Raw genomic sequence first — 57671 nt, 5'->3', positions numbered from 1 at the left:
CCCCGAAAGCGAAGCAAGTTTACAATGGAACGACCCGCAAGTGGCAATTGAGTGGCCAATAAATCCCGAAGAAGTGATTCTTTCGGAAAAAGATCTTAAAAAGGCTCTTCCGCTTTCGGAAGCCGAAGTCTTCGAATAACAAAACAATGAGGCAAACAATAATTCTTTTGCTGGCACTTCTGAGTATTGTTGTTGCCTGCAAACGAAGATCAACACAGGAAAGCGAAGACAAGCAAGCCAAGCAGCTGTTGCAAGGACTTTGGACAACTGATGACACCGAAGAACCTGCGATGTTGGTCAAGGGTGACAGCATCTATTATCCCGACTCGGCAAGCATGCCTGTCAGATTCTGGATTTTTCAGGATTCAATTTATATGCAAGGACAGAATCTCAACGGCTATAAGATTCTCAAACAAACAAATGCTTTCTTCAGTTTCAATAATCAGAACGGTGACGAGGTTAACCTCTTCCGAAGTTCAAACAAAGACCTCATGGCATCGTTCGGCTATCATGTTTATGCAATGAACCTATTCGACAAATCGGGTTCAGACACGATTGTGAGCACCGATATGGGGTTCTATGATTGCCAGATCAGAACTTGTACCACGTCAGAAAGAGTGATTAAGTCTACCTACAACGATAATGGCATAGAGGTTGATAACGCCTATCTCGACAATGTTTCTACGCTTACTCTCCGCAGCCGCGACTCGGTGGTCTATAAGCACGATTTCCTAAAACAAGAGTTCTCCAACTATATTCCGCGCGATTTCATCGCACATTGTATCTTGCGCAATCTTGAATTTGACCGAGCCGATCGGAAAGCACTCTTTTTTAATGCAACGATTGGTATTCCCGATGCTTCGTCGGGTTACGTTGTCGAAGTACGAATCACTCCAGACGGCAAGATGTCTAAACGCCTCCGATAACGTCTTCATTTCTATCCTACATATCTGCCCATGCTCTGTCGCTTCTAGTAGAGCTTAGGCAAGATAATGCGAATCCGGTCGATATTCCTATATCCACTCGGAACGAGACGGTTCGCAATTCCAAGCCATGTCACAATTCGAGCGCCAGTCCGCATGTAGTGACAGACATGGGGTCTGTCACTACCGGCCGAGTGGAAGTTTATGTTTACAGGAATGGGAGTATTCGTCGCACAAAAATGGTGTGGATTTTGAGGATAAAATATTTCCTTATTTTCCCTTATATCGGTTGCCTAAAGGGTACGAAAATGGCACGGAGAATCCTCTCGGAATACCCGTGTATATTGGATATACGACGCTCTTCGCGCGTGCGTATGAAAAAGCGAATTAATAGGTCTGGCTTATGTGTCAGCACTTTTTTCGAACCCACCAAATATTCAGACGAAGAAATTACAGAGAAATCGAAATTTCTCCGCGTCGTACAGGGACTATTATAATTAAGGTAGGTAATAAAATTATTGATTTGTTAGGAGTTCTTTCCAATCATTCTTTTTGAATTTGTATTGCGATGGTTGGTCGGTTTGCTTCTTTGTGTACCTGCTTTTGATAGTTTCTTTTTTACCACGTGATTGGGGACGAGATTTATCGTCGGCATAATTGCATCGCACCTTCCGCCCTCGATAATAGGTTCCGTCGAGCGCGCGAGCAACTTTCCGAAGGTCTTGTTTGGGTACTTCAAAATAGGTTTGCTTTGGTAGGATGTCAATGTGTCCAACCTCCTGGCGACCGTGAATATTGCGATTGATAAATTGCATTATTTCGGCAGGATAAAAGCCATCGACCTTGCCGAGGTTAATAAATAGTCGTGCATATCCTTCCTCGGTTTTTCGTTGGTCGCGTTTTGTTTTGTTGTCGGAATCCTTACGGCGAGAAGAGGAGGGCTTTTCGATTTGTGGTGCATTCTTGTAGTACTGTAGAAATCGTCCGAATGTTGTGGTAACGATTTTCTTTATTATGTCCTCTTTGTCAATATATTCGAACTGGCGTTTAATGTCGGCCATATATGGTTTGATTTGCTGTTCATCAACATCAGTTTTGAGGATATTGTCCATCGTTTTGAAGAGTTGTTTTTTACAGATATCTTCGGGACTGGGCAGAGTTCCGTCGATAAATTCTTTTCCTATTTCACGTTGTATGTTCTTGACTTTCGATTTCTCTCGTGTGTGGATTATTGAAATAGATGTTCCTTTTTTGCCAGCGCGACCGGTTCGACCAGAGCGATGAGTGTAGTTCTCAATATCGTCGGGAAGACCGTAGTTTATTACGTGTGTAAGGTCGTCAACATCCAGTCCACGTGCTGCCACGTCGGTAGCCACTAGCAGTTGTGTGAGATGCGAGCGGAACTTTTGCATAGTTAAGTCGCGTTGAGGTTGTGACAGATCGCCATGTAGCGATTCTGCGTTATATCCGTCTTTGATAAGCTTGTCGGCAATCTCTTGTGTTTCGATTTTAGTTCGGCAAAAAATAATGGCGTATATCTTAGGATAGAAGTCGACAAGCCGTTTCAGGGCGAGATATTTATCTTTCGCATTGACGCAATAGTATATGTGATTCACGTGCTCGGCTCCCTCGTTTCTGGAGCCCACTACGATTTGCTTGTAGTTGTTGAGATATCCCTTTGCCACCCGCTCTACCTCTCGACTCATTGTAGCCGAGAAGAGCAACGTATTACGGTTATCTGGCACTCCGGTTAGAATTTCGGTTATGCTTTCCTGGAATCCCATGTTGAGCATTTCGTCGGCCTCGTCGAGCACAACGTTGGTCACGTCTTGCAATTTGGCTTTTCCGCGGTGCATCAAGTCGATGAGCCGCCCGGGCGTTGCAACTATTATTTGTGCCCCGTGTCTGAGCTGTTTTATTTGTGTCTCAATGGATGCTCCGCCATAAACAGCGGCGATATGGAGATGCGGAATATATTTTCCAAATTCGCTCAGGTCGTCAGCAATCTGTAGGCAAAGTTCGCGAGTTGGACTAAGTACCACGGCCTGTGTCGTTCTGCTATCGGTGTCAATTCTCTGTAGTAATGGAATTCCGAAGGCTGCTGTTTTTCCAGTTCCGGTTTGTGCCAGTGCGATGATGTCGTTTTTATTTCCAAGCAGATAAGGAATCACTTCCTCCTGAACGGGCATAGGCTGTTCGAATCCCAATTCGCTGATGGCGCGAAGAATATTTTCGTTCACGCCAAGTTCTTCAAATGTTTTCAATTCTTTGCTTTTTAAATTATTCTTGATTTGCGAAGAGGAATAACGCCCGTCGAAACTAACCCACTTGAAAACTCTAGACGAGGCATACTCTCTTTCATGGTTGGCAAAGGTACGGCGCAAGATACCACTAACTCGCAAGTACCAATATTTTTATTGTGTAGAAGAGTTGAAGAATTCACGTTATATCTGTTTATAGAATGATATCAATCTTATTATTCCCAGAATTATCATTCAAGGAGTATCTTACTTTGAGAACGGCATATAGAGCCCATGTTGTTTTTAGTATTTTTGCCTGCACTTTTAGACATTAAATGGAAGGAACATCTTAGAAATGGAAGTTAAAATTGAAGAAAGCTGGCGAGGACAGCTTGCAGACGAGTTCGGTAAGCCTTATTTCAGTGAACTGGCAGAAGCAGTTAGACGAGAATATGGGCAGTTTGTTTGCTATCCACCGGGAAGATTAATTTTTAATGCGTTCAATCTTTGTGCGTTTGAGGATGTGAAGGTGGTTATCATAGGGCAAGACCCTTATCATGAGCCGGGGCAGGCCATGGGACTGAGTTTCTCGGTACCCGATACAATTGCCATCCCGCCATCGTTGGTGAATATTTATAAAGAGATTGCAGCCGATTTGGGAACAGTGACGCCTCAATCTGGTAATCTAAGTCGTTGGGCTAAGCAGGGAGTATTGTTGCTCAACGCCACACTTACGGTGAGGGCACATGTGGCAAACAGTCATCAGCATTTGGGTTGGGGGCGATTCACCGATGCGGTGATTAGTGCTTTGAGTACAGGTCGGGAGAATTTGGTATTTATGCTTTGGGGCGGATTTGCGCGTTCAAAGAAGAGTCTCATCGACCAAGGCAAACATCTGGTATTAGAGTCGGTACATCCGTCACCGTTGTCGGCTAACCGTGGCGGTTGGTTTGGGAACCGGCATTTTTCGCGTTGCAACGAATATTTGTTGCAACACGGCCAGAGACAAATTGAGTGGTAAGACATCTTCGGTGAGGGAGATTATTTGTCGAACAGGGAGTCGATATCGGATTGGGACATAATGGAGATTATTTTTTGTCCGTCGGGCGTGTAATTCACATTTTCGCATGCGAACAGGGAGTTCACTATATTCTCCATTTCCTGGTTTCCGAGTACTTGACCGTATGGGATTGCGGCATTGCGAGCCAAACTTAGAGCGAGGGTGTGGTCGATATCGGTTCGGGTGTTTGAAGTGATTTCGTTCACAGATGCAAGCATTTCGGCAAGCAGATTGGCAATGTTAAGGCCTTCAAGACCGGAAGGAATTCCATTTACGGCATATGAGCCGTCACCGATGTCGGTTAGCTCAAAGCCCATTTCGTTAAGTTCAGGCAGAATTGTTTCGGCGAATTGGTTGGTTTTGGTAGGGAGTTGTATTATTTCAGGGAAGAGAAGTTTTTGTGTGTTACGTTTCTTGGTTTCGATTTGCCGCATGTAGTCTTCGTATAGTATTCTGATGTGTGCCTGGTGTTGGTCAATTATCATGAGACCGGATTTTACGGCTGTCATGATATATTTTCCTTTGTATTGATAGTGCGCAGGCGATTTTTCTTCAATTATACTGTTTTCTTGTTCGTTGTTTTCGAAGAGCGTTGGTTCTTCGGCCGTAATTTGGGAGTAGATTGTTTCCCAATTGTCGAGATTACGTTTGTGCGGTGTTTCGCGGAATGGGTTATAATCTGGATTGAGATTTATTTTCGGTGCGGAGGTATGCGTGTCGGGGTTGAAGATGGGGATATCCGGTCGGCCCTCGTTATTGAAGTCGATTGCGGGAACGTCGTTGAATCGTCCCACGGCTTCTTTTACTGCTGCCATTAGGATTTGCCACACGGCTTGTTCGCTTTCGAATTTTATTTCGGTTTTGGTTGGGTGGATATTTACGTCGATTGTTTCGGCAGGTACTTCAAAGTAGATGAAATAGGGTACTTGTTCGCCTGGCGGTATGAGTCGTTCGAAGGCTACTTGTATGGCGCGGTTAAAGTAGGGGTGTTTCATGTATCGGCCGTTGACGAAGAAATATTGCAGTGCTCCTTTTTTCCGTGCTGAGTCGGGTTTACCTACGAATCCGTGCAGATTGCAGAGGGTTGTCTCGACGTTTACGGGAAGGAGTCCTTGGCTTAGTCGTTTGCCGAAGATGTCGACAATTCGCTGTTTGTAGCCGGATGGTTTTAGATTGTAAAGTTCGGTGTTGTTGCTGTGGAGGGTGAAGGCGATGTTTGGATATACGAGGGCTATGCGTTCGAAGGCTGTGATTATGTTGTTTAACTCTGTGGAGTTCGATTTGAGGAATTTGCGTCTGGCTGGTACGTTGAAGAATAGGTTTTCGACTAGGAAGTTGCTTCCTGCCGGACAGGAGCATGGTTCTTGTGATAGGATTTTACTGCCGGCGATGGAGAGCGATGTTCCCAGTTGGTCGGCCTCGCGTCGTGTTCGGAGTTCCACCTGTGCTACGGCGGCTATTGAGGCTAGTGCTTCGCCGCGGAATCCCATGGTTTGGAGCGTGAACAGGTCGGCCGCATCTCGAATTTTTGAGGTTGCGTGTCGTTCGAATGCCATTAGGGCGTCGGTGGCTGTCATTCCCGAGCCATTGTCGAGTACTTGTACGGAGGTTCGTCCGGCGTCCACAACGGCAATGTTTATGGTCGTGGCTCGTGCGTCGATGGCGTTTTCAACGAGTTCTTTTATGATGGATGCTGGCCGTTGAATTACTTCGCCGGCTGCGATTTGATTGGCCACGTTGTCGGGCAGGAGTTGAATTATGTCGCTCATGTAAATTTTATTTCTGAAAATCTGTAGACTTCTATTTCGTTGCCCGGAGGCTATTTTATGAGGTTCGGAAAATGGCTGGAACGCCTTGTTTCCGGGCGATTCCCATTTCTCTTGAAAATGCATGCGTATGCTCCTGAATTTCTTCCCGTATGCACGTAAATTTCTATACGTATCCCCATAAATTTCTTCCCGTATAGAAATTTATGGGGATACGTATAGAAATTTACGTGCATACGTATGTAATTTCCAGAGCATGCGGATGGCGTTGTGTTTCTGCTTTGAGCTTTATCATTATTTTGCTCCTCCTTAGGTTAAGCTGCCGAGCAGGAGTAGGAAAAATAGTAGTATGATTACTATTAAACCTATCGATTGCCACGTACGATTGTCTGGGCGATTGCTACGGCGCGAACGGAAGGCTTCGTGAATTGATTGGCGGCTGGATTGATGGGAGGCGTCGGCGTGCTTGAGCTTTTCGATGCGCTCTTTGCGCTCGTCGACGTACTGATAGATGTGATTGAATCGCCGCGGTTTGGGCTGGTTGAAGAATCCCATGAATTTTATTTTCCGATTATGTTTTGCCGGGGTGGGGTGGCAATGGCTCGCTTGCGAATTTCGTTTGCATTTTCGCGGCTCACCTTTCTATATATGTCGAACTTGTCGAGCGGGCGGATTAGGGGATACCATTGGAAGTTGGGCAGTTTGAGGCGGTCGGGGGGAATCTGTGTCATGGGGTATACCACTCCGTCGGCTTTGGGCATCCATATTTTTTGGAGCTTCCGGAGTTCGGACATATATATGCGCATGGTGTCGGTTTCGGTGTAGTTCATTGCGATGAGCGACCCGTCTTTGTCGTCGGCCCGATAGTAAACCACGAGAACATTGCCTATCGCGTCGGCTCGTCGAACGTTACCATCGATAAAATCGGCAGTCATTCTGTTAGATGAAATCTGATTGAACCTGTCGTTCTCATTGAGTTCTTCCACCGAAAGGGCGTTGCCAAAAACATAGGCTTTCTTTATTGTAGAGTCGTTCATGTAGGCTTTGATAGAATCTCCCAGTAGCTGCCGGCGCCCGCTCCAAACAATCGGGTCTTCGTACATCGTTATGCATGAATCGCGAGAGTTGATGACGAGAAATCCGCAGACGGCCTGCACGTCTGTCCGGAAAGCGCGTACATTATGAACTCCGTAGATTTCGCGGTACATCTGTGGGGTGTTGAAGTGGAAGGTTTTCATGCTGATGGTGTCGGCATGCATAAAAAGTGTGTCGCCGCGCGAGAAATCCTTAACCGTCGGTCCGGGATTTCCTCCGTAGGCAATGGCAACCGTGTCGGTGTAGTGAACATAATCGCCGCGAAAGGCGTGTTTGCGCTTATAATCTATGAAATCCACATCGCCTTCGCCGTGGGCTTCATGATTGTTGCTATAGGTGAGGTCGCGACCGGTGATGGTTCGTTGCTTTAAGTTGTCCACAATCTTTACGTTGCCATGCCCTTCACTGTGACCTGTTTTGGCGTTGTAGACAACGTTGTCGCCTGTGATGATTCGCTTCCGGAGATTGTCTACTATTCGCATATTACCGTGTCCTTCGGTGTATCCTGTTTTAGCGTTGTAAACAACGTCGTCGCCGGTGATGGTTCGCCGATTTACCTTGTCTACAATCTTGACATTGCCGTGTCCTTCGGCATCGCCGGTGGTGCTGTTGTAGCTTATATTTTCGCCCTCCACATCGCGTTGAGGCGAGGTTATGGTTGAATGCCCGAAGAGCTCCATTTGGTCGGTTTTGCTGTTGTATGTTCCATTGTTTGTGTGGACTATTTCGCCTTTTGCTGTTCTGATGACAGATTTTCCGATGACGTTCATCACTCCTGTTTCGGTGTTTCCTCGTGCTGAAGGTGTGTTTATTCGATATTTCGGACTGCGGATAACTACATCGCCGTAGAAGTTTGCGTCGTGTGTTTTGGTGTTGTAATCTCCGCGGTCGGCTACGACGGTACTGGGACCATAAACTAGCGTGCCTCGTCCGCCGAAATAGGTTGCAATGTTCGAAACCATATCGTAATCGAGGCTATCGCATCTTAGCGAACGCCCCGGTTCGCGGAAGAAAACATTCTTTCTGGCGTGCATCTGCTGCATCATCCCGTCATAATGTGCCCGTTCGCATGTTAGGCGCATTCCGTCGGAGCGTCGTAGGTCGACATGCCCGAAGACCTTGAACCAATTTTGCTTGTCGTTGAGATAGGCGCTGTCGCAAAGCAAAATCATATCCTTATAGCGAAACTTTACTCTCCCCGTAGCAATCTGCACGTCGGGCATCACGAACTGGTCATAGCGCAGTTTGTCGGCGTGGTCGATAAACACCTTCTCGCCTTTGGACGCTGGTTTTGTCTGTGCCTCGATTGTGATAGGGAGGCCTAAGCCAAACAGGCATAGAATCCAAATAATAAGGATTCTATGCCCGCAAAAGGATATGCTCTTGTTGTTTGAATTCATCTAACCCAACCTTCGTATTCAAACTTGCAGTCTGTTCTGTAGCGAGGATTTATACGCACGTAAGTGTCTTTGACCTTTTTCTCTACCCAGTCGTGAATAATTTTCTGCCGACGCTGGGCTATAACTATGTTTTTCATTTCCTGAAAGTCTTCGGTGATGGTGGCGCGATGCTCGGGCGTTCTACTTTTTAGTTTAACTATGGCGCATAGCGTTTTGCCTTTGTCGTTAACCATCTGGAACGAACGAGAAACTTCGCCCACCTTTAGCGTGTCTACAATTCGCGCGACCTCGGTTGGCAGATCTTTCATTTTGAAGCGTGAAGTGCGTTCGCTTGCCGAGGAGTTAACCATTAAACCGTTGTTATTGCGAGTGTCTTTATCGTCGGAAACATAGGCGGCTGCAACATCAAACGAATATTTGTCGGCTCTTATTTCGTCTGCAATAGAGTCGAGTCTTTGCTTTGCTTCGTCAATAGCCGATTGTGAAATGCGAGGCTTTATTAATATGTGGCGGCAGTTTATTTTATCGCCACGGCGGTCGATAAACTGAATTATGTGATAACCGAACTCGCTCTCTACAACCTTCGATAATTTTTTCGGGTCGGTGAGATTGAAAGCAGCTGCGGCAAATGCCGGATCGAGCATCCCACGCCCCATATAACCCAGTTCGCCTCCCTGACGCGCCGAGCCAGTGTCCTCGGAATATAGCCGAGCCAGTGTTTGGAAAGAAGTTTCGCCTTTATTGACCCGTTCGGTGTAGTCACGCAACTGATTCTTTATGCGGTTCACCTCGTCCGGAGATATCTTTGGCATCTGCGTTATTATTTGCACCTCGACAGTTGTGGGAATGAGTGGAATACTGTCTGCCGGGAGATTCTTGAAATATTCGCGCACTTCAGCCGGCGAAATCTTTACGTCGCCGATGAGGGACTCTTGCATCTTCTGAACAAGTTGCATGTTCTTTATATCGTCGTGCAAGTCTTGACGAATTTGTGAAAGCGTTTTGTGCTGATATTCCTCGAGCTTTTCTTTCGAACCGATTTGTGGCAGTGCAATCCAATAGTTTATTCGTTGGTCGATTTGCTGCGATATTTCGGACTCCGATACCTTGATACTATCGAGCGCGGCCTGATGTAGGAAGAGTTTCTGCACGGCCAGCTGCTCCAATATCGAACAGAGAGGGTCGCTCTTCCACTTTACACCCTCAGCCTCGGCTTGCAGTTTCATCACTTCGACGTCCGACTTTAATATCGGTTCATCACCGACAACCCAAATCACCTCGTCAACAACATTGTTGGATTCAATCGAATCGGATATTGATATCACTGGCTTTTCGGTTGAATCAGCGGGCACTATCGCTCCGTTCGAGATGTAGGCCCCAGCTCGCAAACCCAACACAGAAAGAGCCGCGCAAGCCAGCAGAAGAGCCGATTTCTGTTTTCTTATTCTCATGATTAGTGTTTGTTTACGGTCAGCAGAACGTCACGATTCACAACAACCTTATATTTTCTGCGAAGTTCGCCCAGCCAAGCTCTTTCCAGTTCTTCCTGATAATCGGAAACAACCTGTCCGCGTACGTCGTCCATCACTTCAGGCGCTTTTATTTTTTTTCCATAGACGGCGTCGAAAGGATAATTCTTCACGGGTGACAGGACTGTATCTTTCTTGAAGATTTCTTTATCTACGAGTGCATTATCGCCTTTCTTAAAAATACCTTTCTCGACTCTGATACGTATTACGCTGTCGTTGTTGAATGCTTTGCGCAACTTTTCTCCCCATTGGGCGAACGGCGTTTTGGCAATGCAATCTCTAACGGCTTTTATGTCGGCCTTGTTCTTCGTGTGATAAGCGATACCCTTGAATCGTGGTTCCTCCCATTTGTAGTCTTTCTTATGCTTCTTGAAATAGGCTTCCAATCCAGCCTCATCTTTAGCTGCCTTCTCCCAAACAGTGCGATTACTGATTTCGAAGAGAAGAAGTCCGTCGTGATATTCCTTTACCAGATTCTTTAAATCAGAGTCCTTAGCTTCCATCTCGGCCAATCGCTTGTCGAGAATCTGTTCGGGCGTCACTCCGGTGCCAGCGAGCTTAGCCAGTGTGTCGAGCTTTTGATTGATGATTTGCTCTTTCACTCCTCGTGCCTCTATGAAGCGGATGATATCGTTCCGAACCGAATCATAAGGATAGAAGTTCTGCTTGCTAATCATTTTGATTATGTGGTAGCCGAATGGCGATAGCACAGGCTGACTAATCTCTCCGGGTTTCAGGGCCAGTAATGCGCGTTCGAACTCCGGCACAGTTTGTCCTTTTGTAATTAGCGGAAGTTCTCCACCGTTCATCGCAGAACCCTTATCGGTAGAAAAAATCCTTGCAAGTGCAGCAAAGTTGCCGCCTTTGTTGAGAACGTTATAGATAGAATCGGCCCGATTCTTAATAGTTGTCTGTTCGGCATTGTCAGCCTTTTGCTCGAGCCCCAGTAGGATATGTGCACATTTAATCATACCGCCACTACCGTCTATTCGTTCTTGCGTTTCGCGATAAATCTTCCGAGCCTCGTTTTCAACATCTTCATTGGTTATGAACGACGGACGAATTTGCTGGTCGCGATAGCTCATGAACTCCGACTTGAACGACTGGAGTGTGTCCAACCGAGCATCGAGTGCGGCCTGCACCTTGAGTTTATAATTGATGAACAGGTCGACATATTCGTCAATCGACTTCCGGTCGATAACCCCGTCGGTGTTATTCTTGTTATAGGAATATTCGAATTCCGAACGGCTTACCGGCTGACCGTTTATAGTCATTATTGTCGGGTCGTTCTGTGCGCAGGCCATCGTGCCGCAAAGCAGAAGGGCTGATAATAATACTTTGGTTCTCATGTTTGTATTTGTTTTTATTCTGATCTCGAATAGTTAGGTGCTTCGCTTGTGATAGAGATGTCGTGCGGATGACTTTCCAACACACCGGCATTTGTTATGCGAGTGAACTTGGCGTTATGCAACCCTGCAATTGAAGATGCGCCACAATAGCCCATTCCCGAGCGCAAACCGCCTACGAGTTGATAAATAACCTCCTGAACCGTTCCTTTATAAGGAACTCTACCGGCTATTCCTTCCGGTACAAGTTTCTTCACGTCGCAAACATCGCCTTGGAAATAGCGGTCGCGCGAACCGTTTTTCTGTTCCATCGCTTCGAGCGAACCCATGCCGCGGTAGCTTTTGAACTTACGACCATTGAAGATTATCGTGTCGCCAGGCGATTCTTCTGTCCCGGCAACCAGTGAGCCAATCATAACACTACTTCCGCCGGCTGCCAGAGCTTTCACCACGTCGCCCGAATAGCGCAATCCACCATCAGCAATAAGTGGCACGTCGGTTTCTTTCAAGGCCGAATAAACGTCATAGACTGCGCTCAACTGCGGAACGCCAACGCCGGCCACCACGCGGGTTGTGCAGATAGACCCCGGCCCGATTCCTACCTTCACAGCGTCGGCTCCATGTTCAACGAGGAATTTTGCGGCTTCGGCTGTTGCGATATTCCCCACAACTACGTCTAAATTCGGGAAGGCCGCCTTTACATCATGTAGCTTGCCAATGACCCCTTTAGAATGACCGTGAGCCGTGTCGATTACGATTGCATCTACACCGGCTTCAACCAGTGCCTGGGCGCGTTCCATCGTGTCTACCGTGACGCCTACGCCGGCCGCAACGCGTAACCGACCTTTGCTATCCTTACAGGCCATAGGTTTATCCTTGGCCTTAGTTATGTCTTTGTAGGTTATCAGTCCCACAAGTCGATTGTGTTTATCGACAACGGGAAGCTTCTCGATTTTATTTTCTTGCAGTATCTGTGCCGCAGCTGTGAGGTCGGTTTGTTGGTCGGTGGTCACAAGGTTATCTTTCGTCATCACCTCGTCGATGGTCTTGTCTAGTCTACGTTCGAACCGCAAATCGCGGTTGGTTACAATTCCTACAAGATGATTATCCGAATCGACCACCGGGATACCGCCTATGTGATATTCCGACATTATTTTCAGAGCATCTCTCACCGTAAGTCCTTGCCTGATGGTTACCGGGTCGTAAATCATTCCGTTCTCGGCCCGTTTTACGATAGCTACCTGTCGGGCCTGCTCGTCAATGCCCATATTTTTATGAATTACGCCTATGCCTCCTTCGCGTGCGATGGCAATGGCCATCGAGCTTTCGGTTACGGTATCCATAGCGGCCGTAACGAATGGGATATTAAGGTCGATATTGCGTGAAAACCTGGTTTTCAACTCCACCTCTTTGGGCAGTACTTCAGAATAAGCTGGGATTAGGAGGACGTCGTCATAAGTCAGGCCGTCCAAAGTGATTTTATCTGCAACAAATGAAGACATAAAATGTATTTTGGAAATTTATTGCGTGCAAAAATACAGATTATTATTCACTTAACTCATCCATTCCTCCGAGTTAGGCTCTTATTTAACGCTGGGTTGAACGAGGGGTATGCAACTCACAGTGTTATCTCGAAAGAGGATGATGCCGGGACTAAGCCTATCTAGTCCTACTTTAGAGCTCTTCTAGTCCTAGTTCAGAGCTCATCTAGTCCTAGTTCAGATCAGGGAGGAGTATACTTGCATATGCTCGTCGGCGCATTTTTGCCAGGAGAACAACGGAAGACGCAGGGCTGCACGGGTGATGAGAGATTGGCGAAGGGTGGGCGATTCGATAACGGAAAGAATCTTCGAGGTCATATCGTCGGCCGACGAGGGGTTGAAATATAGACCAGCGTCGCCGGCTATCTCCGGGAAACAACTGGCGTCGGAGAGCAGTACGGGGCAGCCGCAGTTCCACGCTTCGAGGATGGGCATGCCGAATCCTTCGTAGAAACTGGGGAATACAAAGGCCAGAGCGTCGCGATAGAGGCGTTCCATCGTGGGCTCATCGGCCATGACGGATTGGATATTGCCGGCGATGCCGAGTTTGTGGTGCAGAGCCTGTTCTTGTTCGGAGAAGTGGGCTGCTGTACAAACAATCTGCAGTTCGGGATGGCGGGCAACTACCATGGAGCAGGCGCGAACGAAGTTTTCGTAGTTCTTGAACTTGGAGCGGCGGCCAACGTAGAGGATATAGGGTGATTGGATGATTCGTTCTTTCGGCAGTCGGGAGAGGTCGGTGCGTTCGATTCCGTGATATATCACATGAACCTTCGACTCGTCGATTGGAAACAGCCTAAGCAGGTCGGCGCGTGTATTTTTACTTACTGTTATGATGGCGTCGGCGCGATTGAGCGATACTCTTTGCCGCTCTACAATCTCGGGATGCGGGTCGATAGTCGAGAGATTCGAGTCGTGATATGTTGTCACCATCGGTCGGTTACCGAGGGCATTGAGACAGTATGTTCCGAAGTTGGTTTGATGGAATACGTCGAATTGTCCGCGTCCGATTTTCCAATTGGTGTAAGGACGGTTGAGACGTTCCTGCAATACGTTTTGTCCGCGGAAATGTTTCTTGCAAGTGGGCGACAGTAGCTGCTTATCTCGAACATACTCGTTGCTCGAAAAGCGTGCAGTACAATCCCAAGTTCCTCGAGGAAGATTGTCCATTAGCATGGCGAAATATTTCGACGCACCACCGTAAATGAGACTGAAAATCTGATGATCGAAGAGTATTTTCATGATATTTCTGCGTTATGTCTTACTTCCGAAGGGCTATTTATGACGTCCGCAAAGTTATGCCCTTTTCCCTAATTGCAGAAGAATGGATAACTTTGCAGCAGTCAGATTTACAACCTCATGAGCCAACTCACACACTTGCAACCTTCGCTTGTTTTTGTTCTTTATAATCCCTCTCCAGCCGAGCTAGAGCATCTTGTTATGATAGCATCTCGATTCAAGGGTGCTATTGCCGACAATTCGGCCGAACCATCGTTCTGCACGTCCATGGTAGGTCGGATGCGTTATGTTTCGATGAACGGAAACAAGGGTATTGCCGCTGCTCAAAATGCAGCTTTAAAGATGGTTTTGGAAGATTCTGAAGTGCAACATGTGGTGTTTTTCGACCAGGACAGTGTTTTCGCCGACACCTATCCCGAACAGATGGTTGGCGAATTCGAACTCGTCCGTAAGACCTATCCCAATCTGGGCGCACTCGGCGCAACGATTGTCGATAAGGAGAACGGTAAGGTCTATCGGTCGGTTATCCACAAGGAACGCCGTGGCGAGGGCAGTTTCGTTTTCAATAATGAGGTTATCGCGTCGGGCACTTGCATTTCGCGCGAAGCTATCGAGACCGTCGGGATGTTCGACGAGCAACTCTTCATTGACTTTGTGGATTGCGAATGGTGTTTCCGAGCCCTATCCAAGGGATTCGTGTGCGGAACTACAACCGCCCTACAGCTGCAACACAAGGTTGGACAGCGGATGCTCAACATCTTCGGACACATTGTTATCATCTCGGCTCCTAAGAGATATTTCTATCAATATCGCAACCTCCTCTTACTTATATCTCGCGCCTATGTTCCGCTTTCGTTCAAAGTAAACAAAGGCGTGAAATTCTTTTTGCGACTCATTTATTTCCCGTTCATCAAAGGCGGAATCGCGCGCTGGCTCTACATGTGGCGCGGAATGTTTGCCGCTATTACAACAAAAGGCAAAAGATGATTTCCGTTTGTATTGCGACCTTTAACGGGGCCAGATTCATTACCGAACAAATTGAATCAATTCTACCGCAACTCGGCTCTGAAGACGAGATTATCGTGTCGGACGACGGTTCGACCGACGCCACCCTATCCATCCTCAGTAACCTCGATGTTCCACAGCTGCGAATTGTTCAAAACCTCGGTAAGCACGGCTATACGCCCAACTTCGAGAACGCCCTATGCGAAGCCCGGGGAGAATATATTTTTCTGTGCGACCAGGACGACATTTGGCAACCCAACAAGGTTGAAACCTGCATGCAGTATTTGAGAGATTATTCTATGGTTGTGTCCGACGCCCGAATCGTTTCGGCCGACGGCACCCCTGTCTCCCCATCGTTTTTCGAAGTCCGCCACACTCGCCACGGCTTTATTAACCAACTTCTTCGGTTCAGCTATCTAGGCTGCTGCCTTGCTTTCAGACGTGAAGTTCTTCGTCGTGCCCTACCATTCCCATCCAATCACCGCTATTGCACACACGACAACTGGCTTACCCTCATTGCTCTCGCTTTCCATACGGTTAAAATCATCGACCGTCCGCTTCTCGCCTATCGTCGTCACGACAACAATGCTTCCACCGGCGGAGCCAAGCAGCACACATCTCTCAGCTTCAAGATAGCTTACCGCGCCTATCTTGTTAGGCATCTCATCTGCAGAATATAGTATTGTAGTTCTGGAATTATAAATTCCGATACTATAAATTTATTTTTATAATCAGCATTGACAATGCTGGTACTACTATTTTATTTTAATCTTACGCATTGTCAATGCCTTAACTTATATTTTATTTTTAGCTGGCGCATTAATAATGCCTTAACTATATTTTTATTTTTAATATCCGCATTGATAAGTTCTTAACTTATATTTTATTTTTAGCTCTCGCATTAATAATGCTGCTATATATATTTTATTTTAAGTATAAGCATTGATAATGCTCTGATTCCAATTATATTTTAAATACCCGCATTAATAATGCCGCTATACATATTTTATTTTAAGTATGAGCATTGATAATGCCCTGATTCCAATTATATTTTAAATACCCGCATTGATAATGCCGATATTATAATTTTATTTTAAACCGCAGCATTGATAATTCCATAGATAATAGTCTATATAGGACTCGCGTATAAATTGAACTCACGTTTGTTTTAGTAATTTTGCGGCATGATGTTACAGAAGATTTTAGCAACATTTCTCTCGTTTTTTATAGCCCTGATTTTGTTAGGATGCACCGGTAAGAAATCGTCCAAAAAACTTACTGTTCCGGTGGGACAAGCGGTGGCCGACACCCTCGTGAAGCTCGACGACACAACGGCGTGCCACGTCCATGTGGAATTTGCTTATCTGAAAGGTGAGAAATATGGTACGGTTAATGATTCGCTGTTGAGGATGGGACTGCTCCAGCCCGATTATTTCTCGATTAGCAATGAACGACTTGTACCTGAAAAGGCCGTCCGAGAATTTGTACGCAGATATATCGCTGAATATCGAGATATGGCGCGGCTCATCCGCGAAACCGAGAAAGGATTGAGTAAACTGAATTGGAATCTTGATATACATACGCAATTCATACCTGGAAAAGGTAATGGGATTGTATGTTTGTCGTCCATTAGACTCGAGAATTCCGGTGTGGGACCTTTAACGTATGTAATCGCGCGGAACTTCGACCCCGAAACCGGAAAGCTCATAACACTGCAGAATGAGTTCGGGAACGATTACAAGAAGCGGCTGGGGGAAAAGATAGCCGAAAAACTCGAGGATATGGATGCTACGACAGCATTTGGCGGTGTTAAGGCCTATCCTACGGAGAACTTTATCCTCACCGACGATTCGCTCACCTTTATATATACGCCCGGAGAACTCGACTCAAAGGAGCGACGAATAACAATTGAATATTGATATGATAGACTTGATAACGAAATATTTTCCTGAAATAAATGAGCGGCAAAAGGAACAGTTCAATGCGCTCGACAGTCTCTACAGGGATTGGAACGCGAAGATTAACGTGATTTCGCGGAAGGACATCGATAATCTCTACGAACATCATGTACTGCATTCGCTAGCAATTGCAAAGATGATTCGTTTCAGAGAGGGGACAAATGTGCTCGATTTCGGTACGGGCGGCGGTTTCCCGGGTATTCCGTTGGCAATTATGTTTCCGGAGGCGAATTTCAAACTGATAGATGGGACAGGCAAGAAAATCCTCGTGACCGAAAAGGTTGCCGAGGCTATCGGATTGGAGAATGTCATGGCGGCACAGATGCGTGGCGAAGACGAACGGGGAAAATTCGACTTCGTCGTCTCACGGGCAGTTATGCCTTTGCCTGACCTGATGAAAATCGTAAGGAAGAATATCGCTCCCGACCAACATAACTCTCTTCCCAATGGACTCTTGGTTCTGAAAGGAGGCAATGTTCAGGAGGAAGTTAAACCCTTCCGCCGAATCGCACAAACAGAGGCAGTGAAGCAGTGGTTCGAGGAACTGTGGTTCGACGAGAAATATATTATTTACATACCAATAGGCTAGGAAGATAATGATTAAGATAGAACGATTTGTGTGCAATATGCTCGAGGAGAATTGTTACGTGGTTCATGATGAAACACAGGAATGCGTAATTATTGATTGTGGAGCCTATTACGAAGAAGACCGAAAAGCAATCGTGAATTTCATTGCGAATAACAATCTTAAGCCGGTTAGACTTCTCTCTACACACGGGCATCTGGACCATAATTTCGGCAATGGTACCATCTTTAAGGCCTATGGACTCAAAGCCGAGGCATCTGAAAAAGACTGTGTACTTATGGAAAATCTGGACAAACAGGCAACCGAGATGTTCGGGATCGAACTTAATAGCGAACTCCCGCCGCTGGGAGATTATCTTAATTTGGAAGAACCTGTCAAGTTCGGAAATCACCAATTCGAAGTCATCGAAACACCAGGGCACACTGGCGGATCGGTTACATTCTATTGTCGGGAGGAGAATATTGCCTTCACCGGCGATACTCTTTTTAAAGGAAGTATCGGACGTACTGATTTCCCAGGCGGAAGTATGTTTCAAATTATCGGTAGCCTGCGGAAACTTTCACAATTGCCCGACCAAACCGGGATATATCCCGGTCATGGACCGAAAACTACAATTGGATTCGAACTGTCGCATAATCCCTATATGGACAGATGAACCATCTCAACCCGCAAATCTCCAAAATAATCCTCGGCATAGACCCCGGAACAAACGTCATGGGCTATGGCGTGCTGCGAGTAACCGGCAATAAGGCCGAACTCGTGGTAATGGGGGTTATTGATATGCGTAAGGAACGAGACTCCTACTTGCGCCTCGGAAAAATATTCGACCGCGTAACGGGAATAATCAAAGAATATCTTCCAGACGAAATGGCTATCGAAGCGCCCTTTTTCGGAAAAAATGTTCAATCAATGCTCAAACTCGGACGAGCACAGGGAGTTGCCATCGCCGCGGCAATTCAGCGCGATGTACCCATTCACGAGTATGCTCCGCTGAAAGTGAAAATGGCGATAACCGGAAATGGTTCGGCCTCGAAAGAACAGGTGGCTGATATGCTCCAGCGACTCCTCAAACTCAAAGATACTCAAATGCCACACTTCATGGACGCAACCGACGCGCTCGGCGTAGCCTACTGCCACTATCTGCAAATGGGACGCCCTGAATCGTCTGACAAGCACTTCTCCTCATGGAAAGATTTCGCAATGAAGAACAAATCGAGAATCAGTGAATAATCCCCGTAGCCGAACTTTTACATTCTTCTCTACCAATCGTAATCAAGTCTAAATCGCAACTGAATATTTTCTCCTACTGTACCTAAATACTTAAAAAACGTAGCCTAATATTTGTCGGAAAAATAGACAATACCCTAAAATTACCTGCACCACCTTCCCAAATCCGCCATATAAGAATCAATGCCTCTGTATTTATCAAAACCTTAAAAAGGGCTGTACACAGTTTTCTTATACAATACCGTTGTAAATTTTTCTCGCAGGCCAATAGAACCCAATCGGCTCTCTACATACAATAAGAATCTCTTTTTTGTGATCTTCTCTGCAATTAATTTATCCTTAAATAGTTCGTCCATATTCCCCACATACAAATACTTCCAAAAATTTCGATGGCCCGCAAACCGCACAAAAATAAAAAAATCAGGTGTGCCCGCACACATCGATACTTTGACAAAAAAAATACGATAAGGTCTTGGAGGTTAACTTCGATTACTTTATCTTTGCATTCGTTATCCTGAAAACAATCTTTTTACCTTAAGAAGAACTAATACCTATTGAAGATTTAAAGCGATCGCCTGTGAAGGCCGTCGCTTTTTTCATGTCATTTTCCAATATACTTCTACCCGATGCAATAGGCCAAGGGGATTTCTGAAAAACAATAAATCAAGGGCTGAAACGTTATACCTAAGCTATGCAGTGGACAGATAGAACACGACAAATAAAAATAATCCTCATTGCAGCTGCTATAATCATAGCCCTATTGTCGCTCATTATTTTCAACGCCCTTACCCGTAATCTTGCACAACAAGAACGGAGCCGGATGCAGATTTGGGCCGAAGCAATGAAATCGCTTAGCGAAGCCGATGAAAACACCGACTTGGCACTCGTACTCAAACTCATCAACGAGAATAATACCATACCTGTAATCGTACTTGACGAACATCAAAATGTGACTGACTATAGAAACGTAACCCTAAAGGCAACTACAGCCAAAGACAGCCTGGAACAGATTACACAACTCGCTACTCAGTTCAGAACCGCGGGGCATAGTATTCCAATACAACTCGGTAGTGGGCAGGGAGATTATATCGAGGTATGCTATGACGATTCGTTGCTTCTTAAACAAATTGCTGTGTATCCCTACGCGCAGTTGGCTGTGGTGATTCTCTTTGTTGCCATTGCCATCTTCGCCCTTCAAACATCAAAACGAGCTGAGCAGAACAAAGTATGGGTGGGACTGAGCAAGGAGACGGCTCATCAGCTAGGTACACCCATATCGTCGCTCCTCGCCTGGACAACTATATTGCAAGAGAGTTATCCTGAAGATAATTTACTGCCTGAAATGGAAAAAGATATCGAAAGGCTTCAGCTCATTGCGGATCGGTTCTCGAAGATTGGGTCTCTACCCGAGCCACTGCCTACTAGTTTGAATGAGATTCTAACGCAGACAGTAGATTATATGGATCGTAGAACGTCGAAGAAAATTATAATTAGGGAAGTTTATCCAAGTAACGATATCATCGTTAGGCTGAATCAATCACTATTCCAATGGGTTGTCGAAAATCTCTGTCGAAACGCAGCTGATGCAATTGGAGACCAGGACGGAACAATCAGCATATCGTTAATCGAAACCCAACGTCGGGCCATAGTAGAAATCAGCGATACCGGTAAGGGAATAGCTCGGAAGAATCTCAAAAACGTATTTCGACCTGGATTTACGACCAAAGAACGAGGATGGGGACTAGGTTTGTCGCTGGCCAAGAGAATCGTTGAGGACTATCATCATGGTCGAATCTATGTAAAGAACTCCGAACCGGGCCGAGGTACAACATTCGCCATCGAACTCAAGAAATAATACACGTAAATGGGACAGACAAATAATAATACAAGATATTCCAACATTGAATTACTACGCTTCGTACTAATGTTAGCTATCTATACATGGCATCTCGTGGTACACGGACTCAACTATAAGATGATTGGCAGGGAACCTTATGGAAACAATCTGGAACTCACCTTTATTATATGTGCTTTGCTCTGTCCTGCTGTAAACACTTTCATGTTCATTTCCGGATGGTTCGGCATTCGCTTCAAAACGAAAAAGCTCATAATGCTTGGCCTACTGGCCTTCCTATGCTCAGTACTGACCTATGCAGTGTCGGTTCAAATGGGACTTGTAAGATTTGAATCTCTAGCGATGATTCGCCACTTCATACCAATCTCTACAAGCCTTTGGTGGTTCATGACATCCTATATAATGGTTTATCTTTTCTCGCCTCTTATCAACGCCGGCTTCGAGCATTTACCTCGAAAACAAATTGACATAGTCCTTATTGCCCTCACCATGATTCAAGTTCTATCCATAATATCTACGGCAAATCTAGGATCTACCTTTTTCGGACTACTTTATATGTACTTCCTCGGGCGATATATGAAAACCTATCGTATAATCATATCACGCAATAAAGCTCTCATACTTTGGAGTCTATCAGTGGGGTTACTCGTTGTGGGACAATTAGTCATCAATCATTTTGCTCCTCGCACAATTCACCTTTTCCGTTTCCTGGGCTATCATAATCCTCTCATCATTCTTCAGGCAATCGGGATCTTCTTCTTTACTTGGCAACTTCCCCGTGTACATAAACCTCTATTTAATACTATTCTCACTCCAACTCTTTGCATTTACCTCATAACCGAACAACTTCCGGGACTTTATAAATATCAAACCAATCTGCTTGCTACACGACCTATCCACGGAGTATTGTTTTTCGTCGGAATTATTCTCGGTAGTCTTTTGCTTGGACATATCCTCTTTGCGATATCTACAAGACTTTCAGACCTTATAACCGAAAGGAAGTGATTTGTCTTTGTGTTAGAAAAAGTTTATTAACTTTGCCAGCCAATTATGGACTTAGACTCCCTTAGAATAGATTTGAAAGGATTGAAAACGGGACATACCAAACTTGAATTCAATCTCGATGATTCTTACTTTAAGTTCGTCGAAGCTACTCAAATAAATGGAGGTAAGGTGTATGTATCGCTCGATATCGAAAAAACGGCAGATAACAACTTCTTCCTGAATTTCTATGAAACTGGTACAGTGAATATTCCCTGCGATATTTGTCTTGACCCTATGGAGCAAATAATCGACACAAAACAAAGTTTGGAAGTTAGATTCGGAATAGAAAACCAGGAAAACGACACCCTCTTAACAATACCCGAAAACGATGGTATTCTAGATGTTACTTGGTTTATCTACGAATTTCTAATCCTTGTAATACCCATCAGACATGTTCATAAACTAGGAGAATGCAATCCTGCTATGATACACACACTCGAAGAATACACCGCAAACCGATATGGTGAAGAAAACGAGAAAGAAATAGATCCCCGCTGGGCTGCATTATCGAAACTGAAAGAATAAAACATTAAAGAATAAATAATTATGGCACATCCAAAAAGAAGACAGTCAAAGACTCGTACACTCAAAAGAAGAACTCACGATAAAGCAGTGGCACCAACATTAGCTGTGTGTCCGAACTGTAGCGCATATTATGTCTATCACACGGTATGCCCCACTTGTGGTTATTATCGTGGGAAAGTAGCTATCGTTAAGGAAACAGCTGAGTAATGGCTCGAATCAATGCGGTCATAACAGGAGTCGCAGGGTATGTTCCTGACTATATTCTCAACAACGAAGAGTTGTCGAGAATGGTTGATACCAACGATGAATGGATAACGACACGCACGGGAATTAAGGAACGCCGAATACTCACCGAAGAAGGATTAGGCACTTCCTACATGGCGCGTAAAGCTGCTAAACTTCTTCTGAAGAAAACAGAAGTAGATCCCGATACCATAGGCGCCATACTCGTAGCCACGACAACTCCTGACTACGTGCATCCTTCGACAGCCTCCATCGTTCTTGGGAAACTCGGCTTGAAAAACGCGTTTGCTTTTGACATCTCGGCTGCTTGCTGTGGATTCATGTATGCGTTAGATGTGGCGTGCAAAATGATACAAAGCGGAGTATACAAACGAATCATTGTCATAGGAGCTGATAAAATGTCAGCGATAACTGATTATCGCGACCGTGCAACTTGTCCGCTATTTGGCGATGGGGCCGGCGCAGTTCTAGTAGAAGGTACGACAGAAGAGAACATAGGATTAGTAGATTCCTATCATCGCACCGACGGAAAAGGACTTCCATTTCTACACATCAAAGCTGGGGGCTCGGTTTGTCCCTCATCCCGATTCACAGTCGACCACCGTTTGCACTACACTTATCAGGAGGGACGAACAGTATTTCGCTATGCTGTGACTGCCATGGGTGACGATTGCGATGTTCTTTTGAAACGAAATAACTTGACGAAAGATGACATTGCACATGTTGTATGCCACCAAGCAAACCTCCGCATCATCGAGGCTGTTTCGAAGCGTCTCGGTATTCCGATGGAAAAAGTATTGGTAAATATCCAGCACTACGGAAATACGAGTGCAGCTTGCATGCCACTAGTCCTATGGGATTTTGAATCACAATTCAAGAAAGGTGACAACATTCTTTTCACAGCTTTCGGAGCAGGATTCGTAAACGGAGCATTGCTCTACAAATGGGCTTACGACGGAAAAACAGCAGCCGATAAGAAATAAGACAATATTTAGAATTTAAAACTTTGACAAACGCATCTTTCTTTCTCCAAAGAGTTAGATGCGTTTTTCAATTCCACAAAACAAGAAGAGATATGCACAGAGCAGGATTTGTAAACATTGTGGGCAACCCTAACGTGGGAAAAAGCACACTCATGAACCAACTCGTTGGTGAGAAAATAAGCATCGCAACTTTCAAAGCTCAAACCACACGTCATCGTATAATGGGTATAGTAAATACGTCCGACACGCAAATCGTGTTTTCCGATACACCCGGTGTACTCAAACCAAATTATAAGATGCAGGAAATGATGCTACAGTTCTCGGAGTCAGCCTTAACCGACGCCGACATCCTACTATATGTCACCGACGTCGTCGAAAATCCGGAAAAGAATGCCGACTTCCTTGCAAAAGTGAGCAACATAAACACTCCCGTAATCCTGCTCATAAACAAAATAGACCTAATAAACCAAAAACAACTCATCGCCCTAGTCGACAAATGGCATAGGCTACTCCCCAATGCTGAGATTCTCCCGATTTCTGCCCAAAATAAATTCGGTATTGACACTCTCATGAAAAGAATCGAGGAACTACTGCCCGAAAGCCCGGCTTACTTCGATAAAGCCCAGCTCACCGATAAACCCGCCAAATTCTTCGTAACAGAGATTATACGCGAAAAAATCCTACGCTATTACGATAAAGAGATTCCTTACTCCGTCGAAGTCACCGTCGAACAATTCAAAGAAACCCCTCAGCACATAAACATCAGTGCTATTATTTATGTTGAACGAAACTCACAGAAAGGTATTATCATTGGGCATAAAGGCTACGCTCTCAAAAAGGTAAGTACTGAGGCTCGGAAATCGCTCGAACGATTTTTCGATAAAGGAATCTATCTCGAAATATTCGTCAAAGTCCAGAAAGACTGGCGAAACTCTCAAAAAGAACTGGCAAACTTCGGATACATCCAAGATTAAAAACACATCAACATGGCAAACTTAGTAGCAATCGTTGGACGCCCCAACGTTGGGAAATCAACCCTCTTCAATCGGCTCACAAAATCACGTCGGGCCATTGTCAGCGAAACAGCCGGAACCACACGCGACCGGCAATATGGCAAATGCGAATGGAACGGAAAAGAATTCTCCATCGTCGACACTGGCGGATGGGTGGTTAAAAGCGATGATATATTCGAAGACGCTATAAGGCGACAAGTTATCGTAGCAACCGAAGAAGCCGACCTTGTACTATTCATAGTCGACACGCAAACTGGAATAACCGACTGGGATGAAGACGTTGCGCAAATTCTTAGACGCACAAAACTCCCCGTAATCCTCGTAGCAAACAAAGTCGACAACAATGCGCAGTACTACGAAACAGCCGAGTTCTATAAACTCGGGCTCGGCGAACCCATACCCGTCAGCGCCATGAGCGGAGGAGGTTCAGGCGACCTGCTAGATATTCTGCTCGAAAAACTCCAAAATCTACCCGATGAAGCCCCAGAAGACGAGCTCCCACGATTCGCAGTTGTTGGCCGACCAAACGCCGGAAAGTCAAGCATCATAAATGCTTTCATCGGTGAAGACCGAAATATAGTAACCGAAATTGCCGGAACTACGCGTGACAGCATATACACACGTTACACCAAATTCGGCTTCGATTTCTATCTCGTTGACACAGCGGGTATCAGGCGTAAGAACCGAGTAACCGAGGACCTTGAATTCTACTCCGTCATGCGCTCCATCCGAAGTATTGAAAATTCTGACGTTTGTATACTAATGATTGACGCCACACGAGGCATCGAAGCACAAGACATGAACATCTTCCAACTCATCCAAAAGAACAACAAAAGTCTCGTAGTCGTAGTCAACAAGTGGGACCTAGTCGAAGAAAAAAGCCAAAAAGCCATAACAACCTTCGAAAATGCCATACGAAACCGCATGGCACCCTTTGTAGACTTCCCGATAATCTTCGCCTCAGCCCTCACCAAACAGCGCATCTATCGAGTACTCGAAGAAGCAAAACAAGTCTACCTCAACCGAAAGATGCACGTAGGCACGACAAAGCTCAACGAAACAATGCTCCCAATCATCGAAGCAACCCCTCCCCAATCAGTAAAAGGCAAATACATAAAAATAAAATACTGCTCCCAACTCCCCAACACCCAAATACCCTCTTTTGTCTTCTACGCCAACCTCCCCCAATACGTAAAAGAGCCCTATCGCCGCTTTCTAGAAAACAAAATCCGCGAGAACTGGCAATTCCATGGCTGTCCGATAAACATTTTCATCCGTCAGAAATAACGCCCCCTTCGCCCAATTCAACTCAAGAGCGTCCACCAGATTGTGGACGCTCTTGAGTTTTTGCGTATGCTCGACATGAGTATTGTTTAACAGGCGAAGTCGCGCATAAGCCCTAATTGCCGGAATTATATAGCTACAGACAAGAGTATTCATCGATGGTATTATACACGTCTGTCCGATTAATTAGCCCCACTTATCCAACTTCTTATACTAACTTGTACAAATAATTATACAAACGTGTATAGCTTCTTATACTAACTTGTATAAACAATTATACAAACGTGTATAGCTTCTTATACTAACTAGTATAAACAATTATACAAGTGTGTATAATGAGTTATACACACTTGTATAATAATATCTCCACGTTTAGATAATTAATTCTCTACTACTGTAAATTAGTGTAGATATGCATACGGAAACTTCTGTTTACCTGATAGTTTCTATATGCGCGGAAAAGTTCGCCCGTTTAAATAATCTTTTTAGTGAATGCTGAGAGAGTGTTGGCTATTCCTTTTCTAATAACCGGTTGTTGTAATTCAGGGAGGAGTTAAGAATCTTCATATAATCATCGTAAGGAATCGTGGTCCCGCCCATTGATTTGAGGTGGGGAGTTTCGAATTGGCAGTCAATTAATCCGCCATTATTTTTTAGTGTTTCCGCAAGTGCAATTAGGGCTATTTTAGAGGCTGATGGAGTAAGCGAGAACATGCTTTCGCCGAAGAAATTTCGACCTATGGAGACGCCGTAGAGTCCACCGACAAGCTGATGTTGAGCGTCCCATACTTCTATGCTCTTAATATAGCCAGCTCGATTGAGCTCCTTGAATGCCGCAACCATTTCTTTACCGAGCCAGGCTCCTTGTTGGTTGAGGCGTAGTTGAGAGCAGTGGTCAATCACTTTCTCTGTGGCTTGACTGATAGTTGTTTTGTAGGCTTGTTTGTTTAGGAGGGTTCGCATACTGTGTGAGATGTGGATGTTGGCTGGAAAGATTACGAATCTTTGCATCGGGCACCACCATTCTATTTGGGGGCAGCGTCGGAAATCGTACCATGGGAATATTCCATTTTCATAAGCTATCAGGAGGCGGGCCGTGCTCAGGTCGCCTCCCACTGCTAGGAGCCCGTCTTCGTCGCCCATGTGCGGGTCGGGGAATTCGATGATGTCTTTGTAGAGTTGGAACACCATGTAGTTATCCGATTTTGAGCCTTAGCTTATTGTTGACTGCTTCAACTGTTGCCACTCCGCCTTTTCTGAGTTTGCCAAAGAGAATTTCGTGTACGAAGAGCGGTTTGAGTTCGTTGTTGATGATGCGTTCCATTTCGCGTGCTCCGTATTCGGGCGTGAATCCTTGGGCGAGTAGATGCTCGTTGGCTTCGGGGGTGATTTCCATGGTGATTTTCTTTGCTGAGAGCATTTGTTGAAGTATGTCGAGCTTCTTTTGGAGGATGAGTTGGGCCATTTGTCGGCTCATTTCGTTGAATACGACAATTGATGAGAGGCGGTTGATGAATTCGGGTTTGAAGGTTCGTTTTATTTGTTTGAGCATTGCTTCGCCTCGTGTTGTTCGACCGGCGAATCCGATATTGGCTTGTGAGGCGAATTGTGCTCCGGCGTTTGATGTCATGATGAGTATGGTGTTTCTGAAGTCGGCCTTCTGCCCGCGGTTGTCGGTTAGTTTGGCGTAGTCCATCACCTGTAGAAGAATATTGTATATGTCGGCATGTGCTTTTTCGATTTCGTCGAGCAATAGTACACAGTTAGGTGTCTTGCGGATTGCGTCGGTGAGTAGTCCGCCGTCTTCGTAGCCAACATATCCGGCCGGCGAGCCAATGAGCTTGGCAACGGTATGCTTTTCGGTGTATTCGCTCATATCGAATCGTACTAGTTCTATTCCGAGTTCTTGTGCGAGCACTTTAGCCACTTCGGTTTTTCCTACTCCGGTGGGGCCAACGAAGAGAAGATTTGCAAGGGGTTTCTGCTCGTCGAGCAAACCGGCTTTGGCCATTTGCACTGCTTCGACGATTTGACGAACTGCCGGGTCTTGTCCGAATATCTTGGCGCTGATTCGTTTGTTGAGTGTTTGAAGGCTTTCGTTGCTTTCTTCTTTCATTGCCTTTGCGTCGATTTTGCAGACTTTCTGGAGAATCTGGTCGATTATGCCTTTGGTTACGAATTGGTTCGTAGCCTGATTGGGATGTAGTTCAAGAAAGGCTCCGGCTTCGTCGATGAGGTCGATGGCTTTGTCGGGCAGATGGCGGTCGTGTATGTATTTCGCACTTGCTCGGACGGCGTATTCCAGGGTTACTGGACGATAGCGTACGTTGTGATAGGTTTCGTATTGCTTTTTGAGTCCGCGTACGATTTCGATTGTTGTCTCGATGGATGGCTCTTGGATGTCGATTTGTTGAAAGCGGCGAACGATTCCTTTCGAGCGCGACATGTGTCGGTTGTACTCGTCGTAGGTTGTCGAACCGATGAAGCGTATGTTACCGGCTTCGAGGTAGGGCTTGAGCATATTCGAAGCATCGGGCCCACCGTCGGATGTTGTTCCGGCTCCGATGATGTTATGTATTTCGTCGAGGTAGATTATTACGTTTCCTTCTTCGGTTGCCCCATCCATAACCGCTTTGAGTCGTTTCTCAAAGTCGCCCCTGAATTGTGCTCCGGCCAGGAGTGTGCTCATGTCCATCTGATAGATTTTGCATCTTTGGAGGCGGGGCGGAACATTGCCGGCTTTGATTCTTTTGGCCAGGCCGTAAACGAGCGATGTCTTTCCCACTCCGGGGTCGCCTATGTGTAGCGGATTGTTCTTTTCCTTTCGGCAGAGAATCTGTATTGTTCTGTCGAGTTCTGCTTCGCGCCCGATGAGTGGGTTATGACTGTCGAGTATGTCGTTTATGTTTGTCACGAGTTGTTTCCAGGGTGTATCTTCGTTGGTTGTTTCTCCTTCTTCGGTTTCTTCCTCGCGCATTAGAGTCATTTGTGGGTCGTTCGGGGCTTCCTCGCTAGCTGAAAATCGGCTATAAGCTTCGGATAGTTTGTTGATGAATTTGTCTTCGTCGTTCACGGTCGTTTTGAGACAGAATGCTGCCATCGATTCTTTCAGGTCGAACATCGCACGCACCATGTGAGGCACGTCGAGCAGTTTTTCGCCGCTTTTCAGGGCAATGTTGAGTCCGTTGGTGAAGAGTTCTTGGAGTTGTTCGGAGAATCGGGTTTCGGTTTTCTCGTCATCTCCCGTCACCCGTTCCTGTGCGACGAGATAGTTATTGAGTTTTTGGTTGAGTTTATTTTTGTCTATCACATCGTCGGTCATTGCTATCTGGAACGGTTTCTGATTCATCGCATTGGTAAGAAACAGTTCGGGAATAGCGAATTCATAATGCATCAATGCGGCCATTGCCATTGTTGTGCCGATAGCTCGTCCGAGCCATGGTGTTACGGGCACTTCTCCAGACTTAATCATAATTCGGGTTCGTAAGTTAAACGTAGCGGAAACTTTTCTTCGCGGGCCATAGACATAGCCTTGCTTACTTTTGAGCGTGCAATGTCGTAGGAATAAATTCCCACAACCGATTCGCCTTCATTGTGTACTTTCATCATCATTGTTTCTGCATCTTCGGGCGACATGAAGAATACTTCGCGTAGCACTCTTACAACGAAATCCATTGTTGTGACCTCATCGTTGTGAATAATCACTTTATATCTTCGTGGCTCGCGAATGTCAATTCGTTTCCGTTCTTTAAGGGATGTTTGTCTTATTGCCATAATACGCGCAAAGATAGGGATAAATAGATTGTAACTGTGAAACTTTCTTCTCTTTTGAAAACCAGTGCATAACCGGTATGAAAGGCTCTGCGATGAAATATCTTCACACATCATTTTGCTCTCCGATTCGCAATGCTTTTCGGTGGTGTAAACGTGCTCTTGAAATCGCATACGTGAGCGCATAAATTTCTTTACGTGTTGCGTTGTCGGCCGACACGTGTCCCCGTAAATTTTCTCACGTGTTGCTTTTCACGGGGACACGTGAAGAAATTTATGCGCTCACGTATGCATTTTCAAGAGTAAGCGCGAACGATTTTATAGACTCTTTCTGAAGTAAGAATTAATTAAGTAGTCAGCCAATAGCAGAGCTATTATTATTTAGTTCTGGCTCTAATCGCGAGTAATGGCGACACTGTTTAAAGTTAATGCTAGCTCTCTTCAAAATTAGTACAGCCACTGATTACTACTAGTCGCTGTATACAACCCTTTTTGGAATATTGGTATAGATATTCTCTTCTTATAGATTAGCTAGGTTGAACCACACTATGCCAAAGGACAGAATATGCTAGTCGATTTGATGTAAGTCAAGAAAGATGAATTAAAATACAGTTATCTTAGCATTACTATTGCGAGAAACTAATCGCTGCTCTACCTTTGCATCGTCAAAAGGTTAATAGATTGTTTAGGTTAGTAGTAATAGATTTAGGTTTTTAGTTATCTATTTAAGGTAAAGTTTAACGGATCATTCAGGATTACAAAGGTGACCGTGAGGTTCCCTTCTAATTGAAGAATTTTGAGTTAAACATAACCAAAACGCCGGAGCTCGTTGAGAGTCCCGGCGTTTCTTTTATATATAAATGTTTCCTTATAGGCTAAATGATAAGCTATCCTTTTATTTTACTGGATCATTTCTTTTGTGAGAATACTTTCCAGCTGCTCGGCTGATAGGTGGAGCTGAAATTCACCGTGTATGGCCACGCTTATATTGCCAGTTTCTTCAGAAACCACAATAGCGATGGCGTCGGAATCTTGCGAGATACCCATAGCGGCTCTATGGCGCAAACCGAGTTGTTTGGGAATGTCTTGTTTGTGACTCACGGGCAGGATACAGCCTGCAGCCTTGATACGTTTTTTCGAAATTATCATTGCACCGTCGTGTAGAGGTGAGTTCTTGAAAAATATGTTTTCAATGAGACGTTGATTTATTCTGGCGTCGATTATATCGCCCGTTTCGATTATGTCGCCCAGCAATATTCCTCGTTCAACGACAATCAGTGCGCCTATTTTTCCACGGCTCATGCTCATGCAGGCCATGACGATTGGAATTATAGCCTCTTTGTCGACATCTTCTTTGTTGCTGTTGGTGAAGAGTTGCATCAGATTCCGAACCTTCCGATGAGCGCCAAGACTATAAAGGAAGTGGCGGATTTCTTCCTGAAAGAGCACTATTAAGCCGATTACGCCGACAGAAACGAGCTTATCCATTATGCTGCCCAGTAGGCGCATTTCTAGAACCTGACTCACAATGAGCCATAAAATGACGAACAGCATTATACCCACAAATACGTTTAGCGAGCGTGATTCTTTCATCAGCCGATACAGGTAGTAGAGCATCAGCGCTACTAGGATTATGTCGATGGCGTCCTTTATACTGAATTCGAAGAACATAGTTTTTGTTATTTTGTTTTGGAAATCATCTCGTTGTAGATAATCACGGCTTCGATGGCAGCTCTGATATCGTGTACCCGCAATATGGATGCGCCTTTGCTCAGGGCTATGGTGTTTAGGACTGTTGTGCCGTTCAGGCTTTCAGTGGGAGTTATGCCGAGGAGTTTGTGAATCATTCGTTTGCGACTTATGCCGACGAGCATAGGCAGTTCGAGCACCTGTAGGCGCTCCATCTCGTTTAGAAGGGTATAGTTTTCATCCATTGTCTTGCCGAATCCGAACCCCGGATCGATAATTATATCTTTCTGCCGCAATTCGCGTAACCTTTGCAATTTGTCGGCGAACCGTATCAGCATGTCATGCAAATTCGGTGCAGTCGACATAAGGATATACGGTACGCCCAGTTCGGCAACTGTGGCGAACATATCGGGGTCTTTGCCTTCCTCAACATCATTTATTATGTCGGCCCCGAAATCTTCGACGCATCTTCTAGCTACTGAAGCGCGGAAAGTGTCTATTGATATAATTGCATCGGGTTGTGCCTTGCGAATGATGGGCAACGCTATTTCCAGTCGACGCATCTCTTCTTCCTCGCTAGCTACTTCGCCACCTGGACGTGTGGAACAGGCACCCACGTCGATTATTTTAGCTCCTTCGGTAATTATACTGTTCGCGCGATTGAATATTTCTTTCTCGGTTTGAACTCTGCTATCGGCGAAGAATGAGTCGGGCGTGGCGTTCAGAATGCCCATAACAATAGGCCGACTCAAGTCGAGCAGTCGTCCTCGAATGTTTATCGTGTAATCAATTGGGTTGCCTTTCGGTCGAATATCGGTTGTTTTCATGTCGCGCAAAGTTACTGTAATTCTATAAGTAGCCGTTCTTCATTAAACGTATATTATTATATCCAGCATCCGATGTACAAGCTGAATAACTCTACGTTTTTTAGTATTTTTGCGGCTCACGCAACATAAGTAAACATGCAGATATACAAGAATAACGGAGATTATCACTGGCGTAATCTAATCACCCGTAGCATACTCGTCATCTTAACCATGGTGCTCATTGTTTTCTTCCTCCCGAGGACAAAAGGAAAGCTCTTCCACTACGATGAGGGTAAGCCGTGGATGTATGGTCAGCTCATCGCAAAGTTCGACTTCCCGATTTTTAAGTCCGAGGAAGCATTGAAACGCGAACGCGACTCAATAATGCAGCATTTCCAGCCCTATTTCAATCTCAATACAGAAGTAGAGGGGAAGAAGATTTCACAGTTCAGGGAGAAATATGAGAAAGGTATACCTGGCCTCTCATCTGCTTATAACGATGCTATCGTCAAGCGTTTGCATGAACTGTATTCCAATGGAATAATGAGTGCGCAGCAGTTTTCCGAGCAGATACGCGATACAAATAACATGATCCATGTGATAACCGGGAAGCAGGCTGTGAGCAAACCCATTAGTAAAATTTATTCAACTATGGGAGCCTACGAGCACATTTTCATGGACCCGTTGCTAGAGCTGAAACGAACCGAATTGCAACAGTGCAACCTTAACGAATACATTGAACCGAACCTCATCTACGATAAGAAACGCAGTCAGAGCGAGATGGCCGATATGCTCAGTCTTGTACCCCAGGCTTCGGGAATGGTGCTTAAAGGACAACGAATCATCGACCGAGGCGATATCGTAGATGCTCATACTTTCCGGGTACTCAACTCGTTCGAAAAAGCAATGGAGAAGATGAACGAATCGAAAGACGAGGAGTCTTCTACGTTATTCGGACAGGCACTCTATGTGCTCATTCTCATTGGACTTTTCACGCTCTATTTGGCTCTGTTCCGGAAGGATTATTTCGACAAACCGCGAGCCATATCGCTACTCTATGCGATGCTTGTGATATTCCCGATTCTCACTTCATTTATGATGGAGCACAACATCCTAAGTGTCTATATTCTGCCTTTTGCCATGGCTCCGATATTTGTTCGTGTGTTCATGGATTCGCGAACGGCATTTATTGCTCATGCAACGATGGTGCTGGTGTGTGCAGTGGCGGTGAAATATCAATATGAATTCATAATTGTGCAGCTTGTGGCCGGGCTTGTGGCCATATTCTCCCTTCGCGAACTTTCGAAACGAAGTCAGATATTCCTCACGGCTCTACTTGTAACCCTCGGTTCGGCAGCGATATATTTTGCAATCCAACTTATTCAAGCCGACGACTTCTCAAAGCTCGATCAAACGGTTTACTATCACTTCTTTGTAAACGGATTCCTGCTGCTTTTCACTTATCCGCTCATGCTAGTAATCGAAAAAACATTCGGGTTCATCTCCACTGTCACTCTTTTTGAACTTTCGAACACAAATAACGAAATTCTACGCCGACTAAGTGAGGTGGCACCCGGAACATTCCAGCATTCCATAACTGTTGGGAACCTGGCAGCCGAAATTGCAAATAAAATCGGAGCGAAAGGACAGCTAGTTAGAACAGGAGCTCTTTATCACGACATCGGAAAGATGGAAAACCCAGTATTTTTTACCGAAAACCAGGCCGGGGTGAATCCGCACGACAAGATTTCCGATCTAGAAAGTGCGCACATCATAATCAATCACGTGAACGAAGGGTTGAGACTGGCCGAGAAGTATAATCTCCCAAAAGTTATAAAAGAATTCATCACGACCCATCACGGCAATGGACTCGTGAAATATTTCTACATAAATTATCGCAACACTCATCCTGGCGAGGAAGTCGACGAAGCCCCGTTCCGTTATCCCGGTCCAAACCCATCGACACGCGAGCAGGCCATATTGATGATGAGTGATACCGTAGAGGCAGCCTCGCGTTCGCTAACTGAATATACTGAAGAAACTATCAGTGCCCTTGTGAATCGCCTCATAGACGCTCAAATGGCCGACGGATTTTTTACCGACTGCCCCATCACATTCCACGACATCGCCACGGCAAAGAAGGTTCTCATCGAGCGTTTGATGTCGATGTATCACACGCGAATACAATATCCGCAACTCAAGAACTAGAGCGGCATAAATGTTAGCTTTGCAAACAACCTCACAAGTCAATTTTTTCTAATAACAATAACAACAACAATGAAGAAGATTATTTTTGTTTTCGTTTCAATGCTCTGTGTCCTCACCTCCTGCAACCTGGCTGACGACGATGGCGTTTGGGATCCCATGGAACTTCGGGCCAGTACGGAGATGGATGCCAGCAGAAACATTAAGGTTCCAAGTACAGGTGCAACAATCCAAGTAATGTGCACCAATTATCAAACATTTTGGATGGAAAGTGTTCTTGAGAATGGCAATAATATTTCACAAAAGAAACTAGATGAACTGTCGGGAAGCTGGTTCAAACTCAAAATAAAAGGTAATGTGCTTACTGCCGAAATATATCCTAATAATAGTGGTAAAGCACGCCGAGTAGACGTAGGTATAAGCGCGGGAGATATATTCGACGGGGTGAAATTCTATCAGGAGTCAAACTAATTCTCTCCGGCTCGAAAAAGGAGCACCCGGATTTCAACGCTCCAACTTCTTCTTGAAGTTGGAGCGTTGAAATCCGGTATCAAACTCAGTTCTTAACATGAAATGATGGCAAAACCACATGGGGTTTCTGTTCTCCTGGTGAAAGGAGGGCAAATACAATTGTATTTGGCTCTCATGCGGTCAAGAAATAGCCGGATGCAGTCCGAATCGACGTGGATTCGGAAGGTAGCCCGCATGTAGGGACAGACCGCGTGTTTGTCCGGCCAGCCCCTTAACCCGAATGAATGTACAATCGCCTGGTGGTTTGATAGGATAATATGTTTATCAGCCCTGTCGAACGGTAGGACAGACACGCAGTCTGTCCCTACATGCGGGCTGACGCCCAAGTTGACAGGGAGCGAAGAGCGACGAACAAAATATGATTCTTTAGGGGAGCAGACAAGTCAAACTCCATGGGTTTCGTTCTCCTGACGAAAGGACGAACCAAATCCCTAAGAGATTAGCTTCTCTCAATATCTGCTAATAAGGTTTTGAGTATGTTCCTTGCCCGATTTTTAGAATAATTCGAGCTGTTGACCGGGGGCATTAGGTGCGAGCGGCTTTGTACCACTGAAAACCTCAATATCACCGAACTGTTTGTCGGTTATAACCATTATACAGACTTTCCCCGAACGGGGCATAAAGGATTTTACACGCTTCACATGGACATCTGCATTTTCTCTGCTGGCACAATGGCGAACATAGATGGAGAATTGAAACATGGTGAAGCCGTCTTTCATTAAATCTTTTCGGAAAACGGTGTAGGCGCGTTTTTCTTTGACCGTATTGGTTGGAAGGTCGAAGAAAATCATCACCCACATGACTCTATATTCGCTAAGTCTTTGCATCAGACGAAAGATGGATAAGCAATATTGCGACTCTCGCCATTATAACATTTCGCAAGGCTTGCCGTGGTTTGTCCTGCTGCAATCATCAATGGACTGCGTTTGCCTCCAATAAGTACATCAAGAACAGGTATCATGAGCATCTCTTGTTTAAGTTCGGTAGTCAATTCTGCGGGGATTTCTTTTTTGTTAGTGGTTTTGATAACCAAGTCGTCGACGAACGGGCGATAAGGCTCCATAATATCGTCGGCCAAACAATAGGCATTGTAGCGGTTATGATGGTGGATACCATAGACGGGAAGCAATCCACTTCCAACTAATGCTCGCGCAATCACTGCACGCAGAATGGCGTATCCGTAGTTCAATAGGTTGTTGGGCGGTGTTCCTTCTTTATCTCTCGTAAAATCAGGTAGGTTGGGGAAAATGTTTTTCCAGTAATAGGCTGCCGCCTGGGCCTCATTGTTATCAGCATCATCGCTTCTCACACTACGGGCAAGAACATGTAGAGGAGCGAATGATTTTGACGTGTTCTTCTGCAAACAGAAGGCTTGATTCTCAATTTTCGCCTTGACAGTTTGTTGCCATAACTGTTTTCGTAAAGGAACGGCTGCTTCTATCTGATTGCGGAAACGTTCTTGGTGCAATGTGTTTCCTGAAAGTGGAAGCAGCATTCCTGTTGGCATTCGTTTGTTATCGCATGTTATCACGGTGACCGTATTGTTGAGCAATGCTGCCAGAACTCCCTGCGTTATGGTTATTTGTTTATTGTCGAGCACCATGACGCCAATATCTTCTATTGGAATCGTTCTGGTGCTTTCCTGTTTTATCGCCTCCGGAAGATTTGCTTTCTCAACTTCGGGCAATCGTATAACCAATTGCTCATTACGAAGTGAAAGATAAGCCGGATTCCCAAAGTATAGGGTTTTCTTTATCATCAGTGTTTGAATTCTATGTTACCATTCCTAATCACAAAGTCACGGTGCTTGCCCATTATCAGGAATTTAATTGTCTTGATTCCACAGCGGATAGCTGTCGGGAGGTTTTGATAATTCTCTATTTTACCTATGGAACAACCTCTTTCGGTTGTTGTTGATAAGTGATGAGTCAATAAGATAATTAGGCCCTCAGATTCGAAACGGTTGACCTTGTATAGACGTCGTTTCAAATTAACTTGATCTAAATCTTTCAGCTCCTCAGGATTATCTTTATAGAGCAACACCATGTCGCCTGTGCGTAACTTGTAGTCAAGGGGCAAATGATTTCCTTTCTTATCGGTAATAAACTTCGGAATATCTTCTGTGCCCGATTTCCGATGATTCGATATGTCATACAAACTGTATATCTTGAAATCGCGTTTCTTGCCATCCGTATAGTAACACATCACGTACAAGTCTCCTACAGCTGCATAGAAGAATTGCTTATAATCCTTGGAAGACTTATAAGTCTGCTCCTTAATTCTCAATGCCGTTTTGACAGCCTTGCATCGCACATGCCTTATCCTATGCGTCTTGACATCTCCCTCACCATTTTTTCCTTTCTTTATCATATAAAAACCTTGTTCGCAGGCATCTTTAAAGGATGTTCCTTCGGGGAACTGCCCTTTCATCAGGCCGAAAAGATCTGTATCGACAATAACTTTCTCCAAGTCTTCCCAATTGGTAAAACCTGAGTCTTGTGTCGACCGCTTGTACTTAAGTTCTCTCCGTATCACATAATAGATAGTAGGGTCTATTTGTGCTTGTCCGTCTTTCATCAATACTTTACCATTTGCGTCTTTTGCAAACTGTGTGATAGCTCCATAATAACTTGCCTTATGGATTTCTCCTCTTAGAGAATCTCCCGTCTGCCAACGTGGATGTTCTTTTCCTCCTACAATTTTGCCTCGTTTCCTTAACCTACGATGAGCCGGAGTCAAAGCTTGATCCTTTGTGTGATGACTAACAATGATATTCTCATTGATAAACCTGTCAAGATCATTGACACGTCTTCCAACCCGGCAGTCTTTCTTTTCTTTATCCAATTTTTCTTCCAGCCCTTTGAGTTCGAGATTTAAGCCTGTCTTATTGTTATCGTTATAATTCTTGAGTGCTTTTTTAGTCTCCTCAATCTTATAAAACAGTTCAAGCATACGGTCTCTCTTTGCCGCCGATGGTATAACAGTTAGCATAGTTGCATCAATAGCGTGGTGGGAGTGAAGACTACGATCTTTCTTCTCATCTATACTTTGAAGACCAAGAATTTTGCGGAACTCGGCAGTCGTTTCACCTCTCTGTACTTCGACATGGTTGAAGATACTTTTCAAATATAAAACTGCATGACGGGTTATAACACGGGTATCTACAAGCTGACTATTCTTAAAGCCATCGGTAACATCAGTCATTGTGAAGCGTTCCAGTTTTCCCTTCCAATATGCCAGTTCCATATCCCACAGATGTTTTTCGCGGATACACTCGTCTTTTCTGTCTTTATCTTGTGCTCGTCTTGCCTGTCCTTTCCAGAAATCAACATTTCGGCTAAGCCTATCCACACGTTCTTTCCATCTCTGGAGTCTTGGCTTGATAGCTGTGTATTCTTTTCCGTTTATCGTTACATCCTTGTCGTAATTAGGCATATCTGTCGGGATATTGTTCTTCTTGATAAAACGGTTATAATAGGATTCACAGAGCGTAAGGTTCTGGTCGGAATTATCGAAGCTGATACTTTTAGGAATCGTGTGTTCCATATCGAAAGCATTAGGATTGAAGAGGTTTGTCAGATTTATGGTTTGCCCTGTGTACAGACATTGTCCTCCTTGTTCCAGCCAGAGCTTATACTTTTTTATATCCTTGTTATAGTAAGGTACTTTCCCATCGGTATAAAAATCTGTCTCGCACTGCTCAAAAATATAGCGGGCTTTATCAATGTCTTGCTCACTTATACTATTTGTGGTAGGATTAAGTTCTTTTAGGATTTTTCTTATCTTTTCATTTTCATCTCGTCGAATCCTGTTATATCTATCTAATGCCCATTTTGTATTTGCATCATTCAGCTCACGTGCGGTTTCAACAACAACTCGTGTTTCATCAGGCGATATGACTCCATCATCCAAAAGTTGATTAACCCTCCTACGCAAAGTGTTAAGGACTCTCATAACGGTAGGATTTTTAATGGCACCGATATTAGGATTACCCAAGCGTAATTTAGAACGGTCGTTGTCCACAGGAATCGGGCGATAGATTGCTATTTGAGAAGGATGATACAACCGTTCCCACTGCTTACTCTTTACATTAGGGAACTTTTCGGTAAGAAACGCTACCAGCAGCTCTCCTAACTTTGGAGACTCCACAAACTTCCGCTTATAACTCTTGAAGAAGTCTTGATATTTACTCCTAACCGCCTGAAAAATTTTCGTCTGCTCATCGGCACCTATCTGTACCCAGAGTTTAGCACCAATATGACTCTTTATCTGTGTATTTATATCCTCGTCATCTCCTTCACCCAACTGGTATTGATAATTGTGGTCGGCAAAGCGGTTCTCTTCAAGTTTCGACTTATAGTTAGCAATCAGAGAGTTGACAATATTATTGATTTGCTTCTCTTGATTCAGTTTGTCCTCCAACTGTAGAAACTCTTTGGTAATAGCTAAGATATCTTCGTCAGACACAGGTACAATATCGGGTAACTTAGCAAGTAATACCGCATCCGAATATTTAAGCCCTAAAAGCAGCATACGGTTGATATTTCGGATGGCTTTCAAACTAAGCATAGCATAGCCTTGCGGTATAGAAGTCCAAAGACGTACTAATTCCTTGATTTTATTCTCGTCCCAATGCAGGGCTTTTCTTGCAAAATTGGAGACTTCTTCCGGATCTTCCGCATTATAGCATACATGCCAAATATCTTCTTCCGTATAACTTACAATGTGCTCATTATTATTATTCTTTCCATGTGCCTGTCTCCGTTTTTCTCCGTCAATCCGGCAGTTTGCCCAGTTTTCTCCCAAGAGCTTTTTCATACGGACAGTGACAGGACAAGCGGCAATGCTTACACTGTCTTTATAGTTAATGGTCTTGTCGTCGTTTGAGAAACTAAGTCCCAATCGTTTTTCTATATACTTTCTGATATCCTCAAACTTGAAATCAGCTTTTACCTTGGAGAGGAAACAGTCTTTCAAAAGTTCCTGCCGTAGTTTTATTGGGAGTTGTTTATAAGGTTCTCCTGCCGTTTCTCTTATTTTTATGTTGTTTATGAGTGTCCATGCGCGGAATTCCTCAAATTCAGGACGTCCTATCGGGCAGCGTGGTTTGTTGCGCTCAAGCGTACATTTTCCCACGTTTCCCCGCTGTGACCGTAATGGACGCTTATAGAAAATTGTGCCCACACCTTTCTTTTCACTTGTCAGACGTTCGTATAGTTCGCTTTCTACCGACAATTTTTTTTGATAAGTAAAAATTTCTTTAATCTCATCCTGGTATTGCGACCGTATTGCCCTATAACTTTCATTATTCCTGATCCTTACTCTTTCATCCTCAAGTTTAGCAAAAGCCTCGCCAACAGTCTTTAGATGATTCTCTTGCATATAAGCAACCAATCCTTTGGAGAGTTTCGTTTCCGAAGCCTTCATCTCGTTGGCAATGTCAGCACCCTCCTCAGCAATAGGCTTCTTCTCGTTCTTTTCCTGGTCCGCTATGGTTTCTCCTTTGCTACTTTTGAATCCCCTGTGTTGAGCAATATGATATAAGGCTCGTCCAAGTTTATATCGCTCTATAGGCTGGTCAAAATCAAATTGGCGTACTACCAATTCTCTTCGGAGTTGATAAGGACTGGAATAATCAGGCTTTCCGTCACCATTAAAGTCGAGCATGATCCACGCATTGAAGTCTTTATCTTCAATGGGATACTGCCTGTACAATCCTTTTTGCTTGTCATAAGTACGCCATTGCATTAGAGAATCAGGCGACATTGGGCATAAACCATGCTCAATAAGTAAGTCGAGTGTAGCCCACAGCTTACGCCTTCTTGCCTCATTCAGTCCACGACTTCTGCGATGTGCCGATCGATTACCGGCTAATGAATATTCTCGTCCATTACTGTTTTTGCTTACGCTACTTCCGAAGATATCTGAGGAAAAGAATTCCAGCTGTTCCGTAAGATTTTCTCCCAGTTCTAGGTTTCTAACAGAAGAACCTATTGAATTTGTTCCAAGGTCCAGTCCAAAAATTTTTTGTATCATATTTATTTTTTATTTGTTTATTCAAGTCTGAATAGTACATTTGCAATCAAATACACAGTGAAGACTTTTCACAACAAGGCTATAAGCCGAAGATTTCTTGCTCCTGCGGACAACCGTAGGAGCACTTTTTATATACGGTTGCAATCGCAAATTTAGGAAATCTTATATTCATACGTGAGTTTTGATAATAAAATAGAAATCTCTGTAAAACTCCGACTAATATCTTTTTTAGTCGCTGGCACTCTGTGGCCGAGAATAGAGATAAATTCAGGGATAATTAATTGTGAGTATCTACTTACTTTTGCGTGAGTAAGAAAAACAATAAATTCAGGAATGAAATACACCATAAAAGCTCCCCAAAATATCGACACGATTATTAATCTTCCTGCCTCAAAAAGCATAAGTAATCGTGCTTTAATCATTAATGCGCTTACGGGTAGTGGTATATTCCCTCAGAATCTTTCGGATTGCGACGATACAGACGTGATTGTACGCGCACTCACTCTTAGACCCGATATTATCAACATTATGGCGTCCGGAACAGCCATGCGATTTATGACTGCCTATCTAAGTATTAGTGAGGGTGAGGAGCATTTACTCACGGGCAGCGACCGCATGAAACATAGGCCCATAAAAGAGCTTGTGGAGGCCCTTAGAAGTCTTGGTGCTGATATTGAATATGAGGTCGAAGAAGGGTTCCCACCACTGCGAATCAAAGGACGCCGATTGCATGGAGGCCAATTGGATGTGCCTGGCAATGTGAGCTCACAATTCATTTCGGCATTGCTGCTCATTGCGCCTATGCTTGACGATGGATTGGAACTTCGACTACTTGGCGAAATCATTTCGCGGCCCTACATTGACCTGACTTTGCACGTGATGCATGAGTTTGGAGCCATTGCCGAATGGACGGATGTCAATACCATCGCTGTTGAAGCTCAACCATATTGTAAACGTGACTACACGATAGAAAATGATTGGACATCGGCCGGTTATTGGTATGCCATTCTATCTCTGATTGCTGACCCCAATAGCAGAATAGTGTTGCCTGGACTTATGAATGCCTCACGACAAGGAGATTCGGCTTCGAAATACATCTTTTCACTACTCGGCGTGAAAACCGCTTTTGAAAGCAAACAGTCGGGTGTCCTAACAAATTTGATCCTCACGAAACATCAACGTCCTTTGCCGCGTTTCGAATATGATTTCATCAATCAGCCCGATCTTGTTCAAACTCTCATTGCTCTGTGCCCCGTAATGAACACGCATTTCTTATTTACTGGTCTTTCGAGTCTCCGAATAAAGGAAACCGATCGTATCGAGGCCATGCGACGTGAGATGGCTAAGTTAGGCTACGTGCTTCATATTATAGGCGACGACATCCTTTGGAATGGTGAACGATGTACTCCCGACGTTGCCCCGATAATCGATACTTACGATGACCACCGTATGGCCATGTCTTTCGCTCCACTTTCAATTTGTTTGGGCGAAATCACGATAAAGAATCCCGAAGTTGTTTCGAAATCATATCCTAATTTTTGGGCCGATCTGAGAACCGCTGGGTTCATCGTCGAATAATTTCCTCTCCACTGAAATGCTTTGAATCAAAAATACTATCCTTATTTGTGTCGTTTTTGAAAATATGTTTAATTTTGCAGCCGTACAATAGAACAAGTGTATCAAAATCAAGAAAGTAAAAATTAATGTCACGATAACTTAAATACGAGTTTCCTAAGAGGCATTATTTAGTTTGAACCTTAAATCTATTCGGAAGCGCCGAATAGATTTCTTTGTACGATTTACCCGCCTAGCGCCCCTTTTACTCGGGTAAATATTTCTGTGACGATAAAGTCTATAATTAAAATAGTGATTATATAAACGATGAAAGAAACAGAACAATTGGCTGAATATGTCAAGCCCGCCATCACAGTTTGTCGGGTTGACTATGAAAGTTATCTTCTTGACGCCTCTATTCGAGGCGAAAACACTCCCGGCTCCGCTCAAAACAGTGGCGGAGGCGCCTATAATCAAGGTGGCGGAGGCGCCGGTGTGGCCGAAGACGATAACGAAGTAAACAACGGTAAGCAATGGGGGAGCGTCTGGGAGGATGATCTCTAGGATGCTTTCCTGTTAGGAATTTAAACGATTAAAAAAATTAATTCAATGGGAAAAAGTAAATACTTAACCGTCCTTGCGTCATTTGTCTTGGCGCTAGGCTTATACGGCTGCTCCGGTGAAAACTCGCCGGTAGATCCTGTGAATCCCGACAATGGCGGCACAGAGAAACCCGAAGCGAAAGGCAAACAGTTTAGAGGTTTTATCGATTCCACTGCAATGCGCGAAAGCAATGGCTCACGTACTCTTGGAGTTTATGGAGAGTTAGACCCGCTGACTCATAAAACCGGTATCCGGTTCTATTGGGATGAGGAAGAAGATAAGGATTCTCCTACATTATATCTTTGGGATACTAAAACAAATAACTGGCGTTCATTTTATACACGCGATGTGTTGACTAGAGATGCGCAAAATCGTATAACTTCAGCTTCATGGTCTTTAGGAGGGTTAGCCTTAGATCAAGAGACTTATAAGATTAGATACGGTAATTATGTCAGTGGTAATCAAGCTTATTTCTATTCTGACCAAGAACAATTAGTTCCGGGACAGGCAAATAAACTGCGTGCTTATGGTGACTGTGGTACAGCTATAGCCGAAGATAATGGTCTTTATTATGACTTTACTCTAAAACACAGTGCATCTTTTATAACTTTTATGCCCTATGCCGGTGGAGCTGTTACTGACGAAAGCCATAAGGTTCTTGTAAATTGTAAGCTATGGAGAATCCGTATCTCATCTGACCAATTTATGGGAAATACTAGTCAATATTTTAAATTTAATGATAATGGTATAGACCAATCTCAGTGGCCTACTGGTGGACAGAAATATATCCAGGTACAGTGTGCCAAAGATAATAGTGGTACAATCACTGCTAATTATGGAATTCCTAGTAGTAAGAATGCGGCAAAAACCAATGGTGCTATCATGGTACTAGCCCCGGGAACCTACACCAATGTAAAGATAGAATATACGGTATATGATCCGGTAGTTCAATCGAGTGCCATATTCACCAAAAGTATTCCTACCCTAACATTAAATCCAGGAAAGAATCTTCCTATATATTCAGCGCTAACTTGTAAGGACTATAGCTCACAATTTGGTCTTTATCATATGTGGGGTGCACAGGACAATTATTGGAATAGTACTTTCCCCGCTTCTCACAATTGGGGGCCATTAGGAGTTCCCGCCCAAATAAACTATCCCTCAACGGGTCAATTGCGCTATTTTAGTAATGTAGATGCTGCTGCTTTAGCAGGGCCTAAGGATGCTCCTGCTGGTAGTAAAGATGCAGATGCTCCAACAATTAATCTGTTACATTGGTATGTGACCAAAGGAGACCCGCGCTGGGATCCGGAACCGTTTACCTATGATGGACATTTGTTTACAGGACGTATATGGTTCTTAAAGGCTAGTGTTATTGCTGATAACTATGGTGTATCTGTTCCGGATATGTCTCAAAAGATACAAGGAGGCAATGATGTAAGTGCTGGTTATACTTCTGAGAGTAGAACTCCTTCAGATTGGAGTGATGTACCAGAAGCTCAACGAGGTAATTATTTCTATGTAGTTCCGTTAGGTTATTATGAAAATGGACAATTAAAAATGCTTCAATCTACTAGTTATGGATATAGCTATTTTTGGTCTAGTACGGGATATGCTGGGTATGGTGTTGGTCACGCAAACAGTAAAATCTATGCCGCATATTTAAGGATACAGTTATCAAATCCTTATACAAATAACTCAAGTGCCGGAATACATATAGAAAATGATTATGATAGTGAGAACTATCGTACGAAAGGATATCAAACTTGGCCAGGAGAGCAGTTTACTTATAATTAATAGCAATATAAACTTTGAGTAATATGTTTCAAATAAGAAATAAAACGGTTTCAGCATTCGCTTTGTGCGCCATAGCAGTCTTTGGACTGTATGGCTGCGGTAGCGATAATATCGTGGACAACGGTAAAGATAAAGAAGGACAGGAGCAAGAACTTCCCAAGGTGTTGTTTACCGGTGGTCTTGGAAATGAAGAGACAAAAAGTCGTACAGGAGGTGTCGAAGATGCAACAAAACTCGACTTCGTTTGGACTGCTAACGACTATAAGTATTTCTTCGTTGACCTTGGCTCTCCCCAAAATGCTCCGGTGAATTGGAAGGCGGCCAAGTATATGACCCCAATAGAAAAGGATGCAGGAAATGATAAGATAATAAAGAAAGCTTCTTTCTATTATGAGGATATTCCGTTGACCAATCAGAATTATACGTATGCTTTACGTTATGTGGGTGGCAGTAATAATCCTAACCAGGTAAGGATAAAGAATATTCAAAAGCAAACCGGAGATGCCGGCTTTGCTGATCAGTTGGGTGAAAATGGCGATTGTTTTATAGGTTATGCTAGTGGATGGCACACTATTAGCTTAAAGAAGCCGGATGGTTCATGGTTTTATCCATATATAAATTATTATTTCAATCCTAATGGTGGCTATACTTATAGAGGACAGAGTTATCAAGCCGGCCACAAAGCGTCCTATATTTCGTTTATGGTGTATAACCTGAAAGGCGAGATGAAGAACACTTATATAAGTCAGGTGAAGATTACTGCCGACCAGGGTATAAATGGAACTCGTCCGTTTAGCGAAGCAGGAATCGACCTAACAACTCGTCCGAGTAACTCTCTGAATAAATATATCCGTTTGGAAATCTCCAATGGTCTATCGATAGCCGCCAATAGAGCAGATGCTCGTAAGAAAGCAGCTGTGATGGTTGCCTTCCCTGGTGAATACACCAATGTTCAGGTTGAGATAAAAATCTTAGACCCTGTATCGGGCACTGTCTTTGGTATTAAAAGAAACTATGCGAAGATGAAACTCGAGGAAGGGAAGAATCTGCCTTTATACTTCTCGCTTGATATTCCTGACTTCGGTCAGAACTTCGAAACCTATCATATGTGGGGCGCTAAAGACTACTATTGGATGCCGTCATCTCCGTTGCCCACTCCGCATAATTGGGTAATCACGGGCGGTGTTGGTTCTATCGCAGCTCCGGCAGCTCCTAATGATGTGTGGCCAAAACTAGATACCGACACGCGTTGGTACGAGAAGGATTATTATGAAGTGCAGTCTGGTACGGTAGACTATACCTCTGATGTGCCTAAACCCAATGATGCTTCATATATCCTTACTCAAGATTGCTATTGGGATAATGAAACGACTTATACAATAGATGGACATCTTTTCAAGGGTTTGCTTTGGATTCCGAAGATAATCAAAGGTCATGCTACTGCCTACGATGGTAATGATTGGAGTGGTGCTTCTCCATCGTCAGGCCATGAAAAGACTGTAAAAACAGGCGTACATAATGTTTCAGGCTATTTTGCACTTCCGGCGCTAGGCTGGTGGGTAGACGGCGCATTGAGTAACGTTGGAAAGGAAGGTCGCTACTGGCTATGGGATTGCGACCCGGATAATACTAATGACAATGCCTATAGCGTTTACTTCAATTCGCAGAAGATTATTATTCAGCACGACACGCCGAAGAAATACGGCTGTCTCTCTATGCCCAAAGGAAACTAGGGAACACAGGGTTATTGAAATATTTAAAAAGATTATTTAGGATGAGGGTGTGTCGAAAGACGCACCCTTGTTTTTTTATTCTATAACGAATAGGGCGATGTCGCTTGTCAGTGTCGCATTGTCCATCCGTCATTACGGAACAAACACCCCGTCCGGACAACAGGACGGTCTATCACAGAGTGTCTGCGGCCAGAAATCATTTTTGTTTTTCTATCACAGAGTGTCTGCGGTCGAAAATCATTTTTGTTTTTTCATCACAGAGTGCCAGCGGCCGAAAATCATTTTTGTTTTTCCGTCACAGAGTGTCTGCGGCCAGAAATCATTTTTGTTTTTTCATCACAGAGTGTCTGCGGTCGAAAATCATTTTTGTTTTTTCATCACAGAGTGCCAGCGGCCAGAAATCATTTTTGTTTTTCCATCGCAGAGTGTCTGCGGTCGAAAATCATTTTTGTTTTTCTATCACAGAGTGTCTGTGGCCGAAAATCATTTTTGTTTTTCTATCACTGGGTGTAGAACAACGGATGCCAATTCGGGCGGAAGGCCCGTATGTAGGGACAGACCCTGTGTCTGTTCCGCCTCCATGCCAACTCGGTCTACCGACCGCATAACAATATTTCATCCGGTCGCGTCCGCCCCTCTGCCAACCGTATAACATATTTCGTCCTGTCGTCCGGGTGCGGACAGACGCGAGGTCTGTCCCTACATACGGTCGTTCCGCCCGAGCGGGACTCTCTATCAAACCGGACTCGCGTAATTTATATAAAACTTACACGTAACCTTCCTTATGTTTCACTACTCTGTAATAATTTATTTTGGGTTACGCTAGTGGTTCTTCCCCCTCATAATTTATTTCCGGGGCAGTAGGAATAAAAATAAAATCCCCGAGAACTCTCTCAAGCTCTCGGGGACGACTATAAAAAATTCAATATAGTCGATGAAAATCAAACTCTATTTTGTGGGTAACATCACAACCTGAATGCGGTTTCCAGTTGCGGAGAGCGCCTTGAGGAAGTTGGCAATCTTTTTAGGAGTGACGCCCTTAACGGTGTCTTTATATTTGGTTTGGAAATCAACGCCAGTCCAAATATATTCATCGATGATGTCTATCCAGTGATTGTTGCTCTTTGCATCCTGGTCGGCTTGTTTGAGCATGAAATCTTTCACCTTCTGCACCTTGTCGGCGTCTACCTTGATGGTGTTGTCTTTCATACCTTTGCTGAGCAGTTGCAGAGCGAGATCAGCCTTTGTGGGGTCCATCGGGCAATAAACCTGAAGAGTTGCGATGCTCTTGCCGCCGCGGCGAGTTAATCCGCCGGAAGCGTTAACAGAGTAGGCTGCGCTGGCATCTTCGCGGATGGTTTTGAGATAAACCATCGATAGTACTTGTCCGGCAGCGTCGGCCAGTACAGAATTCTCGAGAGTGTAGGGCAGCATCTGATGACGGAAGTCGAAGGCTATCGATTTCGGTGTTTCCATCACGCGTTTGAACTTCTTCATAACGTTTCCTTTGGCATAGCCTGGAGTTTCAACCCAGTTTTCGGCTTTCCCACGCGGCAGGCAACCTATGTATTTCTCGATTAGCGGGCGCAGGGTTGCTTCGTCGAAGTTTCCAACGAAATAGTATACGAATTGTCCGGGGTTGGCGAAACGTTCTTTCCATATCTGCAAGATGCGGTCGTAATCTATTTCCTTCAGTGTGTTTACGGTAACCGGTGCGTGGCGCGGGTCGTTGTTGTAGAGAGCTACGGTGAGCGAGTCGCTGTAAACGCTTTCGGGCGACAGGTCTTTGTTCTTGAGAGCAAGCTCGAACTGTGCCATCATTGCGTTGTAGGCCTCCATGTCCTTGCTAACGGCTGTGAAGTGTAGGTAAACGAGCTGCAGCATCGTTTCGATGTCTTTCGGAACAGAGCTACCGCTTAAGAATTGATAGTAACTGCCAAGGCCGAGGTCTACAGAAACCTGTTTGCCATAGAGAGCTTTGGTGAGTTCTTGATGCGAGAAGTTGCCCAGTCCGCTTGTGCCGATGATGGGATTGAAAAGTTGCAGGTTGCTGTAATCGTCTTTGCCGTACGAACCCGAGCCGCCTTTGGCCATGGCCTGGAACAGGATTTCGTTCTCTTTGAAATCGGTTTTCTTCAGAATCACGCGAGCGCCATTGCTCAATGTGAGTTCTTTGAAGCCTAGAATTGGGCTCTCCTTTTCACGAACGATGCGGCCGGCTTTCGGCAGTTTAGTTTCGTCGAGTAGCGGTTCGTTCTTTGTGTTGTCAACATAAGGTTCAAGCTTTTCTGACCGCACTTTAGCAATTGTTTCGGCCATTTGCTCTTCGGTTACATAAACCTTGTCGGGTTTCTCCTGAGCGAAGATGAGAGCAACAAGGTTGCTGTCTTTGTCGGAGATGAGCTGCTCTTTGGCGAATGTGTTTATAACCTCAACGTTGAGAGCCGGCATTTCGATGAACTGTTTCAAGATTTTGTATTCATCTTCCTTGCTTGGGATAGGCTCGTTTTCGAGGAAATGGTCACGGAGTTCGTCGCCATATTGGTCGTTCTTAATCTTGTTGCGGTTGGTGTATTCAGACTCCAGTTGCGAAAGAATCTCGGCTTTTGTACGGTCGAATTCGGCAGGAGTGAATCCGTATTGATAAACCCGTAGAGCCTCGCGATAGAGAGCTGCCAGAGTTTCAAGGTCTTTTCCTTCCTTAGCTTGTCCACTGATTTGGAAAGCGTCCTTTGTGCTCGAGAGCATGAAGTTTCCGTCATAGCCATAAGCCATGGTGAACGGACAATCAGGTTTCTGCGACATTTCACGGAGACGCAGATTGAGCATCATAGAAATAACTCTTTTGGCATACTGGTCGATGTAGTAGCTCTGGTCGGCCTTAGCCTCCTTTGGCATGGCGTCGTGTTTCATGTAGATGTCAACCGAGCTGTACTGCATCTCTTTGTCTTTATCGGAAACATAGATAGCTTCCTTCGTGTCGGGAACCTGTTCCTCGACAACCTGAGCTGCATTAGCCGGAACTGTTACGCCACTCCAAAGTTTCTTGATTTGGTCTTCGATATGGTCAACGTCCACATCTCCAACAACGATGATACACTGGTTGTCGGGACGATACCATTTCTTGTAATAGTCGCGTAGAACCTGATATTTGAAGTTATCCACGATGCTCATCAAGCCAATAGGCAAACGATAGCCATATTTCGAGTTGGGATAGATTTTCGGCAATATACGTTCATAGATGCGCATAACCGGACCCTGATGCAACTGCCATTCCTGGTGAATCACACCGCGCTCCTTGTCGATTTCCTTATCGGCGAGCGTCAGACCATTCGACCAGTCTTTCATGATGAGTAAGCACGAATCGAGGGCCGATTGTCTCTTCGTCGGAACGTCGCACACGCGATAAACCGTTTGTTCAACGCCGGTGAAAGCATTCAGATTGCTTCCGAATTCCACTCCGAGCGAGCGGGTAAATTCAAGGAGCGTTGAATCCGGGAAATGCTCCGAACCGTTGAAGGCCATGTGCTCCAGGAAGTGGGCCAGTCCGCGTTGGTCGTCGTTCTCCTGAATTGAGCCCACGCGCTGTGCGATGTAGAAGTTAGCAACATTTTCGGGCCACTCGTTGTGGAGGATGTAGTAAGTCAGACCATTGCTGAGCTTACCTTGTCTTACGTTTTTGTTAACGGGAATCGGTCCGATTTGTGCGGATGCGATTCCGGCAACAAAAAGAAAGGCAACTAGAAATACATGTTTCAGTCTCATTTTTCTTCTGTTAAGTTTAAAGTTTAAGATAACGATAATGCCGCAAAGGTACGTAATAGAGAGAATAAACCCCGAAAGAACATTGTTGAACTTTCGGGATTCAATTATGTTATGTTAGCTCCTGGTCAGGCGATTTATTTGTTGAGAATCTTGATGACACGACCGTCGATGTTTAGTAAATAGATTCCGCCCGATTGTGGAAGAGCAACGCTTAGGTTGTTTACTCCGCTGCCCAACCTGACGCCGGCACTGTTGAAGACGCTTATTTTTCCGGTGGCCCGGACGTTAAGCACGTGGTTGGCTAGCGTTATGTTTTCCTTTCCGTCGGTGGGGCGATTAACCGATGATGGAAGATTCTCCAAAGGACGAATATCGGTGAAAGCGTTGCTCCAAGTTTCGTTGGCGCGATAGGCTTCCAGTGCTACTTGCGGCACCCACAGAACGGCTTCGTCGCCGATGCGGTCGAAAGGAGTCTGCCCTTCCGAACCTATTACCAATGCGGGAGGAGTTGTTGCGCGTACAATCACGCTGTCGAGCAACTGCGAACGGGCAAAGGCACGGAAATCTATGGTTGTTAAGCTTGAGGGTAAATCAACATTCATTAGCCAATCGCAACCCAGGAAGCAGGTCTTTTCCAGAGTGGTGACTCCTTCAGGAACTATGACCTTCCGAATGAAATTATTATCGGAGAAAGCGTCCTCTCCGATAATCTTCACTCCATTCGGAATTTGTATCGTGAATCTATTGCGGTGTTGCGGCGTGAAGATTAGTCGGTTTGTGCCTTTTTCGACCAGCATGTCGTCCATCAGGGTAAACGTTTCGCTTTCCTCAGCTAAATCCAAGGTTGTCAGCTCATAGAAATTATAGAACGGAACGCCGGCAACCTTCTTAAGTGATGCGGGCAGTTTAATTTCTCTTACGAACATTCCACCTGAGAATGCGGCTGTTTCAAGTTCTTCAAGACCTTCGGTGAGTTCAATCTCCTGCAATGAAATACACCACACGCCAACCGATTCAATCTTGCGCAACCGGGGCGACGTTTTTAAACTCAACAGGGCCATATTGGGTGTTAGATGTTCGCCGCGCACACTGAATGCTTCAGCGCCTATTACTTCCACTTCCGACAGCTTAGGATCGGCGCCCATGTCGATTTCCGTTTCGCCTCCCAGCCAGCGAAGCAGTGTCGTTCCGTTCTCGTCGAGCAGATAGCTGTCTTCGGGGATACCGGTTATTGCGGGGAACGGCTCTACGTGAACGAAATTTTTCCAAACCTCGGCCTCCCGATAAGTTTCTATCGCACCTTCGGGAACATAGAGTTTACAGTTTGCCAAATCGATTCCGTTCAGCGGAGCGTCGCCTTGCAATTCGGGCGTTATTGACGAGCGAATACTGATTTTCTGCAATCCCGAACAATTGAATAAGGCATTTTTACCAATCATTGTGATGCGCGGCGAAAGAGTCAGTTCTTGCAATTGCGAACAGTTATCGAAGGCTCTCCCGGCAATTATCGTAACAGTTGGCGGGACGGTGAAAACCGTTCTTGCATTGCCTCTCGGATAAGCCAACAGATAGCTCATATTCCGGTCGAACAGCACGTCTTTATACGAAGCCAAAGACTCATTCTCCTTGTCAACGCTAAAAGACTTTATCGACCTGCAGTTATAGAATACCGCATAGCCCAGTTCTTCAACGCTCTTTGGAATGAACACCTCCTCCAGCGAAGCGCAGCCGCTAAAAGCTGTATTGCCGATGTTTTGAACCGATTTCAGATCGACTCTCTTTAGTTTCTTACAAGCAAAGAAAGCATCGTTGCCAATCGACACAAGCGCATCGTTCCAAGAAATTTCCGAGAGTTCGTCACATTCCGAGAAAGCCTCGGCCTCGACAGATGAAGTTTTTCCGGGAAGCGTCACTTTTTTCAAACTCCTACAAGCTGCAAAAGCTTTTTCGCCTATTTTCTCAACAGTCGCAAATGCGGGGTCGGCCGTTAAGTTGAGCACAGACTCCGAGCCGAGCCATTTAGCAAGAGTTCTACCGTCGTCTTCGAGTTGATAAGATGCCTTAGGATAAGGCTGAGCATTAAGTTGCAACGGTGCGATGAATAACACAGCAATCAGTTGCGTAAGGAATAATAGATTTCTCATAAATAAAATGATTTATAAAATGAATAAGAAAGATATGTCTTGACTGTTTGAGTTAATGATGCTCGCAAATATAGGCATAAGTTTCAATTTAAGTGTTAAAAGGTGTCCTACTGTATGCTTTTACGGTTTAAGTCTGTTAGAAAAGAAAGCGAGTTCGATACAAGATAATTGCCCACCAACCTAACAGATGTCAAGTCGGCATGTAGGCCGCATGTAGGGACAGACCCCGTGTCTGTCCGTTCCCCGTCCAACAAGGACGGCATAATAAATACCAAATCACAGAACAGGTGCGAAATATTGTTATGCGGTCGGCAGACCGAATTGGTGTGGGCATCGGTATGGGTATCGGACAGACACGGGGTCTGTCCCTACATGCCGACTTGGCATCTGTTAGGTTGCAAACACATCAAAGGAAGATTTTGGGGATTATATAAAAAAGAGTCGACCTGCACGCGTCGTCGTGACGGATGCAGGTCTGAATGATTATATAAACGATATTTCTTTTCTTCCTCTAACTAGGAGAGGTGAGGAGCCTCTTAAAGCAAGAGGGGTATAAGGGGGAGGGAGGGGAATTCTCTAAAGCGGGAGAGGGTAATAATGACGAGAGGGAATCATCTCCACTTTGCTCCTATACCTGGTCTTCGCCGGGGTCTTCTTCTCTACCGGGTTTCGGGGTATCGCCGCCGCCAGGCTTTTTGCCATCGTCGGGCTTTTTCGGGTCGGAAGGTTTCTTCGGGTCGGAGGGCTTTTTATCTCCGCCGCCTTTTTTCTTCTTTTCGGCCGCGGCGCGTTGCGCTATCGTCATGTTGTGAATCTCCTTGAAGTCGGCGGAGATTTTGTTGACGTCAGCGATGAGTTTCGCGATGAGGTCGCGGTCGGCATCGGTGGCAGTCAAGAGATACGAGGCGTAGATTTGGTCGGCGATAATGTCCCACGCCCCGTCGGTTTTCGGGCGTGCCACTTTCGATGGGGGTAATGCCGAGGCCATCTCACTCGTGCGGCGTTGTTTGAGCAGTTTCTCGTAGTCTGTGTTCAGCGTGCGCAGCTGCTCTACCGATGTGTCGAGCCCGAGCAGCGTTACCTCGGCCGACTGTTTGTCTAAATCGTGCAGCATGCCTACCACGTGCGCCGTTTCTGCCGTAAAACCCTCTTCCTGAATGCCGCGATAGGGCTTCAGTACCAGGGTCAGTACGCGAGATGCCTCGCGCATGTTTTTCACGGTCGAGTACCGATTCACGTTGATGGTGCCGAGGATGAACGAGAGCACCGTGTCGCGCTCTCGGTCTTTTTCCACGAGCTGTTGCGTATAGATGGAGGCAGCCGTTTCGCGGTTGATTTCCTCCTCCGTGTCGATGGCTGCACGCCATGTTTTGAGCATCTCGTCTGTCACGTGCAGTTTCTGTTTGTCTACTTCTTCCACGGCATCGTATAGCGCGCGATGGTACTCCGTGTGGTGGGCGTTGTCGAAGCGCGACGCGTTGGGCCGCACAATTTTCTTTGATTTTGTCATAATGGTATGGATTTAAGTTGTTATGAATATGCCGGTGTCTGAATCGCCGACGTCGCTGGAGGACATTTACTCGTGGCGTCTGAATCGCCAGCATCGCCGGAGTTTATTTGCTCGCGGCGTCTGAATCGCCAGCATCGCCGGAGGTCATTTACTCGTGGCGTCTGAATCGCCAGCGTCATCGGAGGTCATTTGCTCGCGGCGGCTGATGGTGGCGTAATGCTTCGGGGCGGGTTTTGCCGATAGGTGATAGGGTTTGTATTTCATCTTTCTATCTTTTTTGTGTGTTCGTTGTTCCTATTTTCACTTTGTTTACTCTGCCACGGGACGTACAGCGAAAGCGCATGCGTGACGGTCTTGGCCCCACGGATTCATACGTTTCGAGGAGTCAAAATACAGGCCGCAACCGACTAGCGGATTACCCGGGACGGCCGACCAATACAGACCGTGGACGCCCACGTAGTACAACGAACCGTTACTGTGGAGGCGATAGCCCAAAGCAGGGAAGAAGACGGTATTGGTACCAACCCTAGACTTGAAGTTCCACCCAGCATTCCAAGCCCCCTCAACATTGAACTCGTTCAGGTTGCTCGTGTCCTGACCCGTGGTGGTAAAACCAGTGAAAGCATTGGATGCCGGTATCTTGAAGCCGGCAGGACAAGGATCATAGATGGTCTTTACGACAGGACTATCATTTGCACCTGTTGTTGTGTTGTCCATCGACCAGAAGTTGAGAAGGTTGTAGCCGCCAGACCCATACCAACCTGTGCCCCAAGTATAGAAGTTCTCTGGATGCTGGATACAATTTTGTATGGACATATTGTCACCGGCATCCTGTGTAAATGCACCTTCGGGAATTGTGTTTGTACCAGGCATTGGATCCTTACGGCCCCACTGGTAGAGCGTGGAAAACCCTTGGGAGACGCTGTAGTTATTCTGCGTGATTTCGATGTAGCCAAACTGCTTCGTACCGCAGTTGGCAGTGATCTGCTCCACCTTTAGGCGCACCTTACGGGGCTGGGTGTAGGAGGTTCTCTCACGCTTTTCGACATAACCTAAGGTACGCTTGGTGAATTTGTAGGTAACGTTCTGATGGTTTACTATCGGGATGGTGTTCAATACGTCGTCGTGGTCGAACCACAGATGCCACGACCATACGACCACGCCTCCCTTGGTAACAGCAATGACAGCGTTGCCGTTCTTAATCTTGTCCTGGGGTACACGGAAGTGGACGAAGGCATTCGTGCCGCTACCCTCGATGCCGAGACTGCTGGCTTCGACAATGCCGCTCTGGTCGGTCCATACAATCTTGGCACCATCGGGAACGTTTGCACCGCCGTTGGTTTGAGTAATCCAAGGATTATCAATGTCGATATTGGCGTGATCCTTGAAATGATACAAGACATCGGAATTACCCGGTGCCGCATTACTGGTATAAGCGTGAGGATTAGGACTGCCGCCCGTGATGGCATTACCGTAAACCAATGGAATCTTGTAATAGCCGGGAGCAGAGATCAGGTAAGAATTGGCGGTATTGCGGGTGGTCGCATTGCCCTTGTAGTCGTGGGTGGATAGGTCGTAATAGTTGCCGATAGAGCCTTTTCCCTGTGCGGTTTTCAGCACGTTATTGTATGCGGCCATCTGGTCGGTATAATCCGGTTTGAGCGTGCCCGTACCGGTTTGGGCAGCTGTACTGCCGTCGCCCTGGGTGAGAGTTAGGCTGGTGAGCCAGGCGGGCTTGGTGTCGCTCTCCGCGCTCCATGTGGCACCGCCGTCGGTGCTCTCTTGATATTTCACCACTCGCCATTTTACGGGCTGCTTTTCCGAACCTACTTGTCGGTAGCTGGTGATGCCGTAGTTGCCGGTTTGCGTTGCATCATAGGCAACAGCCGTAGGACTGGTGGCTTGAATAATGTAGTTCCAGTTGCTGTTCTTTTCGGTTATCATATACGTCTTGGTGGTGCCGGGCTTCCATTTCTTGCCTTCTATCTTGGCGGTAATGCTGTTGCCATCGCTAAACGTTACGACTATCTTGGCACCGGCGGGGAGGGTCTGGGGAACCATAAGGAACGTATGACCGTCTTTAAGGATGACGTTATTTACGGCTTCGCTGGTGGATACACCGATGTTGTCGAGCTTGTAGTTCTGTGTGGCGCTTTGGTTGCTCCACGTCTTGGTCTTTATGTCGTAGCGGCCTTTGCTGTAAACGCCTTGGAACTCTACGCTCTTGATGGTCTTGGCCCACGAAAGGTTCGAGCCTACGCCGAAACGGATGGCGGTCAAGGAGTGGTAGAACGTGAGCGGAACAACGTGTGAGCCGCCGCCGGTGCTAGTGTATGTAATGTCTTGCGTGGAGGCTGTCATGAGGTCTATCTGGTTTGCTATGTCAGTAGGCGTGGTAAAGTCTACGCTGGGTAGCTCGCCCGCCAATGGCTGAACTAATTGCAAATTGGGATTGCTACCATCAATGTATGGATAGACGGCATAGAACTGCAAAGTGCTCTCATCGCTCGTCCATACCTTGGGCGACACCATCGTACCGTTGGCAGCCACCTTTTCGTTGTAGAAGAAGTCGGGCTTGCCGCTGCCGTTCTTGCAGGCAAAGGCACCGAACGGGGCACCGATGGAGTTTTGAAAGTCGGAGCGGGTGGCAGGGGTGCGCTTTACGGGGTTCACGCCCGGCACGGTGGTTTCCTGCAAGCAGGCGTTGCCGGCTTCCTCGGTGAAGTCGATGCTATGAACGGCATAGTCTTCGGGATTATCGTTGAGCGTACGAGTCTGGTCTTCGGGGGCATCCTGAATATCGCTTACTGAAAAGCCCAAACCGTCTTTCACGCCCTGGCGGTTATTTACAATCTCGTCGTCGGCACAGGCTCCGAACGATAGCACGGCTATCATGCCGAGGAGCGCGACGGCCGAGCGATAATAAGTCTTCATTACTTGTTTCATTGTTGTTTGCTGTTTCTTGTTATTCAAATTCAATCTCTTCATCGTTGTCCTCGTCGGGGTCGTGCACTTCGGGGCCTCCGGGTTTGGGCTTAATCTCGCTAGGCACGAGCAAGTGGAACTCATGTTGCAATGAGATTGTCTCGATACGGGGCTGGACATAAACGCCCCTCGTAAATTCTTTTTTGTTCATACGGATAATGATTTTTATTTCGTGATTACATTATTTGTCATCGTGGCAAGGGGTGAAGGGATGGTTTGCTGTCCGACATCTGTGCCAATTCGGGCCCAGCCCGCATGTAGGGACAGACCCCGAGGGGTGATTTGCTGTCCGCACCCATCGGGCGCCAGGCCCGGATAAATACGCAATCGCTCGGACATTTCGACCAATAATATTGCTTCGGTTCGCAGAACCGAAGTGAGGCGGACAGACACGGGGTCTGTCCCTACATGCGGCCTACTGGCCGAGCGGGAGTTTTTATTTACTGAAATGGGAGTATTCGCCACACGGAAATCGTGCGGGTTTTGCGGATAAACTCTTTCCTTATTTTCTCTTATATCGGTTGCGGAAAGAGTACGAAAAACGGCATGGAGAATCCTTCCGGAATCTCCGTGTATAATGGATTTACGGCACGCTTCGCGCGCGCGTATGAAAAAGCTAATTAATAGGTCTGGCCTGTGTGTGTGTGTGTGTGTGTGTGTGTGTGTGTGTGTGTGTGTGT

General features: G+C 45.4%; 43 protein-coding genes (1 of these 43 running past the window's edge). 22 read left to right on the top strand and 21 right to left on the bottom strand.

All coding sequences use genetic code 11. From position 1 onward, the window contains the following. On the top strand, nt 1-139 hold the 3' portion of the coding sequence (gene rfbC / locus HMPREF9140_RS08190; protein ID WP_006953232.1) for a dTDP-4-dehydrorhamnose 3,5-epimerase. The gene continues 416 nt to the left of window position 1, outside the view; 139 of the gene's 555 nt are visible here — the last part of the coding sequence; its start codon lies beyond the left edge, outside the window; the stop codon is at nt 137-139. Between the two features lie 7 nt (nt 140-146). Continuing rightward, entirely contained in the window at nt 147-926 is a 780-nt protein-coding gene (locus tag HMPREF9140_RS08185; protein ID WP_006953231.1) for a DUF4738 domain-containing protein, read from the top strand. Nucleotides 927-1438: 512 nt separating this feature from the next. Here HMPREF9140_RS08185 and HMPREF9140_RS08180 read toward each other — a convergent pair. Continuing rightward, on the bottom strand, nt 1439-3187 hold the full coding sequence (locus tag HMPREF9140_RS08180) for a DEAD/DEAH box helicase (protein WP_018572022.1): 1749 nt from the start codon (nt 3185-3187) through the stop codon (nt 1439-1441). Between the two features lie 331 nt (nt 3188-3518). Between HMPREF9140_RS08180 and ung the strand changes: the two genes are divergently transcribed. Further along, on the top strand, nt 3519-4184 hold the full coding sequence (ung, locus tag HMPREF9140_RS08175; protein ID WP_006953229.1) for a uracil-DNA glycosylase: 666 nt from the start codon (nt 3519-3521) through the stop codon (nt 4182-4184). 20 nt (nt 4185-4204) lie between these two features. Here the strand turns inward: ung and mutL are convergent, their stop codons facing one another. The 7 genes from mutL to HMPREF9140_RS08140 all read right to left on the bottom strand — a co-directional run bounded on the left by mutL (nt 4205) and on the right by HMPREF9140_RS08140 (nt 14142). After that, nucleotides 4205-5992 (bottom strand): DNA mismatch repair endonuclease MutL, encoded by a 1788-nt coding sequence (gene mutL / locus HMPREF9140_RS08170; protein ID WP_006953228.1) that lies wholly within the window; start codon nt 5990-5992, stop codon nt 4205-4207. Between the two features lie 306 nt (nt 5993-6298). After that, nucleotides 6299-6544, bottom strand: a complete 246-nt coding sequence (locus tag HMPREF9140_RS08165; protein WP_006953227.1) for a hypothetical protein — start codon at nt 6542-6544, stop codon at nt 6299-6301. Nucleotides 6545-6549: 5 nt separating this feature from the next. After that, nucleotides 6550-8484 carry an OstA-like protein gene (locus HMPREF9140_RS08160; protein WP_006953226.1) on the bottom strand — a complete coding sequence of 645 codons (1935 nt, stop codon included), beginning with the start codon at nt 8482-8484 and terminating at the stop codon, nt 6550-6552. Next, a complete protein-coding gene (locus HMPREF9140_RS08155; RefSeq protein WP_006953225.1) occupies nt 8481-9935 on the bottom strand; it encodes a peptidylprolyl isomerase in 1455 nt (484 codons plus the stop codon). The genes HMPREF9140_RS08160 and HMPREF9140_RS08155 overlap by 4 nt, the downstream gene beginning before the upstream one ends. Before the next feature lie 2 nt (nt 9936-9937). Continuing rightward, entirely contained in the window at nt 9938-11362 is a 1425-nt protein-coding gene (locus HMPREF9140_RS08150) for a peptidylprolyl isomerase (RefSeq protein ID WP_006953224.1), read from the bottom strand. Nucleotides 11363-11376: 14 nt separating this feature from the next. After that, on the bottom strand, nt 11377-12861 hold the full coding sequence (gene guaB / locus HMPREF9140_RS08145) for an IMP dehydrogenase (RefSeq protein ID WP_006953223.1): 1485 nt from the start codon (nt 12859-12861) through the stop codon (nt 11377-11379). Nucleotides 12862-13077: 216 nt separating this feature from the next. After that, nucleotides 13078-14142, bottom strand: a complete 1065-nt coding sequence (locus HMPREF9140_RS08140) for a glycosyltransferase family 4 protein (protein ID WP_006953221.1) — start codon at nt 14140-14142, stop codon at nt 13078-13080. A 117-nt stretch (nt 14143-14259) separates the two neighbouring features. Here HMPREF9140_RS08140 and HMPREF9140_RS08135 point away from each other — a divergent pair, with 117 nt between their 5' ends. The 13 genes from HMPREF9140_RS08135 (at nt 14260) to der (ending at nt 25865) form a co-directional block, all read left to right on the top strand. After that, nucleotides 14260-15126: a glycosyltransferase gene (locus HMPREF9140_RS08135; protein ID WP_006953219.1), complete on the top strand. Its 867-nt coding sequence runs from the start codon at nt 14260-14262 to the stop codon at nt 15124-15126. Continuing rightward, nucleotides 15123-15824 (top strand): glycosyltransferase family 2 protein, encoded by a 702-nt coding sequence (locus HMPREF9140_RS08130; RefSeq protein ID WP_006953217.1) that lies wholly within the window; start codon nt 15123-15125, stop codon nt 15822-15824. The genes HMPREF9140_RS08135 and HMPREF9140_RS08130 overlap by 4 nt, the downstream gene beginning before the upstream one ends. Nucleotides 15825-16328: 504 nt before the next feature. After that, nucleotides 16329-17063: an RsiV family protein gene (locus HMPREF9140_RS08125; RefSeq protein WP_018572019.1), complete on the top strand. Its 735-nt coding sequence runs from the start codon at nt 16329-16331 to the stop codon at nt 17061-17063. A gap of 1 nt (nt 17064) precedes the next feature. Further along, nucleotides 17065-17691 (top strand): 16S rRNA (guanine(527)-N(7))-methyltransferase RsmG, encoded by a 627-nt coding sequence (gene rsmG / locus HMPREF9140_RS08120; RefSeq protein ID WP_006953214.1) that lies wholly within the window; start codon nt 17065-17067, stop codon nt 17689-17691. 7 nt (nt 17692-17698) lie between these two features. Beyond that, nucleotides 17699-18343, top strand: a complete 645-nt coding sequence (locus tag HMPREF9140_RS08115) for an MBL fold metallo-hydrolase (protein ID WP_006953213.1) — start codon at nt 17699-17701, stop codon at nt 18341-18343. Continuing rightward, nucleotides 18340-18918: a crossover junction endodeoxyribonuclease RuvC gene (ruvC, locus tag HMPREF9140_RS08110; RefSeq protein ID WP_006953211.1), complete on the top strand. Its 579-nt coding sequence runs from the start codon at nt 18340-18342 to the stop codon at nt 18916-18918. The genes HMPREF9140_RS08115 and ruvC overlap by 4 nt, the downstream gene beginning before the upstream one ends. Before the next feature lie 688 nt (nt 18919-19606). Further along, nucleotides 19607-20770, top strand: a complete 1164-nt coding sequence (locus HMPREF9140_RS08100) for a sensor histidine kinase (RefSeq protein WP_006953210.1) — start codon at nt 19607-19609, stop codon at nt 20768-20770. A gap of 9 nt (nt 20771-20779) precedes the next feature. Continuing rightward, complete coding sequence (locus tag HMPREF9140_RS08095) at nt 20780-21775, top strand: acyltransferase family protein (protein ID WP_006953209.1); 996 nt, start codon at nt 20780-20782, stop codon at nt 21773-21775. A gap of 45 nt (nt 21776-21820) precedes the next feature. After that, nucleotides 21821-22339, top strand: coding sequence for a YceD family protein (locus tag HMPREF9140_RS08090; RefSeq protein ID WP_006953208.1), 519 nt, complete (start codon nt 21821-21823; stop codon nt 22337-22339). 21 nt (nt 22340-22360) lie between these two features. Then, nucleotides 22361-22546 (top strand): 50S ribosomal protein L32, encoded by a 186-nt coding sequence (gene rpmF, locus HMPREF9140_RS10345; protein ID WP_006953207.1) that lies wholly within the window; start codon nt 22361-22363, stop codon nt 22544-22546. Then, nucleotides 22546-23565 carry a beta-ketoacyl-ACP synthase III gene (locus HMPREF9140_RS08085; RefSeq protein WP_006953206.1) on the top strand — a complete coding sequence of 340 codons (1020 nt, stop codon included), beginning with the start codon at nt 22546-22548 and terminating at the stop codon, nt 23563-23565. The genes rpmF and HMPREF9140_RS08085 overlap by 1 nt, the downstream gene beginning before the upstream one ends. Nucleotides 23566-23657: 92 nt before the next feature. Further along, on the top strand, nt 23658-24539 hold the full coding sequence (gene era, locus HMPREF9140_RS08080; protein ID WP_006953205.1) for a GTPase Era: 882 nt from the start codon (nt 23658-23660) through the stop codon (nt 24537-24539). 12 nt (nt 24540-24551) lie between these two features. Next, a complete protein-coding gene (der, locus tag HMPREF9140_RS08075) occupies nt 24552-25865 on the top strand; it encodes a ribosome biogenesis GTPase Der (RefSeq protein WP_006953204.1) in 1314 nt (437 codons plus the stop codon). Nucleotides 25866-26372: 507 nt separating this feature from the next. Here der and aat read toward each other — a convergent pair. The 5 genes from aat to folP all read right to left on the bottom strand — a co-directional run bounded on the left by aat (nt 26373) and on the right by folP (nt 32149). After that, nucleotides 26373-27053: a leucyl/phenylalanyl-tRNA--protein transferase gene (gene aat / locus HMPREF9140_RS08070; protein WP_006953203.1), complete on the bottom strand. Its 681-nt coding sequence runs from the start codon at nt 27051-27053 to the stop codon at nt 26373-26375. Between the two features lie 4 nt (nt 27054-27057). Beyond that, the gene (locus tag HMPREF9140_RS08065) at nt 27058-29274 is read right to left on the bottom strand and encodes an AAA family ATPase (protein WP_238300703.1); all 2217 of its coding nucleotides are present in this window, start codon (nt 29272-29274) and stop codon (nt 27058-27060) included. Nucleotides 29275-29330: 56 nt separating this feature from the next. Next, entirely contained in the window at nt 29331-29636 is a 306-nt protein-coding gene (locus HMPREF9140_RS08060) for an ATP-dependent Clp protease adaptor ClpS (protein ID WP_018572016.1), read from the bottom strand. 897 nt (nt 29637-30533) lie between these two features. Then, nucleotides 30534-31304: a diadenylate cyclase CdaA gene (gene cdaA / locus HMPREF9140_RS08055; RefSeq protein WP_006953200.1), complete on the bottom strand. Its 771-nt coding sequence runs from the start codon at nt 31302-31304 to the stop codon at nt 30534-30536. An 8-nt stretch (nt 31305-31312) separates the two neighbouring features. Further along, entirely contained in the window at nt 31313-32149 is an 837-nt protein-coding gene (gene folP, locus HMPREF9140_RS08050) for a dihydropteroate synthase (protein WP_006953199.1), read from the bottom strand. Nucleotides 32150-32284: 135 nt separating this feature from the next. Here folP and HMPREF9140_RS08045 point away from each other — a divergent pair, with 135 nt between their 5' ends. Continuing rightward, nucleotides 32285-34336 carry an HD family phosphohydrolase gene (locus HMPREF9140_RS08045; RefSeq protein ID WP_006953198.1) on the top strand — a complete coding sequence of 684 codons (2052 nt, stop codon included), beginning with the start codon at nt 32285-32287 and terminating at the stop codon, nt 34334-34336. A 69-nt stretch (nt 34337-34405) separates the two neighbouring features. After that, nucleotides 34406-34804, top strand: coding sequence for a hypothetical protein (locus tag HMPREF9140_RS08040; protein ID WP_006953197.1), 399 nt, complete (start codon nt 34406-34408; stop codon nt 34802-34804). 554 nt (nt 34805-35358) lie between these two features. On the opposite strand, the gene cas2 is transcribed toward HMPREF9140_RS08040, so the two are convergent. Genes cas2 through cas9 form a run of 3 tightly spaced genes read right to left on the bottom strand, consistent with a single transcriptional unit; the run spans nt 35359 to nt 40900 of the window. Further along, complete coding sequence (cas2, locus tag HMPREF9140_RS08035) at nt 35359-35691, bottom strand: CRISPR-associated endonuclease Cas2 (RefSeq protein WP_006953196.1); 333 nt, start codon at nt 35689-35691, stop codon at nt 35359-35361. After that, on the bottom strand, nt 35691-36623 hold the full coding sequence (gene cas1 / locus HMPREF9140_RS08030; RefSeq protein WP_006953195.1) for a type II CRISPR-associated endonuclease Cas1: 933 nt from the start codon (nt 36621-36623) through the stop codon (nt 35691-35693). The genes cas2 and cas1 overlap by 1 nt, the downstream gene beginning before the upstream one ends. Next, nucleotides 36623-40900: a type II CRISPR RNA-guided endonuclease Cas9 gene (gene cas9 / locus HMPREF9140_RS08025; RefSeq protein WP_006953194.1), complete on the bottom strand. Its 4278-nt coding sequence runs from the start codon at nt 40898-40900 to the stop codon at nt 36623-36625. Before cas9 ends, cas1 begins: the two co-directional genes overlap by 1 nt. A gap of 333 nt (nt 40901-41233) precedes the next feature. Between cas9 and HMPREF9140_RS08020 the strand changes: the two genes are divergently transcribed. From HMPREF9140_RS08020 to HMPREF9140_RS08005, 4 genes are all read left to right on the top strand, one after another. Further along, complete coding sequence (locus HMPREF9140_RS08020; RefSeq protein ID WP_006953193.1) at nt 41234-42478, top strand: 3-phosphoshikimate 1-carboxyvinyltransferase; 1245 nt, start codon at nt 41234-41236, stop codon at nt 42476-42478. Nucleotides 42479-42781: 303 nt separating this feature from the next. After that, nucleotides 42782-43018: a hypothetical protein gene (locus HMPREF9140_RS08015; RefSeq protein WP_006953192.1), complete on the top strand. Its 237-nt coding sequence runs from the start codon at nt 42782-42784 to the stop codon at nt 43016-43018. Between the two features lie 45 nt (nt 43019-43063). Next, the gene (locus HMPREF9140_RS08010; protein ID WP_006953191.1) at nt 43064-44854 is read left to right on the top strand and encodes a hypothetical protein; all 1791 of its coding nucleotides are present in this window, start codon (nt 43064-43066) and stop codon (nt 44852-44854) included. 23 nt (nt 44855-44877) lie between these two features. Further along, entirely contained in the window at nt 44878-46587 is a 1710-nt protein-coding gene (locus HMPREF9140_RS08005; RefSeq protein WP_006953190.1) for a hypothetical protein, read from the top strand. A 948-nt stretch (nt 46588-47535) separates the two neighbouring features. Here HMPREF9140_RS08005 and HMPREF9140_RS08000 read toward each other — a convergent pair. The 5 genes from HMPREF9140_RS08000 to HMPREF9140_RS10605 all read right to left on the bottom strand — a co-directional run bounded on the left by HMPREF9140_RS08000 (nt 47536) and on the right by HMPREF9140_RS10605 (nt 57142). Beyond that, nucleotides 47536-50352 carry a M16 family metallopeptidase gene (locus HMPREF9140_RS08000; RefSeq protein WP_006953188.1) on the bottom strand — a complete coding sequence of 939 codons (2817 nt, stop codon included), beginning with the start codon at nt 50350-50352 and terminating at the stop codon, nt 47536-47538. Nucleotides 50353-50486: 134 nt separating this feature from the next. Beyond that, entirely contained in the window at nt 50487-52496 is a 2010-nt protein-coding gene (locus tag HMPREF9140_RS07995) for a leucine-rich repeat domain-containing protein (RefSeq protein WP_006953187.1), read from the bottom strand. A gap of 628 nt (nt 52497-53124) precedes the next feature. Then, complete coding sequence (locus tag HMPREF9140_RS07990) at nt 53125-54006, bottom strand: DUF6261 family protein (protein WP_006953186.1); 882 nt, start codon at nt 54004-54006, stop codon at nt 53125-53127. Between the two features lie 309 nt (nt 54007-54315). Then, nucleotides 54316-56940, bottom strand: coding sequence for a fimbrillin family protein (locus tag HMPREF9140_RS07985; protein WP_006953184.1), 2625 nt, complete (start codon nt 56938-56940; stop codon nt 54316-54318). A gap of 31 nt (nt 56941-56971) precedes the next feature. Further along, a complete protein-coding gene (locus tag HMPREF9140_RS10605; RefSeq protein WP_006951396.1) occupies nt 56972-57142 on the bottom strand; it encodes a hypothetical protein in 171 nt (56 codons plus the stop codon). Between the last annotated feature and the right edge of the window lie 529 nt (nt 57143-57671).

The sequence above is a fragment of the Prevotella micans F0438 genome (assembly GCF_000243035.1).
Classification (GTDB): domain Bacteria; phylum Bacteroidota; class Bacteroidia; order Bacteroidales; family Bacteroidaceae; genus Prevotella; species Prevotella micans.
The sequence above is the reverse complement of the archived record's forward strand: the minus strand, read 5'-3'. Positions and strand labels throughout refer to the sequence as shown.

Bases quoted from the DNA above. Each gene is read 5' to 3' on its own strand.
- HMPREF9140_RS07985 (WP_006953184.1), bottom strand. From the start codon at position 56,940: ATGAAGACTTATTATCGCTCGGCCGTCGCGCTCCTCGGCATGATAGCC.
- HMPREF9140_RS08060 (WP_018572016.1), bottom strand. From the start codon at position 29,636: ATGGCAATAAGACAAACATCCCTTAAAGAACGGAAACGAATTGACATT.
- HMPREF9140_RS08040 (WP_006953197.1), top strand. From the start codon at position 34,406: ATGAAGAAGATTATTTTTGTTTTCGTTTCAATGCTCTGTGTCCTCACC.
- HMPREF9140_RS10605 (WP_006951396.1), bottom strand. From the start codon at position 57,142: ATGAACAAAAAAGAATTTACGAGGGGCGTTTATGTCCAGCCCCGTATC.
- HMPREF9140_RS08130 (WP_006953217.1), top strand. From the start codon at position 15,123: ATGATTTCCGTTTGTATTGCGACCTTTAACGGGGCCAGATTCATTACC.
- der (WP_006953204.1), top strand. From the start codon at position 24,552: ATGGCAAACTTAGTAGCAATCGTTGGACGCCCCAACGTTGGGAAATCA.
- cas9 (WP_006953194.1), bottom strand. From the start codon at position 40,900: ATGATACAAAAAATTTTTGGACTGGACCTTGGAACAAATTCAATAGGT.
- HMPREF9140_RS08095 (WP_006953209.1), top strand. From the start codon at position 20,780: ATGGGACAGACAAATAATAATACAAGATATTCCAACATTGAATTACTA.
- HMPREF9140_RS08125 (WP_018572019.1), top strand. From the start codon at position 16,329: ATGATGTTACAGAAGATTTTAGCAACATTTCTCTCGTTTTTTATAGCC.
- aat (WP_006953203.1), bottom strand. From the start codon at position 27,053: ATGGTGTTCCAACTCTACAAAGACATCATCGAATTCCCCGACCCGCAC.
- HMPREF9140_RS08135 (WP_006953219.1), top strand. From the start codon at position 14,260: ATGAGCCAACTCACACACTTGCAACCTTCGCTTGTTTTTGTTCTTTAT.
- ung (WP_006953229.1), top strand. From the start codon at position 3,519: ATGGAAGTTAAAATTGAAGAAAGCTGGCGAGGACAGCTTGCAGACGAG.
- HMPREF9140_RS08045 (WP_006953198.1), top strand. From the start codon at position 32,285: ATGCAGATATACAAGAATAACGGAGATTATCACTGGCGTAATCTAATC.
- rpmF (WP_006953207.1), top strand. From the start codon at position 22,361: ATGGCACATCCAAAAAGAAGACAGTCAAAGACTCGTACACTCAAAAGA.
- HMPREF9140_RS08115 (WP_006953213.1), top strand. From the start codon at position 17,699: ATGATTAAGATAGAACGATTTGTGTGCAATATGCTCGAGGAGAATTGT.
- cas2 (WP_006953196.1), bottom strand. From the start codon at position 35,691: ATGCAAAGACTTAGCGAATATAGAGTCATGTGGGTGATGATTTTCTTC.
- HMPREF9140_RS08010 (WP_006953191.1), top strand. From the start codon at position 43,064: ATGGGAAAAAGTAAATACTTAACCGTCCTTGCGTCATTTGTCTTGGCG.
- cdaA (WP_006953200.1), bottom strand. From the start codon at position 31,304: ATGTTCTTCGAATTCAGTATAAAGGACGCCATCGACATAATCCTAGTA.
- HMPREF9140_RS08155 (WP_006953225.1), bottom strand. From the start codon at position 9,935: ATGAGAATAAGAAAACAGAAATCGGCTCTTCTGCTGGCTTGCGCGGCT.
- HMPREF9140_RS08065 (WP_238300703.1), bottom strand. From the start codon at position 29,274: ATGGCAATGGCCGCATTGATGCATTATGAATTCGCTATTCCCGAACTG.
- HMPREF9140_RS08160 (WP_006953226.1), bottom strand. From the start codon at position 8,484: ATGAATTCAAACAACAAGAGCATATCCTTTTGCGGGCATAGAATCCTT.
- HMPREF9140_RS08185 (WP_006953231.1), top strand. From the start codon at position 147: ATGAGGCAAACAATAATTCTTTTGCTGGCACTTCTGAGTATTGTTGTT.
- guaB (WP_006953223.1), bottom strand. From the start codon at position 12,861: ATGTCTTCATTTGTTGCAGATAAAATCACTTTGGACGGCCTGACTTAT.
- HMPREF9140_RS08000 (WP_006953188.1), bottom strand. From the start codon at position 50,352: ATGAGACTGAAACATGTATTTCTAGTTGCCTTTCTTTTTGTTGCCGGA.
- HMPREF9140_RS08090 (WP_006953208.1), top strand. From the start codon at position 21,821: ATGGACTTAGACTCCCTTAGAATAGATTTGAAAGGATTGAAAACGGGA.
- ruvC (WP_006953211.1), top strand. From the start codon at position 18,340: ATGAACCATCTCAACCCGCAAATCTCCAAAATAATCCTCGGCATAGAC.
- era (WP_006953205.1), top strand. From the start codon at position 23,658: ATGCACAGAGCAGGATTTGTAAACATTGTGGGCAACCCTAACGTGGGA.
- HMPREF9140_RS08150 (WP_006953224.1), bottom strand. From the start codon at position 11,362: ATGAGAACCAAAGTATTATTATCAGCCCTTCTGCTTTGCGGCACGATG.
- HMPREF9140_RS07990 (WP_006953186.1), bottom strand. From the start codon at position 54,006: ATGACAAAATCAAAGAAAATTGTGCGGCCCAACGCGTCGCGCTTCGAC.
- rsmG (WP_006953214.1), top strand. From the start codon at position 17,065: ATGATAGACTTGATAACGAAATATTTTCCTGAAATAAATGAGCGGCAA.
- HMPREF9140_RS08085 (WP_006953206.1), top strand. From the start codon at position 22,546: ATGGCTCGAATCAATGCGGTCATAACAGGAGTCGCAGGGTATGTTCCT.
- HMPREF9140_RS08015 (WP_006953192.1), top strand. From the start codon at position 42,782: ATGAAAGAAACAGAACAATTGGCTGAATATGTCAAGCCCGCCATCACA.
- cas1 (WP_006953195.1), bottom strand. From the start codon at position 36,623: ATGATAAAGAAAACCCTATACTTTGGGAATCCGGCTTATCTTTCACTT.
- mutL (WP_006953228.1), bottom strand. From the start codon at position 5,992: ATGAGCGACATAATTCAACTCCTGCCCGACAACGTGGCCAATCAAATC.
- HMPREF9140_RS07995 (WP_006953187.1), bottom strand. From the start codon at position 52,496: ATGAGAAATCTATTATTCCTTACGCAACTGATTGCTGTGTTATTCATC.
- HMPREF9140_RS08165 (WP_006953227.1), bottom strand. From the start codon at position 6,544: ATGGGATTCTTCAACCAGCCCAAACCGCGGCGATTCAATCACATCTAT.
- HMPREF9140_RS08100 (WP_006953210.1), top strand. From the start codon at position 19,607: ATGCAGTGGACAGATAGAACACGACAAATAAAAATAATCCTCATTGCA.
- HMPREF9140_RS08140 (WP_006953221.1), bottom strand. From the start codon at position 14,142: ATGAAAATACTCTTCGATCATCAGATTTTCAGTCTCATTTACGGTGGT.
- folP (WP_006953199.1), bottom strand. From the start codon at position 32,149: ATGAAAACAACCGATATTCGACCGAAAGGCAACCCAATTGATTACACG.
- HMPREF9140_RS08020 (WP_006953193.1), top strand. From the start codon at position 41,234: ATGAAATACACCATAAAAGCTCCCCAAAATATCGACACGATTATTAAT.
- HMPREF9140_RS08005 (WP_006953190.1), top strand. From the start codon at position 44,878: ATGTTTCAAATAAGAAATAAAACGGTTTCAGCATTCGCTTTGTGCGCC.